Genomic DNA, 57,671 nt, shown 5'->3' on the forward strand with positions numbered 1-57,671 from the left:
TTAGGAGGAAAAAATGGCAAAAGAAAAATTTGACAGAAGCAAACCCCATGTAAACATTGGTACAATAGGACACGTTGACCATGGAAAAACAACAACAACAGCAGCAATATCAAAAGTATTATCAGACAGAGGACTAGCTGAAAGAGTAGACTTTGATAAAATCGACGTTGCTCCAGAAGAAAGAGAAAGAGGAATAACTATCAATACAGCTCACATAGAGTATACAACAGAAAAAAGACACTATGCACACGTTGACTGTCCAGGACATGCTGACTATGTAAAAAACATGATTACAGGAGCAGCTCAAATGGACGGAGCAATCCTAGTTGTATCAGCAGCTGATGGACCAATGCCTCAAACAAGAGAACACATACTATTATCAAGACAAGTTGGAGTACCATACATCGTAGTATACTTAAATAAAGCAGATATGGTTGATGACGAAGAATTATTAGAATTAGTAGAAATGGAAGTAAGAGAATTATTAACTGAATATGGATTCCCAGGAGATGAAGTACCAGTAATAGTTGGATCATCATTAGGAGCATTAAACGGAGAACAAAAATGGGTAGATCAAATAATGGCATTAATGGATGCAGTAGATAGCTACATTCCAGCGCCAGAAAGAACAATAGACAAACCATTCTTAATGCCAATCGAAGACGTATTCACAATAACAGGAAGAGGAACTGTTGTAACAGGAAGAGTAGAAAGAGGAATCATTAAAGTTGGAGAAGAAGTAGAAATAATCGGAATCAAACCAACAGCAAAAACAACAGTAACTGGAGTAGAAATGTTCAGAAAACTTCTTGATCAAGGAGAAGCAGGAGATAACATTGGAGCATTATTAAGAGGAACTAAGAAAGAAGAAGTAGAAAGAGGACAAGTATTAGCAAAACCAGGAACAATAACTCCACATACAGAATTTAAAGGAGAAATCTACGTATTAACAAAAGAAGAAGGAGGAAGACATACTCCATTCTTTACAGGATATAGACCACAATTCTACTTCAGAACAACAGATATAACAGGAGCAGTAAACTTACCAGAAGGAGTAGAAATGGTAATGCCAGGAGACAACATCACAGTAACAGTAAACTTAATTCACCCAATCGCAATGGAACCAGGATTAAGATTCGCAATCAGAGAAGGTGGAAGAACAGTAGCATCAGGAGTTGTTTCAGAAATCATCAAATAATAATAAAAATTATTAGAGATAAAAAAGGACTAAAGAAATTTAGTTCTTTTTTTATTTTTAAATTAATAATCTTTATTTTCTTTAATACTTTTTTATTAAAAAAATTTCATTAATTTATTTTTAAATTATTCAATAACTACTAATTTAGTAAAATATTTTGAATAAATTTTATTTTCAATTAATAATAAAAAAGGTACAATAAAAGTTGTACCTCTTATACATAGAAAATAATTAAAATTACTATTAATATAACAAACAGAGTAAAGATATAAAATTAAATATAGATTTTTTATTTATATTAATAATTAATCTTCTATTAAGCTATATAAATATTCGATTTCTTGTTTCCATATATTACTATCAATAGTTTCTAAAATGATAGGAATATTATCAAATCTTTTATCATTCATAAATCTAATAAAAAATTCTTTTCCCAATTTTCCTTTTCCAATGCTTTCATGTCTATCTTTTTTAGAACCTGTATCAAACATAGCATCATTAAGATGAATACCTTTTAAATATTTAAAGCCAATATGTTTTTCAAATTCTTTTATTGTTTTTTCATACCCGATTTTATCTTTTAGTTCATATCCTGAGGCTAAAGCATGACATGTATCAATACAAACTCCTATTCTTTTTTTATCTTTAATTTGTGATATAATCTTAGATAACTCTTCAAAATTACTACCAATATTTGTTCCTTGTCCAGCTGTATTTTCTAAAACTACAATAATATTAGGGATAATTTCATGAGCTTTATTTATAGAATCAGCAATTAAAGAAATACATTCATCTATAGAGATTTCATTTAAATGACTCCCAGGATGAATATTTATATATTTTAATCCTAATAGATTACATCTTTCCATTTCATCTATAAAAGAGTCTAAAGATTTTTTTCTTTTTTCTTCATCAGGATTACCTAAATTTTGAAGATAACTATTATGTGGTAAAATATGATTAACAGATATTCCAGAAATTTTTAATAACTCTTTAAATTTTTTTATTTCTTCTTCTTCTAATGGTTTAGAATCCCATCTTCTTTGATTTTTAGTAAAAAGAGCAAAAGCTCTAGCCCCAATATTTCTAGCATTAATAAAGGCATTAGAAACTCCTCCTTGGGTAGAAACATGTGCACCTATAAATTTATTAATTTTTTCCATTTTTCCTCCTTTTACATATTATAACACATTTAAAACTTTATTATAATTTTTAATAAAATAAAAAGGAATATTAAAAATTATATTGTTATATTAACAATTTTTAATAATTCCTTTATTAAATTAATCTAGATTTTTATGTTTATTGTCAAATTCTTCTAATTCTTTTAAATGAACAAGTTCTCTTTTTACTAAAATAAATGTTAATAGTGTTGCTATAAAATCTGATGTTGGAGCTGCAAACCAAATTCCATTAAGTCCAAATAGAGAAGATAAAATTAATATACATGGAATTAAAACAATAATTTGTCTTGAAAGTCCAATAAACATACTCATTTTAGGTTTTCCAATAGCTTGGAAATATATAGAAGAAACTATTTGGAAACCTACAATAGGGAGCATAAAAGTCTGTATTTTAAGACCTTTAGCAGCAATATTAATAAGGTTTTTTTCTTGTGTAAATATAAAAATAAAATATTTAGAGAAAAATTGAATTGTTATAAAATTTAATAAACAAATTATAGTAGCGGCAAAAATTCCTTTAAATAATGCTTCTTTAACTCTAGGAAAAAGTCTAGCCCCATAGTTATAACCTAAAATTGGAAGAAGTCCTTGATTTATTCCAAAAAGAGGCATAGTAATAAACATTATAATTCCTTGAATAATAGCCATAGCACCAATAGCAATATCTCCACCATGAATTTTTAAAGTAGTATTAAATATATAATTGACTAAACTAATTCCTATCTGTAATGAAAAAGAAGCGCCTCCCATAATACAAATACTTTTTACTTTTGAGAAAGGTAATTTTATATTTTCTCTTTTTAATTTTAGACCACTGTATTTTGATAAGAAATAAGAAGTAGCCCAAATAGCAGAAATATATTGAGAAATAATTGTAGCCCAAGCAGCTCCTTTAACTCCCATATCAAAATAGAAAATAAATATAGGGTCTAAAATAATATTTGTGATAGCACCAATAAGAAGAGTAGCCATAGCCATTTTAGGATTTCCATCAGAACGAATAATAGTATTAGTAATATATCCAATTAGGTTACCAGGAAATCCAAATGCAACAATATAAAGATAATCTTTGGCATATTTAAAAGTTTTTTCACTACCACCAAGTAAATTTATTAAATCATCAATAAAGAAAATTACAAAAATAGCAGAAATAATAGAAATAATAATTCCTAAAGCAAAAGCTGTTCCTAAGTATCTTTCAGCCTTTAAAAGTTTTTTCTTTCCTAAATTTAAAGATATATTAGTAGCTCCTCCAAGTCCAATAAGAAGAGCAAAAGAAAAAATAAATAAAGTAATAGGAAATGTAATTCCAACACCAGCTATAGCTAAGTGTCCTACTTCCCTAATATTTCCGATATATATTCTATCTACAACGTTATATAGAGCATTTACTAACATTCCTATAATAGCTGGAATAGAAAAGTGAAGAAGAAGTTTGGTGATTTTTTCATTTCCCATAAATTGATGTTTTGCGTCCATTAAAATCCTCCTAAAACAATTAATTTGACACAATATTTTTCCCAACTAAAATACATAATTTTATTTATTTAATTCTTTTTCTAATAAAATAATTAATTTTTCCATTTCTAAAGCAACAGATTTAAAATTTTCTTTATCTTCTAAATTAACACCTGCTTTCTTTAATTGATTAATAGGAAAATCATTTCCTCCAGATTTTAAAAGTTCTAAATAATTTTCTTGATATTTCTCTTTTTCAGATTCAGATGAATTAAAAATTTTATCATATAATTTAGATGAAGCTGAAAAACTTGTAGCATATTGATAAACATAATAAGGAGAGTTAAAGAAATGAGGAATTCTTGCCCAAACTATTTTTTGTAAATCATCAATAATAAGTTCATCTCCAAAATATTCTTTAAATAATTTACTCATTATATTATCTAAAGTTTCAGAAGTTATTGGAGTACCATTTTCTACTAATTTATAAGCTTCATATTCATAATTAGCAAAAAGACTTTGTAAATAATAAGTTCCAACAATATTTCCTATAGCTTCTTCTATTAAAGCAATTCTTTCATTTTTATCAGTTGTTGTATTTAACATATAATCTAACAAAAGTTTTTCATTAAATGTAGAAGCAACTTCTGCAACAAAGATAGTATAATCATGAGTAGAATAAGGTTGATTTTTAGTAGAGTACATGCTATGAAGAGTATGTCCTAATTCATGAGCTAAAGTGAATACTGAATCTAAAGTTCCGTTAAAATTTAAAAGCATATATGGATGAACATCATAGATATTTAAAGAATAAGCTCCACTTCTTTTGTTAGGAGTTTCAAAGACATCTAACCATCCTTCACTTATAGCAGTCTTTAGATTATTATAATAATCTTTTCCTAAAGGTTTTACAGAATTTAAAACAATTTCTTTAGCTTCTTCATAAGTAAAAGTCCTTTTATAATCAACAATTTTAATTTGGTTATCATAATAGTGATATTCGGAAATATTAAGATATTTTTTTCTAAGTTTTAAATATTTTTTTAGTGGTTGAGAGTTTTCTTTAGCAGAATTAATAAGATTAATATATACATTTGTAGGAATATTATCAGGTTCTAAAGCTTTTTCTAAAGTAGAATTATAATTTTTAGCTTTCATATTGGCAACATCTCTTAAGATTTGTCCTCTATAAATAGCAGCATAGGTATTTTTGTTTATAAAATAGGAATTATAATGTGCTTCAAAGGCTTTTTTTCTATCTTCTTGATTTTTATAGTTTTCTAATATTTTTGAGTATACAGCATTACTAACTTTAAATTTTTCTCCAGTAGAAAGCTCTATCTCATTCCATTTAATATCAGAAATAGAAAGTTCGTCATAAACTTCATTTATACTTCCCATATATTGAGAAAAATATGATAAAAGTTTTTCTTTATCTTTATCTAATACATGTTGCTTTAATCTATAAAGTTCATTTAAATTGAATTTATGATTGTGTAATTCTTTATTTTCTTCAATCCATTTATCCATAATTTCTTTAGGAATTTCTAATATTTTAGGAGTAATCCAAGATGAAGATACACTATATTCAGCATAAATATGTTCAATAGTTTGCATTTTTTCAGCAGCTGTAACATCTTTTGAATTTAAATCTCTAAGCATATATGGATAAAGATAAAGTTTATCCATAAGTCTACTTATTTTTTCTTCTAATTTTAAAAGTTTTATAAATTTCTTAGAATCTGTAGTAATGTTATTTTCAAAAGTTGGAATTTCTTTTATTAACTCAGTTAAAAGTTTTAAATCATTATCCCATTCATTCCAATTTTTATAAATATCTGATAGATTCCATTTATATTTAGTTTCAATATTATCTCTAGATGATATTATTTCCATAAAAATTTTCTCCTTTTTAAAGTAAAGTTTTTAATAATATTATACAATTTTAAAAATTATAAATCAAGAAAAACAATTTTTAATTAATATTTTTTACGATAATGTGATATAATCTTTTAGTATAAGAATAAGTATCAAAGGAGAAAAAATGGAGAATATTTTATTGTGTTTAGGTGCTTTGATTTGTTTATGGATTTTTTGGAAAGTTACAAAAATAATGTTAAAAATTTTCTTTATATTGACATTTATAGGGATAATTTATTTTTATTTTTTTAATGGACAAATTGTATAAGATAGAAATTAAAGGAGATTAAAATGGAAGAATTAGATGAAAGAGAAATTAGTGAAAAAAATAAAAAAACACTTAATATGACAGAGGGAAGTATTGTAAAAATACTTTTATTATTTTCAATTCCTTTAATTTTAGGAAATTTATTACAACAAACTTATAATACAGTTGATTCAATTATAGTTGGAAACTATGTAGGAAGTAATGCTTTAGCAGCAGTAGGGTCAAGTGCAATTATAATTAACTTACTAATAGGATTTAGTCAAGGAATATCTGTAGGAGCAGGTGTAATTATATCTCAGGCAATAGGAGCTAAAGATAATAAAAGAATAAATTTATCTGTACATACAGCTATAATGATAGCAATTTTATTAGGAATAATTTTATCAATAGTAGGGTTTATTTTTACTCCACAAATTTTAAAGTGGATGAAAACTCCAGAAGAAATATTTAAAGATTCAGTTGTTTATTTAAGATTATTTTCTTTAGGATTAGTTTTTAGTATAGTTTATAATATGGAAGCTGGAATTTTAAATGCTGTTGGAAATTCAAAATGTTCTTTACTTTATTTAGGAGTAGCTTCAGTAACTAATATATTTTTAGATTTATTATTTGTTAGAGGTCTTAATATGGGGATAAAAGGAGTTGCAATAGCTACAAATATCAGTCAATTTATTTCCTGTATGTTAGCTTTAGTATTTTTATTAAAAATAGATGATAGTTATAAAGTATATTTAAATAAAATAAAAATAAATAAAAAAATAGCTTTAAATATGATTAGAGTAGGTTTCCCAACAGGAATACAAAGTACAGTAATTTCATTTTCAAATGTTTTAATTCAAAGTAGTATAAATGTATTTGGTCCAAGTATTATAGCAGGATTTGGAATATATTTAAAAATAGACGGCTTTAATGTTTTACCTATTTTAAGTTTAAGCATGGCTAGTACAACATTTACAGGACAAAATTATGGTGCTAGAAGAAAAGATAGGGTAAAAAAAGGTATGTGGATAACTCTTGGAATGGGAATTATTTATTCTATTATAATAGGAATTTTACTTCTTATATTTTCTCGTCCACTTGTAGAACTTTTTACAAATGATGAAAAAATAATACAGGCAGGGATTTCAGCTATGAAATATTTTTGTCCATTTTATTTTATACTTTCAATGTTACATTCATTAGCAGGAACAGTAAGAGGTGTTGGAAAAACTATGCCACCTATGTTGATTTTACTTTTTTCAATGTGTATTTTTAGAATCTTTTGGATTAATTTTATTTTACCATTAGATAATACAATAAATAATATATTAATTTTGTACCCTATCACTTGGACAATAGGACTTATATTAATGACTTTATATACATGGAGAGCAAAATGGATATAAAAAAAGCTGAGAATTTTTCTCAGCTTTTTTATTAAGATTATTTTACATTCTATTTACTGTTTTAATACCTAATAAGTTAAGTCCTTCTTTTAAAGTTTTTGCAACTCTATCTATAAGAAGTAATCTTGAATAAAGAATATTATCTTCTTGATTTAAGATAGGACATGAATTATAGAAAGTATTGAATTTTTTAGCAAGTTCAAATAAATAATCAGTAAGAAGATTTGGTTTATATGCTTCTCCAGCTTTTAGAGCCATTGTAGGGAATAAAGTTAAATATGTAGAAAGGGGTCTTTCGTTTTTATCAATAATTTGAATTTCTTTATTTTCATCTAAAGCTTTACCAAGTTCTTCTGCTTTTCTAAGTATAGATTGAATTCTTGCATAAGAGTATTGTAAATAAGGAGCTGTATTTCCTTCAAAACTTAAAATTTTATCCCATTCAAATATAATAGGACTTTGTCTATTTTGAGAAAGGTCAGCATATTTAATAGCTCCAATTCCAACTACTTCAGCTATATTATCTTTTTCTTCGTCAGAAAGTGATGAATTTTTTTCCTCAATAATTTCTAATGCTTTTTTCTTTCCTTCATCAAGAAGTTGTTCTAATCTGATGACATTTCCTTTTCTTGTAGAAAATACTCCATCAGCAAATCTCATAATTCCAAACCAAATATGAACTTTTTCTATATCCCAACCAAGCATTTCAGTTATTTTAAAGAATTGTTTAAAATGGTCTTGTTGTCTTTCATCAGTTAAATAAATTATTTTATTAACATTATAATTTTCTTTTCTAAATTTTATAGTAGCGATATCAGATGTAGAGTAAAGGAAAGCTCCATCTTTCTTTTGTACTATACAAGGGTGAAGATTTTCTTTTTCATCAAAGAATACAACTTTTGCCCCTTGGTCTTCTACAGCTAATCCTTTTTCAACTAACTCATCAATAACTTTTGGCATAATTGGATGATAGAAAGATTCTCCATAGTAAGTATCAAAATGAACATCCATTCTTTCATATAATTTATTATATTCTTCAAGAGAAACTTTTATAAATTCTTGCCAAAGTTTATAATTTTCTTCATCACCATCTTGAAGTTTTTTTAGTTCTTCTCTTGCAATATCTTCAAGTTCTGGATTTTTTTCACTTTCTTTTGTAAATTCTACATAAACTCTTTCAAGTTCTTCAATAGGATTTTTTTGGTAAGCATCTTTATCTAACCATTTGTGGTAACCAACTATAAGTTTTCCAAATTGAGTTCCCCAATCTCCTATATGGTTATCAGCAACAGTATGATACCCTAAGAAATTACATAATCTTTTAACAGAATCTCCTATAATAGTTGATCTTAAATGGCCGATGTGCATTCTTTTGGCTATATTAGGTGAAGAATAATCTATGATTATATCACCATCAGTGTTTAATTCTGTAAACTGATATTTTTCAGTTGTCATTTTTCTTACATATTCAGATACATAAGAATTTTTTAAAAATATATTTATAAATCCAGGACCAGCTATTTCTAATTTTTCAATAATATCATTTTCAGGAATATTATTAACTAAATCCTCAGCTATTTTTCTAGGATTTCCACCAATAATTTTAGAATTCATCATAGCAAAATTACTTTGGAAATCTCCAAACTTTTCATTAGTTGCTATTGTAATTTCTATTGGTTTTAACTCTTTGTTAGGAAATGCTTTTTCTATAGCATTTTTTAAAATTCTTTCTATATACTTTTCTATTCTTAACATAGGCTTCTCCATAAAATAATTTAATAAATAAAAAAGAGGACTAAGTCCTCAATCAGAATGAACACCGATCTACCGTCTCCCCCTCTGTTTTGGTCGCCATAAAAATAAGTGGTAGTTATTTGCTAGATGCATACAGGGTCCGTAAAACAAAGGTTTTCGTGACTTATCTGAGTTACTTCTAACAGGGACAACCCCAGTAGCGACCATAGGCCCAAAACATCAGAGAATAACGCGTAGACCAGAAATTTTCTATTCTTTGATTGAATTATATCACATTTTAACTGTAAATGCAATATTAACTTTTCAAAAATAAATTTTTTAAATTGAAATTAGTTATAAACTATTGAAAAATATACAAATTATTTTTCTTCCTTGAAAGTAGAAACTATAAATAATTCATCTAATTGTTCTTTTTCAACAATATTTGGAGCTTCAGTCATTAAACATTGACCTTTATTTGTTTTAGGGAAAGGAATAACATCTCTTATAGAGTTTTCTCCTAACATTACCATTAACCATCTATCTATTCCAAAAGCTAGTCCTCCATGAGGTGGTGCTCCATATTTAAATGCGTCAATAAAGAATCCAAATTTTTCACGAGCTTGTTCTTGAGTAAGTCCTAATTTTTCAAAAACTTTTTCTTGAACTTGAGGATTGTGAATTCTAATACTTCCACCACCAATTTCATTTCCATTTAGAACCAAATCATAAGTATTAGTTCTTATATCCATATCTCCCTCAAAGAATCTTGGCATATCTTCTTCCATTATAGATGTAAATGGATGGTGTTCAGCTTTATATCTTTGTTCTTCATCATCATATTCAAACATAGGGAAGTGAACAACCCATAAAAATTTAAATTCATTTTTATCATAAAGATTTAATTCTTTTCCTATTCTTAATCTTAAAGCTCCTAAAGCAGCACGAACTACTTTTACTTTATCAGCTACAATTAAGATTACATCTCCTTCATTAGCTTCAACTTTTTCAATTATAGCTTTCATTTCTTCTTCAGTTAAAAATTTAGCTATTGGAGAATTAATTCCACCTTTAGTAAGTTTTATATAAGCTAATCCTTTAGCTCCAAAATATCTTTTTACATATTCTTGATAATCATCAAGAATTTTTCTTGAAAATTTATCAGCTACTTGAGGAGCTACAATAGCTTTAACGATTCCACCATCAGCTATTGTAGAACTAAATGCTTTAAAACCACAGTTAGCAACGATTTCAGAAATATCTTTTAATTCTACTCCAAATCTAGTATCTGGTTTATCAGAACCAAATCTATCCATAGCATCTTTCCATTCCATTCTTGGGAAATCATAATTTGCTTCTTGTCCTGTTACTTGTTTAAATACTCTTTTTGCTAATCCTTCAATTTCAGTAATAACATCTTCTAGTTCAACAAAAGACATTTCAATGTCAAGTTGAGTAAATTCAGGTTGTCTGTCAGCTCTTAAATCTTCATCTCTAAAACATTTAGCAATTTGGAAATATTTTTCAACACCAGCTATCATTAAAAGTTGTTTAAATAATTGAGGTGATTGAGGTAAAGCATAGAATTGTCCTCCATTAGTTCTACTAGGAACTAAGAAGTCTCTAGCTCCTTCAGGAGTAGATTTTGTTAATAAAGGAGTATCTACATCCAAAAATCCTTTTTCATCCATATAATTTCTAATAGACATAATCATTCTATGTCTTTTTTTCAAATTATTTATCATTTGTTCTCTTCTTAAATCTAGATATCTATATTTAAGTCTTATATTTTCACTTAATCCTTCATCTGTCATTTGGAAAGGTAAAGTATCACAAGAGTTTAAGATATCAATAGAAGTAGCAAATACTTCTATTTCTCCAGTGGGGATATTAACATTTTTACTATATCTTTCTCTTACTTCTCCTTCTATTCTAATAACAGATTCTGTTTTTAATTTTTGAGCTTTATCAACAACTTCTTGACTAGCTACATCAGTATCAAAAACAATTTGAGTTATTCCTTCTCTATCTCTTAGGTCTACAAAAGTAAGTCCTCCAAGGTCTCTTTTAGTAGCAACCCAACCAGATAAAATAACTTTTTCACCGATATTATTTTTCCTTAGTTCGCCTAAGTTATGATTTCTATATATCATTTTAAGTCTCCTTTAAGAATTTATTTTTTTAATTTTTTTATTAATTCTTCAATTGTTAATTCTTCTTGAGTTCTAGCATTAAAATCTTTTAAAACTACAATATTTTTAGCCATTTCATCTTCACCAATAATTATTGTATAATTAACATTTAATTTATCAGCTTTTTTCATATGACTTTTCATACCTTTAGAGTTAAAATCAATAGCTACTTTTAGTCCTTCTTTTCTTAAAATATTAGTTAATTTCATAGCAAAATCACAAGTATTTTCACCAAGCCAAGCTACATATATATCAGTTTCTTTAGAAGGAATAGTATCCATAAGCATCATAATTCTTTCAATTCCTGCAGCAAATCCAAAAGCTGGAGTTTCTCTATCACCTAATTGTTTTAGAAGATTATCATATCTTCCACCTCCAAGGACAGTTCCTTGAGCTCCAAGTTTGTTAGTTACTATTTCAAATACTGTACTTGAATAATAATCTAATCCTCTAACTAATTTTGGATTTTCAACAAATGGAATACCAAATAAAGTTAAATATTTTTTCACAGTTTCATAATGATTTCTTTCAGCTTCAGATAAAGAATCTATTATACTAGGAGTATTTTCAGTATATTTTTTACAAGTTTCTACTTTACAATCTAATACTCTTAGAGGGTTTGTTTCTAGTCTTCTTTTACAATCTTCACATAAATGTTCTTTAACAGGCTCTAAATAGTTTAATAAAGCTTGTCTATATTTTTGACGAGATTCATTTTCGCCAACAGAGTTAATATTAACTTCAAGGTCAGTTATTCCTAATTTTTCAAGTAAGTGATAGCTCATAGCTATAACTTCAGCATCAAGAATAGGAGAAGCCTCACCTAAAACTTCAACACCAACTTGATTAAATTCTCTTTGTCTTCCAGCTTGAGGTCTTTCATATCTAAACATAGATCCCATATAGAAAAATTTTGAAATATCTTCTTTTGCATAAATTTTATTTTCTAAATAAGCTCTTACAACAGAGGCAGTTCCTTCAGGTCTTAAAGTAATACTTCTTTCTCCTCTATCAAGAAAAGTATACATCTCTTTTTCTACTACATCTGTAGCTTCTCCTATTCCTCTTTTAAAAAGGTCTGTTTCCTCAAAAATAGGAGTTTTTATATAAGAGTATCCATATGCAGAAAATAAATCTTCAGCAATTCTGTGAATATGAGAATATTTTGCAGCTGTTTCTTCAATAATGTCTTTAGTTCCTCTTACTGCTTTAATTAATTTCATTAAATCTCCTCCAATTTATTTTAATTTTTATTTTTTCCAAAGTCTATCTAATTTATCTTTAATTTGAATTTCAAATTTATTATTTCCAGGTTTATAATATTTTTTACTTGTATTTTTTCTATAATTTTGTTTAACAAAATTTCCTTCATAATCATGAGGATATTTATATCCAACAGCTCTATCAGAAATATGAAGAGGGACTTCTTGCATATCCCCATTTTTAATATCTTCTAAAACTTCGTTAATACTATTATAACATGAATTGCTTTTACTTGAAATAGCTAAATAAATAACAGCATGAGCTAAAATTATTCTAATTTCAGGCATTCCTATTTTTTCACTAGCTGTATAAGCTGATGTAGCTATAACTAAAGCTTCTGGATTAGCCATTCCAATATCTTCACTGGCTGAAATGACAAGTCTTCTAGCTATATATCTAGGGTCTTCACCACCATATAAAAGTCTACCCATCCAATAAACAGCTGAATCAGGGTCACTTCCTCTAATACTTTTTATCATAGCAGAAATAATATTGTATTTATCTTCTTCTTTGTGATAAGAAACTTTTCGTTTAGAAAAAAGTTTTTCTATATCTTCTAAATTTCCACTTTCAGAATTATTAAAAAATAATTCTAAATAATTTAGAGCTATTCTACAATCTCCCTGTGAAATATCTAAAATAATATTTTTTATATTACTTGGCAAAATTTTATTATAATATTTTTCCCCTTTTATTAAAATTTTTTCTATATCTTTTCTTTCAAGAGGTTTGAATTCAAAAATGAGACATCTTGATAAAAGGGCATTATTAAGATTGTGATATGGATTTTCAGTAGTAGCTCCAATAAGAATTAATATTCCTGACTCTGTATAAGATAGCAAAGCATCTTGTTGCATTTTATTAAATCTATGAATTTCATCAAGAAATAAAACTGTTTTTTTATTATATAATTCTATAGATTTTTTTGCTTTTTCAACAATCTCTCTTAAATCATTTAGAGAAGCGATAGTAGCATTTAAGTTTTCTATGTTACAATTAAGTTCATTAGAAATTATTTCTCCTAAAGAACTTTTTCCGCAACCAGGTGGACCATATAAAATCATATTACTAATTTTTCCACTTTTTATTATTTTATTTAAAAGTTTTCCTTCTCCAAGTAATTCTTCTTGGCCTATAAATTCCTCTAGAGTCTTAGGTCTCAATTTTAGAGCAAGAGGTTTTATATCATGATAATTATTTTGAAAAAGAGTTGGAGTTTCCATTCATCCTCCTTAAAATAATAAAAAGATGTGTTGTAATGAACACATCTTAAATTGTTTTATTTTGCTGAGTATAGGTATAATAATAATGCTGTTATAATAAATAAAGTTGCAATTATTTTTGTAGCTTTAGCTAAAGGACCACCATCCTTAGAAAGACCAAATACTGTATTAGCACTTCCCATTCCCATACTACCAGACATTCCACGACTCCTATCAGGTTGGATAAGAACAAGGATTATTAATACTAAGGCAAATATAAATAGTAAAACTGTTAATATACTTTCCATTTTTCCTCCATAAAAAATCCTTTTTTAAAATAAAGAATTTTAATAATATTCTATTGAATATTATAATATAAAATGAAAAAAAATACAAAGAAAATTTTATAGAAGTTATAAAATAATTTAAGAAAAAACAAGGAAGAATAATCTTCCTTGTAAAAATAAATTATAATAATTTTGCAGAAATTTCCGCTAAAGGAGAACGTTCTCCTTTTACAAGAGTAATATGTCCAATAATTTTTTCATCTTTTAATTTCTCTGCCATATAAGTAAGTCCATTTGTATTTGCATCAAGATAAGGACTGTCTATTTGGTAAGGGTCTCCTGTAAATACAATTTTAGTATTTTCTCCAGCTCTTGTTATAATAGTTTTTATTTCTAATGGAGTTAAGTTTTGAGCTTCATCAATTATAATAAATCCATTAGGAATACTTCTTCCTCTTATATATGTAAGAGCTTCAACTTTTAAAAGCCCCATAGTTTCAAGACCAGTTATAACTTTTTCTCCTGTTTTATCTCCTTTAAAATCACTTAAAAGCTCTATATTATCAAAAATTGGTTGCATCCAAGGTCTTAATTTTTCTTTTTCATTACCAGGCAAATATCCTAAATCTTTTCCCATTGGAATTATAGGTCTAGCGATATATAATTTAGAATATTTTTTTCTTTCAACAACTTGTTCAAGACCAGCAGCTATAGCAAGTAAAGTTTTTCCTGTACCAGCTTTTCCAACTAAAGTTACGGCTTTTATATCATCATCCATTAATAAATCCATAGCAAACTTTTGTTCATCATTTCTTGCCCTAGCTCCCCAAGCACAAATATCTCCATTGACAAATTTTTTTATTTTATCTCCAACAACTCTACCTGTAGTTTTTTCTTGTCCAGCCTTCATAATAAAGAAAAAGTTTGGAGATGGTTCAAAATCAAGATTTAGTTCAGATATATCTATTTTTCCAGTTTTATCATATTTATCAAATAAAGTTTTAGAAATTTCAAGTTCTAAATATCCTTTATCAAGTTCATCATACATAACTCTATCAGTAGAATAATCCTCTACTTCTATACCAATAGCATCAGCTTTTATTCTAAGATTTATATCTTTAGTTACTAAAATAACTTTTCTATCGGGATATTTATTTTTTATTTTTATAGTCATACCCAAAACACTGTTATCTGTAGAATCTTTTTTTAATCCTTCAGGAATAGAATCTTTTCCACTTTCAACTATAACTTTAAAGAAAATTTCATCAGGAAGTTCAACACCTTTAGATAGGTTTCCTTTTTTTCTAATTTCTTCAATAACTCTAGAAGCCATTCTAGCATTCATTCCAGTATCTTGCTTACCTTTTAATTTATCTATTTCCTCAATAACTTCTATAGGTAAAAAAACATCATTGCCTCTAAAATTATAAATTGAATTAGGGTCATGAATTAAAATATTAGTATCTAATATAAATATTTTTCTCATAAATACATACTCCTTTTTGTGTGACATTGATATTGTAACTTGAGTTATTTATACTAATATTCTATATAGATTAAAAAAATCCTTTTATTTTATTTGAAGATTTTTTAAAGTATCTTTTATAGCTTCTTGAATATTTTTATAAGATTTTATTTTATTTTTATCTATAATTTTATCAATATCCTTTTTATTGTATCCTAATCCTTCTAAAGCCATTATTAATTCATCTTCAATTTCATAATTAACATTTATATTTAATGATTGTTCAATAGACACAAAATCTATCTTTTTAATTTTAGATTTTAAATCTAAAATTATTTGTTGAGCTTTTTTCTCACCAAGTTTTGGAACATTTTTTAGAGTCACATAATCCCCTTCTAAAATTAGTATACGAATTGTTTCACAATCAAAAGAAGACATTATAGATAAAGCTAAAGACATTCCTATACCTTTCACAGAAAGTAACATTTCAAAAAGATTTCTTTCTCTTTCTTCTAAAAAACCAATAAGTTTGTATTCATCTTCTTTAATATAATTGAAAATAAAAAATTTAGTTTCAGAATTAGTATTTAATTTTTCATAAGTTCTAAGAGAAATAAAAATTTTATAACCAATTCCTCCAACATCTAACGCAATATAATCTAATTTTTTATAAGAAATAATTCCTTTTAAATATTCAAACATTAAATTATCCTCCAAAAATTTATTTATAAAATTATATCATAAAATAATTTAAAATTATATTATAAAAGAATAAATTTTGTAGATTAATTGAAAAATTTGAAAAAATATGCTAGAATTTAGTATTGTGGATAATTGTCAATAATGAAATAAAAAACCAATAAAATTATTGAAAAAAATGGAGGTTTAATGAAAATATATACAGCTCCTATGGCAGGAGTGACAGATTATACTTTTAGAAATATTCTAAAAGAATTTGAACCAGATATGATATTTACTGAAATGGTTAGTGTAAATGCTTTAGAAGTTTTAAATGATAAAACTATAAATAAATTGTTAAGACTTAGGGATGGAGAGGCTGTTCAAGTTTTTGGTGCTGATATAGATAAAATTATTAATAGTGCTCTTTATTTAGAGAGTAAAGGAGTAAAACAAATAGATTTAAATGCTGGTTGTCCAATGCCTAAAGTAACTAAAAATGGTTCAGGAGCAGCACTTTTAGAAAACCCAGAAAAAATCAGAGAGATTTTAACAAAAATGAGAGAAGTTTTAAAACCAGAAACAAATATTTCTATTAAAATAAGAGTTGGTTTTAAAGGTATAAAAGAATATATAAAAATAGCCAAAATAGCAGAAGAAGTAGGTTGTACTCATATAACAGTACATGGAAGAACAAGAGAACAAATGTATACAGGAAAAGCTGATTGGTCAAAAATAAAAGAGGTAAAAGAAGCAGTGAATATTCCTGTTATAGGAAATGGAGATATTTTTACAGCAGAGGATGCTTTGGAAAAAGTAAAATTTTCTGGAGTAGATGGAATTATGTTAGCTAGAGGAATGTGTGGAAATCCTTGGCTTATAAGAGATATAAGAGAAATTTTTGAATATGGAGAAGTAAAAACAAAAGTAACAGAAGAAGAAAAAATAGATATGGCAATAAAACATATTTATATGGCAAAAGAAGATAATGATAACGAGAAGTTTATTTTTGAAATGAGAAAGCATATTTGTTGGTATTTAAAAGGAATTAGAGGTTCAGCAGAGGCAAAAAATAGAATAAATAAACAAGAAGATTATAAAGAAGTTATAAAAATATTAGAAGAATTAAAAGAACAAATGAAAGGATAGATATGATAGTTGATGAAACTCCTTTAATGAAACAATATATGGAAATAAAAAAGCAGTATCAAGATAGTATTTTATTTTTTAGGCTTGGTGATTTCTATGAAATGTTTTATGAGGATGCAAAAATAGCTTCAAAAGAATTAGGACTTACTTTAACAAAAAGAAATAAAAAAATGGATGTACCTTTAGCAGGAGTCCCATATCATTCTGTAGCTTCTTATATAGCTAAATTAGTAAATAAAGGCTACAAAGTTGCTATATGTGAACAAGTGGAAGACCCAAAAGATGTAAAAGGTATAGTAAAAAGAGAAGTTGTAAGAGTTATTACTCCTGGAACTATTATAGATACTGAATATTTAGATGAAAAGAATAATAATTATCTAATGGGGATAATTATAAAAGAAAAAAATATAGTTATTAGTTATGTAGATATTACAACAGGAGAGTTTAAAACAACTAAAATAGTAGAAGGAAATTTAATATATAAACTTTTAGGTGAAATTAATAAAATTTTTCCAAAAGAGATAATAACAGATGAAAAAAGTTATTTAATACTTTTAAAAGAATTGGAAAATAGTAGAATTTTAGAAAAAATAAATTTAACAAAAATATCTTTTGTAAGAAATTCAGAAAAATATCTTTTAGAATATTTTAAAATTCAATCTCTAGATAGTTTTGGAATAAGTAAATCTGAAGAAGAAATTATTTTAATTTGTGCTATGACTTTAAAATATGTTGTAGATTTACAAAAAGGTAAAGAATTACCAATAAATAAAATTTCTTATGTAAATTGCAATGATATAATGGAATTAAATCTTACTACTCAAAGAAATTTAGATATAATAGAAAATTATAAAGGAAATAATACAGGAACATTACTTTGGGTATTAGATTATTGTAAAAACTCTATGGGAAGTAGATTACTAAAAAAAATAGTTAAAAATCCTACTTTAAATATAAATGAAATTAGAAAAAGACAAGAAGATATAGGATATTTTATAAATGAAGTTTTGGTTAGAGAAGAAGTACGTGAAAGATTAAAAGATATTTATGATATTGAAAGAATTATTGGAAAATTGACTTTAGAAACTATAAATGGAAGAGATTTAGTAGCTTTAAAGGAGTCAATAAAAAATACTTTAGAAATATATAAAATTCTTCTTAGAAATAATTCTACAATATTAACTGTAGATATAGAAAAAAGTGTAGAGATTTATAATCTAATAGAAAAAGTTATAGTTAATGAACCACCATTTTCAATAAGAGAAGGTGGGATTATAAAAGATGGATATAATGAAGAATTAGATGAATTAAGAAATATAGCTGAACATGGTCAAGATTATTTATTAAAAATAGAGGCTAGTGAAAGAGAAAAAACAGGGATAAAAGGACTAAAAATAAAATATAATAAAGTATTTGGATATTTCATAGAAGTAACTAAAACTAATTCAGAATTGGTTCCTGATTATTATATAAGGAAACAAACTTTAGTAAATGCTGAAAGATATATAGTTCCAGAATTAAAAGAATATGAAGATAAGATATTAAATGCAAAAAATAGAATAGAAAGTTTAGAATACTATTTATTTAAAGAAGTAACAGGAAAACTAAAAGAATATATAGAAATGTTACAAGAATTAAGTAATAAAATTTCATATCTTGATGTAATTTCTACTTTAGCTTATGTGGCAATAAAGAATAATTATATAAAGCCTGAAATAGTGGAAACTGGAGAAATGGAAATATTGGGTGGAAGGCATCCAATAGTTGAAAAATTAATTCCTACTGGAGAATTTGTAAAAAATAATGTTACTTTAAATGAAAATAAAAATTTTATAATTCTTACAGGACCTAATATGTCTGGAAAATCAACTTATATGAAGCAAATAGCATTGATAATAATAATGGCTCATATAGGAAGTTATGTTCCAGCAGATTATGCTAAAATTTCTTTAGTAGATAAAATATTTACTAGAATAGGTGCTAGTGATGACTTAATTACAGGACAATCAACATTTATGTTAGAGATGAGTGAAGTAGCTAATATACTAAATAGTGCAACAGAAAAATCTTTTATTATATTAGATGAAATAGGCAGAGGAACTTCAACATTTGATGGAATTTCTATAGCTTCAGCTATAACAGAATATATTCATGATAAAATAAAAGCAAAAACGATTTTTGCTACTCATTATCATGAACTTACTGAATTAGGAGAAAGATTAGAAAGAGCAGCTAATTATAGAATTGAAGTACAAGAAAAAAATAATGAAATTAAATTTCTAAGAGAAATAGTACAAGGAGGAGCTGATAAATCTTATGGAATTGAAGTAGCAAGGTTAGCAGGTCTTCCTAAAGAAATATTAAAAAATTCTAAAAAAATATTAAATATTTTAGAAGAAAGAAAAAATGTTATTGAAAGAAATTTAGGAATAGAACAAATGATATTATTTGGAAATAATAGTGGGATAAATATAGAAACTTCTAAAGAGGAAATTTTTGAAGAAAAATTAAAAGAAGAAGAGAAAAAAGTATTGGATTTAATTAGAGAAATAGATATAAATAATTTTACTCCAATGGAGGCATTACTAAAAATAAATGAGTTGAAAAAAATCCTAAATTAAATTTTAAATGACTTAAACTTAGGAGGAGGAATGAATAAAAAATTAAAAAATTCTATAATAGCTATAGGAATAATTTTGATAGTTTATTTAAATTATTATAAACCAGAAAAAGGTTTAGGTGTGATAAAAAATGTTATAGAGACAACTAATGTTGTATATGATACAGACGGATATCATATAGAAGCAGGAAGACAAATAGATGATATGGATTTAGATACAACAAAATTTGAAAGAGCTACAGCTAAATATGAAGATATGACTCTTTCAGGAAATAAAGCATTTATAGATGCTGGAAAAAATTTATTTTTAGAAGAAAATATAGTTGGAGATAATGGAAAAGGGTGGAAAATATTCTCTAATAAATTAAATTATAATCAATATAAAGATTTATTAGTTTCTAATGATGGAATAAAAGCTATAAATGAATTAGAAAATGTTATTTTAGAAGGAAATGAATTGATAACTAATAAAAAGTTTGATGTTATCAATATAAAAAAACAAGTAAAAATGTCTAATGATAAATTTTTAATAGAAGGAGATAACGGAGTTTATCAAGAAAAGAAAAAAATATTTACTCTTACAGGAAATGGAAAATTTAAAAATATTAATCCTGAAGAGAATAGTTTTTCAGGTGAATTTAAAAATGGAAAATATTATATTGATAAAAATAAAATAGAAATCAGAAATGGTTTTACAGGATATTATGGAAAAGGAGTTATACAAGGAAAAAATTTAGATTATAATAATCTAAAAGAGACTTTTATAGCTAATGATAACCCAGTAATAACAATTGATGGATATATAATAAATTCTCAAAAAATACAAAAAATAAGACCAGAAAGGGAAATTGATATAATTGGTAAAGTTAATGGAACTAATGGGGATATAAAATTTGTTGGGGATAATGGAATTTATAAAATAGATGAAAAGATTATTGAATTAAATGGAAATGTAGAGATAACTAATGCAAAAGGTGAAAAAATTATAGGAGATTCAGCAATTTATAATGTAGAATCTAAAATAGGATATTTTACATCTAAAAAAGATAAAGTTGTATATACTTATGAAGATAGAAAAGCAACTTCTAAAAATTTCGTTTATAATTTTGATAAAGAAGAGATGGAGTTAAAAGAAGGATATATTTATGAAGATAAGGACTATATAAGTATTGGACAACAAATGAATTATAATAATATAACTAAAATAGGAGATATAATTTTAGGAAATGTTATTTCTAAAGTAAATAATAATAAAATAGAAGCAGAAAAAATAATTTTTGATACTCAAAAGAAAGATTATTATGCTATAGGAAAAGTAAAAGCAACTAATAAAACTAATATTTTAAAAACAGATAAGTTAGAATACTATACTTCTAAAGATAGAGGTGCTATACCAAATGACTTTACTATAGAAAATTTAGAGGATAAAAGTATAATAACAAGTAAAAATGTAGAATATATTATTTCTAAAAATGAGATTCAAACAGATGAAGTATTTAATTATGAAACTTTAACTTCTACATTTACAGGAAAAGGATTAACTTATAATTTAACTAGTGAGTTAGGATATATTTTAAATGAAGTAAAATATGTAAGTAAAGATACTGAAAATATAATTACAGGAGATACTGGAGAGTTTAAAAAAGATGAATTTTTAAAGATAAAAAATAATGTAAAATTACTTACTGAAAAAGAGGAATTTTTAACTTCAGAAGCAAATTATAAATTAAAAGAAGAAGTTATAAAATTTGATAATAACATTACTTTTAAGACTAAAGATAATAAATTTAATGGACTAGTAGAAAATGGTATTTTAAGAAATAAAGAAAAAATATTTACAGGAAATAAATTTAGTGGTACAAGTGATAAAAATGAAAAAATAACTTCAAATAATTTAGAATATTTAATGGAAGAGAAAATTTTAAAATTAAAAGGTAATGTATTGGTTTATAATGAAGAATCTAAATTAAAAGGTAATGAAGTTATTTATAATACACAACAAAATACTATATTTGCAACAGGTAATGTTTCAATTGACCATCAAAACAATATAAAAATGTTAGCAGATAATATTTTATCAAATACAATAACTAGAGACATATTTGGAGAAAAAATAAGCATAAAAACAGCTACAGAAGAAATAAAAGCAGATAAATTTTCTGGAAATTCAGATAAATTAATATTCAATTTTGTAGATAATGTAAAAGGAAAGGTTGTTACAATGGATAAAGGAAAAAAAGTTGTAACAGACTTATCAGGAAAAAGTTTGAAAACATATTTTAGATTAAAAAGTGGAAAATATGAAGTTCAAAAAATCATTGGAAAAAAAGATACTATTATTTCAAGAGATAAACAAAATATAAAATCAGATGATATAGAGTATGATTTTATAAAAGGTAATATAATAGCTAGAAAAAATAATAAAATATATGCTGAAACAGAAAAAAATAAAACTTTAATTTTGGGAGAAAATATAAGTGGAAATATTAAGGAAGAAAAATTAAATTTAAATTCTAAAACAACTATAGAAAACATAGATAATAAAGGAGAAAAAACTATATTAATAGGAGATAGAGGAATTTTAAATAATATTAATCAAACATTAGAATTAATAGGAAATGTAAAAATAGAAAATAGTCAACTTATATTTAATTCAGATAGAGCTATATATAATAGAAATACTCAAAAAATAAAAGCATATGGTAAGTCTAATATTAATTATAAAACAAACAAATAAAAGGAGAAATCAATGATAAGTATAGAGGGACAACATCTATGTAAAACATATAAAAAAAGACAAGTTGTAAAAGATGTAAGTCTTAAGGTAAAAAAAGGTGAAATTGTGGGACTTTTAGGACCAAATGGAGCTGGAAAAACAACTACTTTTTATATGATAACAGGAATAATAAAGCCAGATAGTGGAAAGATATACTGTAATGATGAGGATATATCAACATTTCCAATGTATAAAAGAGCAAATTTAGGAATAGGATATTTAGCTCAAGAAGCTTCTGTATTTAGAAATTTAACTGTTGAAGATAATATATATGCTGTTTTAGAGATGAAGAATTTATCAAAAGAAGAGCAGAAAAAAATAGTTGAAGAATTATTAGCAGAGTTTAAATTATCTCATATAGCTAAATCTTATGGATATTCTTTATCAGGAGGGGAAAGAAGAAGAGTAGAAATAGCTAGAACAATAGCTAATAACCCAGATTTTATTTTACTTGATGAACCTTTTGCAGGAGTAGACCCTATAGCTGTAGAAGATATTCAAGATATAATAAAATATTTAAAAGAAAAAGGATTAGGTATTTTAATTACAGACCATAGTGTAAGAGAAACTTTAAGAATAACAGATAGAGCTTATATTATGGCTGAAGGAGAAGTTTTAATAAGTGGAACACCAGAAGAAATAGCAAAGAATGAGGTAGCTAAAAAAGTTTATCTTGGTGAGAACTTTAAATTAGATTAATAAAAACAAAATTAATATATAGATATTGGAGGAAAAATGTTAACAGGTAACGAAATTAGAGAAAAATTTATAGAATTTTTCGAGAGCAAAAATCACAGACACTTTGAAAGTTCATCATTAATTCCAGATGACCCAACTCTACTTTTAACAGTAGCAGGAATGGTTCCTTTTAAACCTTATTTTTTAGGGCAAAAACCAGCTCCTACTCCAAGAGTAACAACATTTCAAAAATGTATAAGAACAAATGATTTAGATAATGTTGGAAAAACAGCTAGACATCATACATTTTTTGAAATGTTAGGAAATTTCTCTTTTGGAGATTATTTTAAAAAAGAGTCAATAAGATGGTCTTATGAATTTATAACAGAAGTTTTAAAAATAGATAAAAATAGATTATGGGTATCTGTTTTTGAAACTGATGATGAAGCTGAAAGTTTATGGATATCAGAATGTAATTTTCCTAAAGAAAGAATAGTAAGATTGGGAGAAGATGACAACTGGTGGGCAGCTGGACCTACAGGTTCTTGTGGACCATGTTCAGAAATATATGTAGATTTAGGTATAAAATTTGGTGGAAATGAAAATTCTAGACTTGGAGATCCAGATACAGATGACCGTTTTATAGAAATTTGGAACCTTGTATTTACTGAATGGAATAGAATGGAAGATGGGCATTTAGAACCATTACCTAAGAAAAATATAGATACAGGAGCTGGATTAGAAAGAATAACTTCAGTTATTCAAGGAAAAGCAAATAACTTTGAAACAGATTTATTATTTCCAATAGTTGAAGCTATGGCAAAAGTAGCTGGAATAAAATATGGAGAAAATCCTAAATATGATTATTCTTTAAAAGTTATTGCTGACCATGGTAGAGCAGTTACTTTCTTGATTAATGATGGAGTAATTCCATCAAATGAAGGAAGAGGATATGTATTAAGAAGAATTTTAAGAAGAGCTATAAGACATGGAAGACTTTTAGGAGTAAAAGAATTATTCCTTTATAATATAGTAGATGTAGTTGTAGAATTAATGAAGGGAGCTTATCCTGATTTAGCAACAAATTTAAAACATATAAAGAAAGTAGTAAAAATAGAAGAAGAAAAATTCTCTAATACTCTTGATTTAGGAATTCAACATGTTATGAATGCTATTGAAGAGGCAAAAATTAAAGGGGAAGATTTTTTATCTGGAGAAATAACATTTAAATTATATGATACTTATGGGTTCCCTTATGAATTAACAGAAGAAATTTGTAATGAAAATCAAATAAAAGTTTATAAAAATGAATTTGACCAAAAAATGGAAGAACAAAGAGAACTTGCTAGAAATTCAAGAGAAGTTGTAATGGAAAAAGGACAAGATGCTTTTATTGAAGCTTTCTTTGATGAACATGGAAAAACAATTTTTACAGGATATAGAAGTACAAAAGAAACAGCAAAAATTCTTTTTGTAAAAAAATTAGAAGAAGATAAATTTATGGTTATTACAGATAAAACTCCATTTTATGCTGAATCAGGAGGACAAGAAGCAGATTTTGGTACTATAGTTTCTTCTACAGGAAGTAGTGGAGTTATTATAGATGTAAAAAAACAAAAAGATATTTTTATGCATACAGTTAAAGTAGTAAATGGAATTTATAATCTAGTTGAAGGAGCAGAAGTTAAATTAGCTGTTGATGAAAACAGAAGAGCAGCTATATCTAAAAACCATAGTGCAACTCATCTATTACATAAAGCTTTAAGAGAAGTTCTAGGAACTCATGTTCAACAAGCTGGTTCCTTAGTATCTGCTGATAAATTAAGATTTGACTTTAACCATTATGAAGCATTAACAGATGAAGAATTAGAAAAAGTTGAAAGACTTGTAAATGCTAAAATATCTGAATCAATATTTTCAACTATAAGGGAGATGCCAATAGATGAAGCTAAAAAATTAGGGGCTATGGCATTATTTGGAGATAAATATCAAGATATAGTAAGAGTAGTTTCTTTTGGAGAATTTTCAACAGAGTTATGTGGTGGAATACATGTTTTAAATACATCAGAAATAGGATTATTTAAAATTATATCTGAAACAGGAATAGCTGCTGGAATAAGAAGAATAGAAGCTCAAACTGGATACCATGCTTATGAAACAGTAAAATCTATGGAAAAATTAATAGATAAAGTTTCTAGAACACTAAAAACAGAATCAACTAAGCTAGAAGAAAAAGTAGAAAAAATTATGGAAGAATTAAAATCTTCATTAAAAGAAATTGAAGAATTAAAATCTAAAATAGCTACTTATGAAGTAAATTCTTTATTTGAACAAGTAACTGAGATAAATGGAGTCAAAGTTTTAGTTAAAGGATTTGAAAACAAAGAAAGTGATTCATTAAGAGAAATTGTAGATAAAGCTAAAGATAAATTAGGAAGCTGTGTAGTTGTTTTAGGAGCAAATAATGGAAAAGCTATATTTGCAGTTGGAGTAACAAAGGATTTAACTTCTAAAGTAAAAGCCGGAGAATTAGTAAAACAATTAGCGATATTAACAGGTGGAAACGGAGGAGGAAGACCTGACTTTGCCCAAGCTGGTGGAAAAGAAGGAAACAAAGTTAATGAAGTTTTAGAAGTAACAAAAAATATATTAAAAGAAAAACTTTAAGAAGAGGTATATTGAATGTATAAAAAATATATTTCTTTAGATATAGGAGATGTAAGAATAGGAGTAGCAAAATCTGATATTATGGGAGTTGTTGCTACTCCCTATGAAGTTATTGATAGAAAAAAAGTTAAATCTGTAAAAAGAATATCTGAAATTTTAGAAGAGAATAATACTAAATCTCTTGTAGTTGGAATTCCAAAGAGTTTAGATGGAACTGAAAAAAGACAAGCTGAAAAGGTAAGAGAATATATAGAAAAATTAAAAAGAAATATACCTAATTTAGAAGTTTATGAAGTAGATGAAAGAATGACAACAGTATCAGCAGATAGAATGCTTACAGATGGGGGAAAAAAAGGAGCATTGGAAAAAAGAAAGGTAGTTGATAAAATAGCTGCAGCTATAATTTTACAAACTTTTTTAGATTCCAAGAGAAAATAGTATTTGGAGGAATTTCATGAGAGGAAAAATATTCATGAGGGCTTTATTAGTATTGGTAGTATTAATGGGAGCTTTGTTTATTATAAAAAAAGAACCTATGAAATTAGGATTGGACTTAAAAGGGGGAGTTTATGCTGTATTAGAAGCTTCACCTGAAAATCCTAATGAACAAATTGATTCAGAAACAATGGATAGTTTAATTGAAGTATTAGACAGAAGAATCAACGGAATTGGTGTAGCAGAATCAGTTGTACAAAAAGCAGGAGATAATAGAGTAATTATAGAATTACCAGGTATTAAAGATACTCAAGAAGCTATAAATATGATAGGAAAAACAGCTCTTTTAGAATTTAAAATAATGGATGAGAATGGAAATTTAGGAGAAACTCTTTTAACAGGTGGGGCTTTAAAAAAAGCACAAGTTGGATATGGACAGTTAGGAGACCCTCAAATTAATTTTGAATTGAAACCAGAAGGAGCAGTTGAATTTGCTAGAATTACTAGAGAGAATATTGGAAGACAATTAGCAATAGTTTTAGATGGAAAAGTACAAACAGCTCCAGTTATAAAAACAGAAATTTCAGGAGGAAGTGGAAGTATAAGTGGAAATTATACAGTAGAAGAAGCTCAAAAAACAGCAATGCTTTTAAACTCAGGAGCTCTTCCTATAAAAGCTGAAATAGTAGAAACAAGAACAGTAGGAGCGACTTTAGGGGATGAATCTATAGCAGCAAGTTTAATAGCTGGAAAAGTGGGAATAGTTTTAATAATGGTATTTATGTTATTGTTCTATAGAATGCCAGGACTTTTAGCTGATATTGCACTAATATGTTTTGGAATAATAAACTTTGGGGTAATAAATTTTATAGGAGCAACCTTAACATTACCAGGAATTGCAGGATTCATATTATCTACAGGAATGGCTGTTGATGCTAATGTAATTATATTTGAAAGAATAAAAGAGGAATTAAGATTTGGAAATACTGTAAGAGGAGCTATAGCAGCAGGATTTAGTAAAGGATTTATAGCTATTTTTGATTCTAACTTAACTACTTTAATAATTACAACAATATTATTTATCTTTGGAACAGGACCTGTAAAAGGATTTGCAGTAACTCTTACAATAGGAACTTTAGCTTCTATGTTCACAGCAATTACAATAACAAGAGTCTTACTTGATATATTTGTAGAAGTATTTGGAATAAAAAATCCAAGATTATTTGGAGTAAGGGGGAAATAAAGATGCAAATAGAAGTAATAAAAAATAGTAAAAAATGGATATCTATATCACTTATATTTATTTTTATTTCTATAGGTTCTCTTATAGTAAAAGGATTAAACTATGGAATTGATTTCTCAGGAGGAAGTTTATTTCAATTAAGATTTGAAAATACTGTAAATTTAAAAGAAGTTAATTCTACTTTAGATAAAATTGGAAAAGAAATATCTCAATTTGCTGGAACAGGTAGAAAAGTCCAAATTTCTGAAGGAAAAGAAGTACTTATAAGAGTTCAAGAAATAGCTGAACAAGATAAAGATAAATTTTATGATAAAATTAGTGAAATTGGAAAATATGAAATAATAAAAGAAGATAAAGTAGGAGCAAGTGTAGGTAAAGAACTAAAAACATCAGCTATTTATTCTCTTTTAATAGGAGGAACTCTTATAGTAGGGTATATTACTTTAAGATTTGAGTTTATGTTTGCTTTAGCTGCTATTTTAGCGTTATTACATGATATTATAATAGCTATAGGTGGAATTTCAATTTTAGGATATGAAATAGATACTCCGTTTATAGCAGCAGTTTTAACAATTTTAGGATATTCAATAAATAATACAATAGTAGTATTTGATAGGATAAGAGAAACATTAAAGAAAAAAACAGATTTAACTTTTGGTGAAGTATTAAATAAAAGTATAAATCAAGTAATGGTAAGATCATTAAACACTTCAGTGACAACATTACTTGCTATAATATCAATATTGATATTTGGTGGAGAATCATTAAGAACATTTATCACAACTTTATTAATAGGAATGATAGCAGGGACATATTCATCAATATTTATAGCATCTCCTATTATTTATTTCTTAGAAAAAGATAGAGATAAAAAAGTAGAAAATTCAAAATATTTAGAGAAAGAAGAAGATGAATATAAAGAAAAAATAGTAGTTTAAGAATTAAATATAGATTGCCTTTTAATAAAAGGCAATCTATAAAAATTATCAGGAGATAAAAAATGAGAACTTGGTTAGAAATAAATACTAAAAATCTAAAGTATAATATTGAGAAAATTTATGAGAAAATAGGAAATAAAAAAATAATAGGAATAGTAAAAGCAAATTCTTATGGATTAGGATCAGTTGAAATAACAAAAGAATTGATAAAATGTGGTATAGATTTTTTTGCTGTAGCTACTCTTTCAGAAGGAATGGAACTTAGGAAAGCAGGTATCAAAGAAAAAATATTAATACTTGGTGGAGTATTTGATGAAGAACTAAGAGAAGTAGAGAAATATAATTTACAAATAGCTTTATCTCGATTTGAACAATTAGTGTATATACATAAAAATAATATACAAGTAAAATGTCATTTAGCAATAGAAACTGGAATGGGAAGAATTGGTGTTAATTCAGAGGAAGTAGAAAAAATAAAAGAGTATGTAAATGAAAATAAATTGACTAATATAATAGGTGTGTATACTCATTTATCTGTAGCAGATGAAGAGGGAGAAGATAATAGATTATATACAGAAAAACAAATAGAAAAATTTAATAATTTTAGTGGAATAGATACTATTGAGTATAGACACGTATTAAATAGTGGTGGAATTTTAAAATACTCTAATAAAGATAATGGAAATTATGTTAGAGTTGGAATAGTGATGTATGGAATTTGTGGAGAGAATTGGATAGAGGGGTTAAAACCAGTTATAACTTTTAAAAGTAAAGTTTTATTTATTAAAACTTTAATAGAGGATACAGATATTTCATATGGAAGAGAATGTACTTTAAAAAAAGGTGATATTGTAGGAACTATAGCTGCTGGATATGCTGATGGATTTAAAAGAGGAGCTCTAAATAAAATAACTGTTAAAATAAAAAATAGGGAATATACAGTTGTTGGAAAAGTATGTATGGATATGTTGATGATAAAAATTCCCAATGAATTAAAAGATGAAGTAAAAATAGGAGAAGAAGTAACTCTTTATGGGGAAGATTTAGTGGAAAAAGCTAAACTTTTAGGAACGACAACATATGAAATAATAACAGGAATAAACACAAGAGTAAAAAGAGTATATATAGAGGAGTAAAAATGGCACAAGTTATATTAATAAAAGATAAAGAGAAAAAAATTCAAAATTTTTATCCAAATGTTTTTAAGGATGAAATAAAATATATTCTTGGAGAAGTAAAAACAGGAGATGTAGTTGATGTTTTAAGAGAAGATATGTTATTTATTGGGCGTGGATATGTAACAGAAGGGACTTCTGCTTTTGTGCGTGTATTAACAACAAAAGATGAAAAAATAGATAAAGACTTTATTTATAAAAAGATAAAAGAAGCTTATGACAAAAGACAAAATTTAAAAGAAGAAACAAATTGTATGAGAGTATTCTTTTCTGAAGGAGATGGAATACCAGGATTAGTTATAGATAAATTTGATAAATATATTTCAATTCAATTTAGAAATTCAGGTGTAGAAGCTTTTAGACAAGAAATAATCAATGCTGTAAAGAAATACATGAAACCTAAAGGAATTTATGAAAGAAGTGATGTAGAAAATAGAATACATGAAGGTGTAGAAGAAAAAACAGGAATAATATATGGAGAAATTCCAGAAGAAATTATTATGGAAGATAATGGACTTAAATATACAATAGACATTATAAATGGACAAAAAACAGGATTCTTTTTAGACCAAAGAGATTCTAGAAAATTTATAAGACCATTTTTAAATGATAAAACTAGATTTTTAGATGTATTTTCTAGTAGTGGAGGTTTTTCAATGGCAGCTTTAAAAGAAGGATGTCAAAAAGTAGTAGCAATTGATAAAGAACCTCATGCTTTAGAACTTTGCAAAAAAAATTATAAATTAAATGAATTTGAAAATAAATTTGAAACTTTAGAAGGAGATGCTTTTATGTTATTAAAAACATTAATTTCTAGAGGTGAAAAATATGATGTAATAACTTTAGATCCACCATCATTAATTAAGAAAAAAACAGATATAAAAAAAGGAAGAGATTTTTTCTATGAATTATGTAATAGTAGTTTTAAATTATTAGATAAAGGTGGAATTTTAGGAGTAATAACTTGTGCTTATCATATTGGGTTACAAGATTTATTAGAAGTAACTAGAATGGCTGCTTCTAATAATGGAAAATTATTACAAGTTATAGGAATAAATTATCAACCTGAAGACCATCCATGGATATTACATATTCCAGAAACTCTTTATTTAAAAGCATTGTGGGTAAAAATAATATAAGGAGGTAAAATGTATTTAGATATAATAGTATTAATAATTTTAGGATTATCAATAATAGGTGGAATAAATAATGGTTTTATTGTTGAGTTTATATCAACTTTTGGTATTTTAATAAATTTATATATAACTCATAAATTAACTCCATCAGTTTGTCACATAACAGAAAGATATTTGACAAAACAAAATGATACTTATATTTATGCTATAACTTTTTTAGGTCTATTTATTATAATAGCTATTTTATTACATTTATTAAATACATTTTTAAAAAATCAACAAGTTCCATTTTTGTTTAGAATTTTAGGTGGAGGAATAAGTTTTTTAAAAGGTTTATTAATTTGTGGAATATTTTTAGTTTTCTATAATATAGGGCAAGAAAAAATAAAATCTTTATCTAAAATAGGAGAATCTAGTATAGCAAATGAATATTTTTTACAAATTACAGATGAAGTAGATTTTTATATTCCAACTGAACTAAAAGAAAAAATAAATGAAATTAAAACAAATAAAACAATAGATAAATATATGAATAAAATTATAGGAGAATAAACAGATGAAGATAATAAATGATTACATTTTAAAAGAAACAAAAATGTCAATAGTTTTTGGAATAACTCTGTTTACTTTTATATTTTTAATAGAAATGATAGTATCTATGATGGAAAGTATTTTGGTAAGAGGATTATCAATTATAGATGTATCTAGAATGATATCTTTTTATTTACCCATGATATTATCCCAAACTATACCAATGGGGATATTTTTAGGAATAATGATAACATTTGGAAATCTTACAAGAAATAATGAGATAACTGCTTTGAATTCAATGGGAGTATCATTAAATAAATTATTAAAACCTATTATTGGAATAGGAGTTGTAGGAACTATATTTATTTTCTTTTTACAAGAGAGTTTAATTCCAAGGTCTTATATAAAATTACAACAAATATCATATAAAATGATATATGAAAATCCAGTATTTCAATTAAAAGATAGAGTTTTAATTGATGGAATTTCAGAATATAAAATTTATATAGATTCAATCAATAAAAAGACTAAAGACGCTGAAAATGTCTTAGTTATGATAAATGATAAAAAATCAGAGTATCCTACATTAGTTTTGGGTAAAACAGCTTATTGGGAAGATGCTGCATTACTTTTAAATGATGCTGATTTTTATAAACATGATGAAAAAGGAAATGTTAGTGTAACAGGAAATTTTGAAAAGAAAAGAGTACCATTTACATCATATTTTGAGGATATAAAAGTAAAAATAAAAGATATAGAAGGAATGAATATAAAACAACTTTTATCAGAAATTAAAACAAGAGATAAAATAGAAATTTTACCATATATTGTAGAAATTAATAGAAAAATAGCTGTTCCAATATCAACGATAGCTTTAGCTATATTAGGAGTTTTACTTTCTATAGGAAATGCTAGAACAGGAAAAGGTGTAAACTTTGGTATAGGAATAATAGTAATATTTTTATATATTGTTTTACTAAATATAGGAATGGTTTTAGCTTATAGAAGTATAATATCACCATTTTTAGGAGTTTGGTTTCCAAATATAGTTTTATATATTTATACATTATTTTTATATAGTAGAAAGGTTAGGTTGGTATAATGAAAAAATTAGATATATATGTGAGTAAAAATTTTATAAAATCTTTTTTCATATGCCTAATTGCTTTTATAAATATATTTATACTGAGCCAACTTTTTAAAGTTTTTAGACTTGTAGGAGATGGAAGGCTTACTACAGGAGATGGAGTTTTATATATTATTTGTATGTTACCTAAAATAATAGTTAATGTAACTCCTTTGGCTGTTCTTCTTGGAGCATTGATGTTTATTAGTAAAATGGCTGGAAATTTGGAGGTTATATCTTTAAAAACATCAGGAATAAGTTTTAAAAGAATAGTTTTATTCCCAATAATAATATCATTTTTTATTTCTATATTTGTATTTATTGTAAGTGGATATTTATATCCAAAAGGGGAAAAGAAGATGAGAGAATTGAGAGGAGATGTAGTATCAACTCTTTTACCTACTCAGAAAAGAAATGGATTTATAAGAGATGAAAATAATAACTTATATTTATTAGATTACTTAAATGTAACTGATGGAAAAGCTAAAAAAGTAAAAATAATTGAGATGAGTGATAATTTTGAAAAAATTGAAAGAGTTATTTTTGCTGATAGTGGATATTTTGACAGAAATGAAAAAATTTGGAAATTAAAAAAAGTAAAAATAAATAATTTACAATTAGGAACTCAAGAAAATTTAGAAAGTTATTCTTCTGATGAATATAAAGAAGAACCAGAAAAATTTGTTACTTTATTAGTTGACCCAGAAATTTTAGATAATAGAGAATTAAAAAAGGAACTAGTTAATTTAAAAAATACTGGAATAGATACAAGAGAAGGAATATCAGAAATAGCTAATAGATATTCATTTCCTTTTGCAAGTTTTGTAGTTGTATTTTTAGGATTAGCTTTAGGAAGTAGATATGTAAGGTCATCTTCGGCTATGAATGTAATTTTAAGTATCTTTTTAGGGTATGGATATTATATTGTTCATGCTTCTTTTGAGGCTTATGGAAAAAATGGATATATGAATCCATTTATTTGTGGGTGGATAGCTAATATAATATTCTTAATAGTAGGTATTTATTTTATTCAAAAAGCTGAATATTAGGAGGAAAATTTGTGTCAGAAGATAATATAAAAGTTTATTCATTAGAAAATGGTGTTCCTATTTTAATGGATAAAATTCAAGGAATAAATAGTGTATCATTAGGAATATTTGTAAAAACAGGTGCAAAAAATGAATTAGCTGGTGAAGAGGGAATATCTCATTTTATAGAGCATATGATGTTTAAAGGAACTGTGAATAGAACTGCTAAAGAGATATCTGAAGAAGTAGATAATGTAGGTGGAATTATTAACGCTTATACAGGAAAAGAAACGACAACTTATTATATTCAACTTCTTTCAAATAGAATAGATGTTGGAATAGATATATTAACAGATATGTTTTTAAATTCTACTTTCCTTGAAGAAAATATTGAAAGAGAAAAAGGTGTTGTAATAGAAGAAATAAATATGTATGAAGATATACCAGAAGAAATAATCCATGATAAAAATGGAAGTCTTGTTATAGAGGGTCCTCAAAGTAATACAATTTTAGGAACTGTTGAAAGTGTACAAGGACTTAATAGAGAAAAAATATTGAAATATTTTAAAGAACAGTATAGCCCTAAAAATTTAGTTATATCTATTGCAGGAAATTTTTCTGAATCTGAAGTTTTAGAAAAACTTAATAGTGGAATTGGAAAAATGAAATCTATTGAAAAGTCAAGAGATTATAATGGAGAAATGAAAATAAAAACTCCAAAAACTATACTAAAAAAAGATAGCAATCAAGTACATCTTTGTTTTAATACTATAGGTAGGTCATCTCTTGATAAAAATAGATATGAGTTAGCTATTATTTCTAATACTTTAGGTGGAAATATGAGTTCAAGACTTTTCCAAAAAATAAGAGAAGATAGAGGATTAGCATATTCTGTTTATAGTTATACATCTTCATTTGAAGAAGGAGGAATATTAACTATATATGCAGGAACTACTTTAAAAGATTATAAAACTGTTATAAAACTTATAAAAGAAGAATTTGAAGATATTAAAAATAATGGAATAAGTGAAAAAGAGTTACAAAAAACAAAAAATCAATTTTTAAGTGGAATAACATTTGGACTTGAAAGTAGTAAAGGAAGAATGACTAGAATGGCAAATTCTTATCTTTTTCATGGAGAGGTAAAAAGCTTAGAAGAAATTTTAGGTGAAATAGAGAAAATAACTGTTGAAGATATAAAAAAATTAGCAAAAGAAATATTTAATGAAAAATATTATTCATTAACAGTATTAGGAAATATTAAAGAAGGAGAATTAAATTAATGGAAAAAATCATAGTTAAAGTAATTTTAGAAGAGGGTGTAGAAAAACCAGTATATATGACAGAGGGTTCAGCTGGAATGGATGTAAGAGCTAATATAAAAGAACCAATTACATTAAAATCTTTAGATAGAGTATTAGTTCCTACAGGAATAAAAATGGAAATACCATTAGGTTATGAGGTACAAGTAAGACCAAGAAGTGGGTTAGCATTAAAACATGGAATTACTTTAGTAAATAGTCCAGGAACAATAGATTCTGATTATAGAGGAGAAATTGGAATTATAATGGCTAATATAGGAAGAGAAGATTTTGTTATTAATCCAGGAGAGAGAATAGCTCAACTAGTTCTTGGAAAAGTTTACCAAATGGATTTAGTAGAAGGAGAATTATCTGAAACTGAAAGAGGAGCAGGTGGATTTGGCCATACTGGAAAATAAATATGAAATATATAATAGAAAAAGACAATGAAGGAGTAAGATTAGATAGATATCTTAGAAAAAAATTATCTGATGTTCCTTTAACTGAGATTTTCAAAGCTTTAAGAATTGGAAAAATTAAAGTAAATAACAAAAAGAAAAAAGAAAATTATAGATTAGTAGAAGGAGATAAAATTTTTATAGGAATCGGAAATTTAGAAGAAAATGAAGAAAAACAAGAGGAATTTTTGATTCTTGATGAAAAAGATAAAAACTTTTTACAAAAAAATATAATTTTTGAAAATGAAGATTTAATAATATTTAATAAAGAAAAAGATATTGTTATGCATAAAGGTAGTGGCTTTGAATACGGAATATCTGAAATGTTTAAAAGTTATTATCAAACAAATGATTTTAATTTTATAAATAGAATAGATAAAAAAACTTCAGGACTTGTAATAGGAGCTAAAAATAAAATTTCTACAAGAATTTTAGCAGAAGAGTTGAGAGAAAATAATATTAAGAAAAAATATTATATTTTAGTTCATGGAGAAATAGAAAAAAATAAATTTATTATAGAAAATTATTTAAAAAAAATAGAAGATAAAGTTGTAGTAACTACAAAATATGATAATGAAGGAAAGATAGCTATTACTTATTTTACAACTATTAAAAGAAATAAAAAATATACTTTATTAGAAGGAGAACTAGTTACAGGTAGAACTCATCAACTGAGAGTACAACTTTCAAATTTAGGATATCCAATAGTAGGGGATACTCGTTATGGAAAGAAAGATGGAGAATCTATACTTTATTTAAATTCTCATTATTGTGAAATACCAAAATATAATATAAAAATAGATAATGATTTACCAAATTATTTTAAGAAAAAATTAGAGGAGTAATGGAATGTTTTTTATGAATTTTTTAAAGGGTATAGGAATAGGGATAGCTAATGTAATTCCAGGAGTATCTGGTGGAACTATGGCAGTAGTTTTTGGAATATATGATAAATTGATAGAATGTATTGCTAATTTTTTACAAGCTTCTATGAAAAAGAAAATGGAATATGTAAAATTTATGCTTCCACTTTTATTAGGATGTGCAGTAGGGATACTTTTCTTTGCTAATGTAATAGGATATTTATATGAAAATTATCCTGTTTATACAAAAGGAGTTTTTGTGATTTTAGTATTGCCTTCAATACCAATTATAATAAAAGGTGAAAATATAAAAGATATAAAGAATATTTTATCTTTTTCTTTTGGATTATTATTTGTTGTAGCATTTTTTATGTTTACACATGATTTAGAGGGAAATACTTTTACAAAACAAGAATTTTTTACTTTTACATATGGACTGAAACTTGCTTTATGTGGAGCATTAGCAGGTGGAGCTATGATAATTCCTGGAATATCAGGTTCATTGCTTCTTTTGGCTTTAGGGGAGCATGAAAATGTTATAAATTATATTGGAAATATAGAAATAATACCACTTTTATATTTTGGGATTGGAGTTGGAATAGGAATACTTATATTTACAAAAATAATAAATTATTTTTTACAAAATTATAGGAGTAAAACTTTATTTGTAATACTTGGAATTGTTATAGCTTCTTTAATAGAATTATTGATAAATATTTAAAAAGAAAAAATATTACAAAAAAGAAAGAATCCAGAAACATAAGTTTCTGGATTTATTTTAGTTATTAATCAAATTATAAAGCGTTAACTTTTGCAGCTAATCTAGCTTTTTTTCTAGATACAGTATTTTTCTTTAAAACACCTTTAGTAACTGCTTTGTCGAATTCTTTGTATGCAACTGATAAAGCTTCTAAAGCAACTGCTTTGTCTTTACCTTCAACTGCTGCTAATACTTTTTTAGCTACGTTTTTAACTCTAGTCTTGATAGCTTGATTTCTAACTCTGTTTCTTTCGTTTAATTCTACTCTCTTTTTAGCTGATTTGTTGTTTGCCATTTTTTAAAAAACCTCCTAAATTATAAAAAACAATAAAATATAGTAACATTATTTTTAATTTAACAGGTAAGATCTAAAAAGAGACACATATTAAAAACAATGGACCTCAATTATTATAGCATAAAATTTCAAAAAAGAAAAGAAAAAATAAAAAAAAAGTTCCTATTTTCAAAAAAAAATAGTATCATATATACTAGGGAAAATATTTATTACAAAAGAAAGGATAAATATGGATATAAATTTAAGGATAACTCCAGAAATTCAAGAGGAGATAAAAAATAATATTATAGAAGCTGGTGGAAATGAAGTTTTTTTTAGAGGAATTTTAGATGAAGAAAAAAAAGTTTCTAAAATTTTTGTAATTGCTAGAGGAAATAAATATAGTGTACCAGCTATTCTTAGTAGAATGAAAAGAGAAGAGATTATAATTCATAATCATCCTTCAGGATATATTTATCCGTCAGATAATGATATAGAAGTTGCTACAACTTATGCTAATAGAATGAATGGTGGATTCTATATTATTAATAATGATGTTAATGATATTTATGTTGTTATAGAACCAGAAAATGAAGAATTAAAAACAATTGATATAATTCCATATTTTGAAAAAAAAGGAATTATAGCTCAAAATTTTAAAGAATTTGAATATAGAGAAGAACAACTTTCTATGGCACAACATATTCAAGAGGGAATTAATGATGAAAAAAAGATTATAGTAGAAGCTGGGACAGGAACAGGAAAAACTTTGGCTTATTTAATTCCAAGTATAGAATGGGCTATTACAAATGAAAAAAGAGTTATAATAAGTACAAATACAATTAATTTACAAGAACAACTTTTAAAAAAAGATATTCCTATGTTACAAAAAATAATGGAGAAAAAATTTAAGTATGCTCTTGTAAAAGGTAGAGGAAATTACTTATGCAATAGAAAATATTTTAATATAGAAAAAAAATTAAAGGATATGAAAGAAATTTCTCAAGAACAAAAAAATCAAATTAAAGAGCTTTTAGTTTGGGGAAGAGAGACAAAAACAGGGGATAAATCAGAACTTAATTTTGAACCTGATTATAGTATTTGGGAATTATTTCAAAGTGAAACTGACTTATGTTTTTCAAAATGTCCACATAGAGAAGAATGTTTTTTCTTTAAAGCTAGAGATGAAAAAAAGAGAGCTGATGTTTTAATAGCAAATCATCACATATTTTTTTCTGACTTGGCAATAAAAAAAGAAATTGGATTTAATAATGATTTTTCTATATTACCAGAATATGGAATGGTAGTTTTTGATGAAGCACATAATATAGAAAAAGTTGCTAGAGATTATTTTTCTTATGAAATATCAAGATATTCTTTTGTGAAAGCAATGAATAAAATCTTGAATGTAAGTAAATTAAAAGATGAAAATGAAATAAATGAAATAAAGTTATTTGATGAAAATATAAAAAATATAAAAATAACAGGACAGATAGAAGAAATTATTTCAATTGCAAAGCTAGATATATCAGAAAATGGCAGTGAAATTGAAGAAATAATAAGAAAAGATTTTATTAATGACCATATAGAATTATTTCAATATGGAGTAAAATATTTTGAAAGAATAATAGAAATTTTTTCAAAAGGACAAAATGGAAATATTGCAATAAGAATAAAAAAAGATGATATTGCAATGAATAATTTTTCTAAATTAATGGAAGAAGTTAAACAGGATTTTGTTTTAAGTTTTTTTAGATATTTGAAAACAGCAAAAAAACTAAAAGATAGATTAGAAGAAGTAGATGAAGCAACTGGAAAAATAAATGAATTTATAAAATATATTGAAAGATTAGAAAACTTTTTTGAAAATTTCCAATTTATAAATAAATTTGAAGATGAAAGTTTTATATATTGGATAGAAGTAAATGAGAAAAAAAATAATTCAAAACTTGTGGCAACACCTTTAAAAGTTGATAATGAATTATCAGAAACTCTTTATGAAAATTTAAAGCAAATAGTTTTTACATCAGCAACATTATCAGTAGAAAATAATTTTGAATATTTTAAAAATTCTATAGGATTGCAAGAAGAAACTTATGAAAAAATAATAAAATCACCTTTTGATTATGATAAACAAATGAAGGTATATATTCCTAAAGGATTACCAGACCCAAATGATAGAGATTTTATAGATTCTATTCAAGAGGTTCTAAAAAGTTTTATATTAAAAAATAAAGGAAGAACATTTGTACTATTTACTTCTTATAAGATGCTAAATTATGTTTATTATTCAATGAAAGATGATTTAGAAGAAAATGGAATAAATTTATTTATTCAAGGAATGTTTCCAAGAACAAAATTAGTTGATATTTTTAAAAAAAGTGAAGCTCCAGTACTTTTTGGAACAGATTCTTTTTGGGAAGGTGTAGATGTAAAAGGAGACCAATTAAGTTCTGTAATAATTGTAAAATTACCATTTAAAGTACCTAGTGACCCTGTCACAGAAGCTATTATAGAAACTTTTGAACAGCAAGGAAAAAATTCATTTTTAGAATATCAAATTCCAGAATCAATTATAAAATTTAAACAAGGAATAGGAAGACTTATAAGAAGTAAAGAAGATAAAGGAATTATTGTTATTTTAGATAATAGAGTAATAACGAAATTTTATGGAAAATACTTTTTAGATAGTATTCCTACAAAGAATATATCAAGAATAGATGTTTTTGATATTATTAAAGAAAATGGAGGAAAGAAATGAAAAAAATAAATTTTTTAGGATTTCGTCTTCGATTTGATTTAGAAAAAGAAAGTAGAGATGAAATTCGGGAGTACACTAGTGTAGAACAGATGAAAGATAGAATATTATATCTTTTGATATTTTTAGTATTAGTTGTGGCTAGTGCACAATTTAAACAAGTTTTAGAAAATAAAAATTATGTAAATGGAACAATTATTAAAGAAAATATATATGCTCCAAAAAGTATAAGATATAAAGATAATTTTAAGAGAGATGAAATCATAAAAAAAATTATAGATAGTTCAGCAAAAAAATATATTTATATTCCTGAGATAAGTAAAAATTATATTGAAGGAATAAGAGAATTTTATGATGAAATATTACTAGTTAAGAAAAATAAAAATAGAAAATTTAATTTTGAAAATTTTAGTCAAAAATATAAAATAAATATACCAGAAAATCTAGTTAATGAATTAGAAGCTCAATCTGCAAGAAATATAGAGTCACAGAAAAAAAAATTAGAAATTATTTTAAATAAAATATATTATCAAGGAGTAAAGGATGGAGAAACTTTACTTTCTATTTTATCAGATTCAGAAGATAAAGAAAAATATTATGGAAATAAATTGAATAATTTAGAGTTAAAAATATTAGATAAATTTGTTGTACCTAATTATATTTATGATGAAAAAAGTACAAAAGATGATATCAAAGAAAAAGTATCAAGTATTAAAGAGCAATATGTAGTTATTAAAGCAGGAGATTTAGTATTAAAAAAAGGAGATATACTAACACCAGAAAAACTAAAAATGTTAAATGCTATTGGGATACATTCTCCTATTGAAAATATAGCAAGAACTATTGTTAATTTACTATATTTAACAGCAATTTCTACAATATTTTATAATACTTTAATAAGTAAATTTAAAAAAGAACTTCTTAATAAAAATATATATAGAGCTACATTTTTAATTTGTTCTCTTTTATTTTTAACATTTAGATTTAGTGATAGAGACTATTTATATTTAATTCCTTTTGAATCTGGATTCTTTCTTTTACAAATTCTTGTAAATTCTGTATATGCTTTTTATTTAGGAATTGGATTATTAATTTTTATGTTACCAATGATAAACTATGATTTAGTTTATACAACAGTTACATTATTAACTATATTATTTGCAACAAAATTTTTACAAAGTGCAAAAACAAGAGTACAGTTTATAAATTTAGGAATACAATTATCAATAGTAAAAGTAGTAATATATTTTTCAATCTCATTCTTAACTATAGGGGTATCTCAAGAACTTATATTAGATTCTGCTAAAATTATTTTATCTGGAGTATTTTCTGGAGTATTAACTTTAGCTTTAGTACCTTATTTAGAAAGAACCTTTAATATATTATCATCTTTTAAGTTGTTAGAGTTAGGAGATTTATCAAACCCACTTTTGAAAAATTTATCAGTAAAAACTCCAGGAACTTTTTATCATTCAATGATGGTTGCTGCTGTATCAGAGGCTGCAGCAGAAGCTATAGGAGCTGACCCAATATTTACAAGGGTGGCAAGTTATTATCATGATATAGGAAAAATGAAAAGACCTAAGTTTTATGTAGAAAATCAAGAGGGTGGAGAAAATCCTCATGATAAAATTTCTCCATTTTTAAGTGCTCTAGTTATTCTTGCTCATCCAAAAGATGGATTTGAATTGGCTAAGAAATATCAAATTCCTAAGGAAATAAGAGACATAATGTTGGAGCATCATGGAACAACTTTTTTAGCATATTTTTATAATAAAGCAAAAAGTTTGGATGAAAATGTAAGGGAAGATGATTTTAGATATGCTGGCCCTAAACCAAAAACAAAAGAATCAGCTATAATTATGTTAGCTGACTCAATAGAAGCAGCAGTAAGAAGTATTGAAAATAAAACTTATAATAATATAGAAGAAATGATAAGGAAAATAGTTTTTAATAAAATAGATGATGGCCAATTAGTTGATGCTGATTTAACGTTTAAAGAAATAGACACTATAATAAAAGTTTTTACAAAAACAATTATGGGAATACATCATGTAAGAATAAAATATCCTGATCAAGAAAAAGAAAGAGAAATTGAAGAAAAATTGGAGGAAAAATCATGAAAATAAATTTAGATTTAGGAATGGATATTGAAGGGTTTGAAAATGAAATTGTATATGAAGATGTGGAAAAATATGTAATAGATGTATTAAATAAAGAATATGAAAGTGATAAAGAGGTTTATGTGTCAATATTATTAACAGGAAATGAAGAAATTCAAAGAGTTAATAGAGATTTTAGAGGAAAGGATATGCCAACAGATGTAATATCTTTTGCTTATCATGATAATGAAGAAGCTGATAATGGACTATATGATAGTTTAGGAGATATAATAATTTCTTTAGAAAGAGTAGAAGAACAAAGAAAAGATTATGGACATTCTTTTAAAAGAGAATTTTATTATGTATTAACTCATGGACTTTTACATTTAATGGGATATGACCATATAGAAGAGGAAGATAAAAAAATAATGAGAGCAAAAGAGGAAGAGATATTGGAAGGATATGGATATACTAGAGAGATAAAGTAGGTGATGAGTTTGGAAACATCAAGAGAATATCTGTTTTTGAGTATTCTTTCTTATTATAATTTTACAGAAAAATTTCAAGGAAAATACATAAAAGATTTGTTAGAAGAAATAGAAACTTTTTCTTTATCTTCTAGTTTAAACATTATAAGAAGTGATATAAAAGGAAAGAATAAAAGTTTTTTTGATAAAGAGATAAATGAGTGGAAAGTTTATAGAGTTGATGATAGAACTAGAAATAGAAAATCTGGTTCAGGATTTTTTGCTGTGATTTTTCAAAAAGAAGATAAGTATGTAATATCTTATAGAGGAAGTGAAACTTATCCTTTTGAAGAAGCTTATAAAGATTTTATAGATACAGATTTGGTTATAGGATTAGGAAAAAAGCCTTTACAGTTTTGGGAAGGATTGGAAGTATTTGAAAATCTTTTAAAAGATAATATACCTTTTGAAAATATAAGTATCACAGGACATTCTCTTGGTGGAGGGATAGCTCAATTTGTAGCTATAATGAGTTACAAAAAGTATAATATTTGCCCTTATGTATGTACTTGGAATTCTGTAGGTATAAAAAGAGAAGGAATAATAGGAATAGAAGACTTTATAGAATATGATAAAATTTTAAAAAATTGTAATTTATCAGAAAAAGAGATAAAAGTTTTAAAAGAATTTGAAGAAGATTATGTTAATTTTATTATGAAAGAATTAAAAAAATTAAGAATTATCAAAGATAATAGAACAGTTTTAATTACAGATAAATTTCAATTAACTTTTGAATTAAATCAAGAATTTTTTCATGAGCTTATAAAACAAACAAACTTAAATAGAGTTTTAAAGAAAATTCCACTTATAAGAAGAAGACAAATATTATTAAATGAAAGAATATTAGAAAAATTATTTTTAAGGGATGATTTATATTTAATATTAAGAGAAGCAAAAGAATTTATAAATAAGTTAAGTGAAAATAAAATTTTTAATGGAAAAATAATAAATTTTTGTCATTCAAAAGATTTTGTAGGTTCTCTTTTTTTACATTTTGGAACTACTTATCAGGTAGACTTGAATTTTCTAAAAAAGGATATTTCTAAAAATAGAATTTTAAGTAATCTTTTATTTTTTAATAAATCTATACAAGAATATCATTTTGAAGATGTATTTATACCATTACTTGATAAAAAAGGAGTTTTTACTCAAAAAATATCAGAAGAATATATAGCTAGTGTTATAAGAAAAATAATATATTTAGAAAAAAGTTTCAGCAAAGAATTTTTAGGAGAATATTTTTTATTAAGAGAAAATCCATTTGAAAATTTTGAAAGATTTTTATTAGAGTTACAAAGAGGATTAAGAAATAATACTGATAATATTTTATATAAAGAAAAGATTATTGAATTTTTAAGAAAAATATCTCAAGAAGATTTGAGTAGAATATGGAAAAAAGTTATAGAAAAATTATCTAGTCCATATATACCAAGAGATATTTATGATTTAATAGTATTTAAAGATATTTATTCAGAAAGATAAAGGGTGAGTAAATGAAAATAGGGATTGTATTAGAAGGGGGAGGACTTCGTGGATGTTATACTACAGGAGTTCTTGATAGTTTTTTGAAATATAACTTTATGGGCGATTATGTAGTAGGAGTTTCAGCAGGAGCTTCTCATGGTGTTTCTTATATTTCAAGACAGTATGGAAGAAATATGAGAATAAATAAAAATTATATCCAAGATAAAAGATATTTAAGTTTTTATAATTTAATAACTAAAGGTTCTTTGTTTGGAATGGAATTTTTATATGAAACAGTACCTAATGAATTAGATAAATTTGATTATGATAGTTTTTTTGAGAATAAATGTGAATTTAGAGCTGGAGTAACTAATATAAATACAGGTAAAGAAGAATTTTTTTGGAAAAGAAGCTTTAAAAGATGGGGCAGAAGTTCTAAAAGCTTCTTCATCAATACCTTTGATTTCTCATCCTGTAAAATATAAAGGACAATTATATTTAGATGGAGGACTTACTACTCCTATACCAATTGATAAAGCATTTGAAGATGGATGTGATAAGGTTATTGTAGTTTTAACAAGAGATAGAAAATACAATAAACCTAAATTAAAATGTCTTCCATTAATAAAATTAAGATTGAGAGAGTTTCCAAAACTTGCCTCACTTATGGAACGCCACCATGTGATATATAAAGAAAATCAACAAAAGATTGAAAAATATGAAAAAGAAGGAAAAGCTATTATAATAGCTCCTAAGATGCCTTTAAAAATTGATAGGTTTGAAAAAAATCCTGATAAGTTAATGGATGTTTATGAAGAGGGAGTTAAAGATGGAGAAATATTTTTAAAGGAAAAATTTGAAAAGTTTTTTAAAATATCAATAGAAGAATATCAAAATAATAAAAAAATATAAAATAAAAAGAGATACTATAAAGTATTTAATAGTATCTCTTTTTATTTTATATTAGTTATCTATAAAAAAGTTTATTAAGATTTTTTATAAACTCTTTATCAATATTATTTAATTGTTCTTCAGTAATTCTATAAAACCAATTTCCTTGAGCTCTACCAGGTTTATTCATTCTAGTATCAGCTCCAAATCCACATAAATCTTGTATAGGTAAAATAACTATATTGGCAGAACTTTTCCATAAAGTTTTAATAATAGCTCTACAAGATTCACTATAAAATCCACCAAATTTCCAATTTTCACCACTTTTAAAATCACAATAATCTAAAGCAAAATTTCTTTCTTCAGGTGTAGCTTCCCATAGCCAACCTAAAATTGTATTATTATCATGAGTTCCAGAGTAGGCGATTACATTTTTATCATAATTATGTGGAAGATGAATACTATTATCTCCAGAAAAACCAAATTGTATTACTCTCATTCCAGGAAAACCTGTTTCTTCTAAAAGAGTTCTAGTTTTTTCGTCTATATCCCCTAAATCTTCTGCTATTATACAATTTTTATCTATTTTTTTTAAAATAGCATTAAAAAAATCTAACCCAGGACCATCAACCCAGTTTCCATCCTTTGCAGTCTCACTTTCAGCTGGAATAGCCCAATAAGCAGAAAAACCTCTGAAATGATCAATTCTAATTATATCAAATATAGAAAGAGAATGCTCTAATCTTTTTATCCACCAACTATATCTACCTTTTTTTATTGATTTCCAATTATATAATGGATTTCCCCATTTTTGACCATCTTCTGAAAAATAATCAGGTGGAACTCCAGAAATAAATCTAGGGCTACCATCTTCTGTAAGATCAAAAATATGAGGATTTCCCCAGACATCAGAACTTTCATAAGATACATAAATAGGTACATCTCCTATTATTTTTATTCCTTTTTCATTTATTTGTTTTTTGATTTCTTCCCATTGAGTGTAAAATTCATATTGTAAAAATTCATAAAATAAAACTTCAGAAAGATTTTCTTCTCTAAATTTTTTTATAGCATCTTTATCATGAAATTTTAATTTTTCATCTTCCCATTGATACCAGTCTTTATTATTATTTTTTTCTCTAATTGTCATATAAAGAGAAAAATCATATAACCAATTTTTATGTAGTTTTGAAAATTTTAAAATTTCTTTTTTATATTCATTATCTATTCTTAAATAAGCTTTTTTTAAAATTTCCATTCTTTTTTCATTTAACCATTTAAAATTTACTATATAAGGGTCATTATATTCGTTTTCTTTAAGTTCTTCTTTTGTAATTAATCCCTTTTCGTATAATTTAGGTAAATTAATAAATAAAGGATTTCCAGCAAAAGCGGAAAAACTTTTATATGGAGAACCAAAATTATCAATTGTACCAAAAGGTAAAGTTTGCCAATATTTTATTCCCATATCTTTTAAAAAATCACAAAACTTAATAACTTCTTCTCCAAAACTTCCAATACCATATTTATTTGGTAAAGATGAGATATGAAGAAGAATCCCACTAGCTCTATTCATAATATTCTCCTTTCTATATTCTTTGTAGTATATTATAATTATACTATAAAAGATTTTATTTTCCTCTTTTTTTTATTTAGGTATTGAAAATAAAAGAAAAATAACAAAAATATAAAAAAATAAAAAAAAAACTTGCAAAAATGTGTAAAATTTAGTATACTTATACATGTGGGTCGCATAGCTCAGTTGGGAGAGCACCTGCCTTACAAGCAGGGGGTCATAGGTTCAAGTCCTATTGTGACCACCATTAAAATGGGGGTGTAGCTCAGTTGGTTAGAGCACTAGCCTGTCACGTTAGGGGTCGCGAGTTCGAGTCTCGTCACTCCCGCCATTTTATGGCCAGATAGCTCAGTCGGTAGAGCAGGGGACTGAAAATCCCCGTGTCGGTGGTTCGATTCCGCCTCTGGCCACCATAAATAAAAGGCGATGTCGCCAAGTGGTAAGGCAGAGGTCTGCAAAATCTCCACCACCAGTTCGAATCTGGTCGTCGCCTCCAGATAAAAACTAACTGTCTTTTGACAGTTTTTTTTTATATATTTTTTGTTTATTTGTGATATAATAGTTTTTAATAGAAATATTATAAAATGTGTGGAGGACTTATTGTGAAAAAGATAAGAGTTACTGTACCAGAAGATATTTGGCGTATGATGAAAAATGATATAGAAGAATTTGGAATAAATAACAATAAGTTATGTAATTATATTTTAGAACAATTAAAATATAAAAAAGAAATAGATGTAGAAAAAGAATTAGAAAGTCAAGGTAGACCTCTAAAAAAAATAATTCAATTTGATTTAAATGTAGCTAATAGAGAGATTTATTATGATGTTTTAAAAGATAATGGTGTTGATGTAGAAGCTGAATTTTTTAGAGAGTTATTTGAAAAATATTGTTCTAAGTTTAAATATATAAGAGAACTTTTTGTTTTTCAAGAAACAGTAAAAAAAATATTAGAAGCTATAAAAGAAAAGAAAAAATTAAAATTGAAATATGGTTCTAAATTAACAACTGTTGAACCTTATTTTATAAAAAGAGATGAACAAGGAGATGAAAATTATCTTTTCTGTTATTGTGATACAGAAAAGAAATATTATAATTATAAATTAAAAGATTTAGAAGTTATTTCTATATTGGAAGAAAAAATAAAAGGAAAAGATAAAAAGTATATAGAAAATGTTAGAAAAAAATTTGACCCATTTTTAGGAAATGGAAATTTTATAAAAGTTAGATTGTCGGAAGAGGGACAAAAACTTTTAAAAGGATTAACAAATTATAGACCAAGATTTGTAGAAAAAGAGGGAGATATCTATGTATTTGAGGCTTCTAATGAAAATGCTAAACTTTATTTTAGACAATTTTCAAAAGAAGCAATAATACTAGAACCCATTGAACTTAGAGAAGAGATGAAACAAGATTTTTTAGAAGCGTTAAAAAATTATTAATATAAAAGGGAAACAGGAGTCTAAATTTAGACTCCTGTTTTTTATGGTTTAATAATGAGTTGGCAAAATTATCTATTCATTTCTGAACTAGAACCCTCTTCGTGGTCTTTTATAATAGAATCAACTGTGTTTTTAGAAAAAGCTACCACATCTCCTAAAAGGGTATTTTTTAAACTTCCTAAAGCATTTCCGTACTTTAATGCTTTTAAAGGACAATCAAAAGTAGTTAAACCGTAAAGAACTCCAGCTACATAAGCATCACCACTTCCGATTCTATCTATGATTTCAATATTATTATAAGATTTTTCTGAATAAAATTTATCTTCAATAGCACTATAAATTATAGATGTAAAATTATGAGATTTTGGTGAATTTACAGTTCTTTGTGTTGAAATTAGAAGAGAAATATTATTATCTTTAGCAAAATTTTTCATAATTTCTTCCATTCTTCCTGTTTGTTTAAACATTTTTCTTAATGTTTCTTCAGAGGCGAAAAGAATATCTATTTCAGGTAAAATAGTTACTATTTCTTTTCTTGCATTTTCTTCATCTCCCCAAAGATTTCTTCTAAAGTTTACATCAAAAGAAATTAATGCTCCACCTTTTTTAAAATTTTTAATAAGGTCTTTAACTAAAACTTTAGAGTTTTCACAAAGTCCTAAAGAAATACCACTAGTATGAAAAACTTTTGTAGAAGAATATACTTCTGGGTTTATTTCATTAGAATGTAAAAATTGGAATGAAGAATCATTTCTATCATAAACAACGCTAGGTTTTCTAGGAGAAGAACCATATTCATAATAATAAAGAGCTAATCTTTTATTCTTAGAAGAGTCATATACTAAATAATCAGAGTTTACACCACTTAAATCTATACATCTTTTAGCATACATCCCTAAATCATGGTCAGGTATTTTAGAAAGGAAACTTGTTTTTCCTCCAAGAGTAGATATCCCTGTAACTACATTAAGTTCAGCTCCACCAAGATTTCTATCTAAAGGACCATCTTGAATTAGAATTTTTCCAATTGCAGGAGATAATCTCATTATTATCTCTCCACAAGAAATAACATCAAATTTTTTTTCAGAAAAATTAAACATAATCTCCTCCATTAATTATTTATTTCTAATTTCTTTTATTTTATTAACAAATGCTTTAGCAGTTTCTGTTATAGATTCACTAGTTCCAGAAGCTAATTTTCCTCCAGCACCTACAGCTACAACACCATTTTTGAACCATTCTTCTATATTATCAAGACTAACTCCTCCTGTAGGCATAATATTAACTTGAGGTAATGGAGCTTTAACAGCTTTTACAAATGAAGGACCAAAAGCACTTCCAGGGAATAACTTGATAATATCACAACCATATTCCATAGCTTTTGTCATTTCAGTTATAGTCATACAACCAGGCATATATGGAATTTGGTATAAATTACATAATTTAGCAGTTTCTAAATCAAATCCAGGAGAAACAATATATTCAGCCCCAGCTAAAATAGCTATTCTTGCTGTAGTAGCATCTAATACAGTTCCAGCTCCAACTATTAATTCAGAAGGAGAAAATTCATTTTTTAAAGCTTTGATAACTTCTGTAGCTCCAGGAACAGTATATGTAACTTCGATAGCAGGAATTCCTCCTTGAACACAAGCTTTAGAAATTCTTATTCCTTCTTCAATACTTTCACTTCTTACAACGGCTACTATACCAGTATTTATAATTTTTTCAATAGTTTCATGTTTTTTTAACAATTACCTCACCTCTAGACATTTTATTTTATAATAAATTTATAACTTATAATTTATAAAAAAACAATAATAAAATAAAAAAAAAGTTTCATATAAGAAAAAAATAATGGAACAAAAAAATAAATTTATTTTTTATAAAGATTTAGAGAAAGAATAAAAAATAAAAAAAGTTTCATATATAAAAATTTAGCATCTAAATAAATTTTGTATATAAAATGTATTATTTTGTTTTATTTTGTTTTTTTTTAAGAAAAAAATAAAAAAGTATTGACAATATAATTTTGTTATTATATAATTCTAGTATACAAGTATAAAATAAAAAAAGGAGGATAAAATGAAGTTATCTCTAAATGAATTAGAAACAATGGCTTCTAATAATATAAAAATACCTTTATATGATATAAAAAAAATAAGAGAAAATACTCTAAAAACACCAAAGTGGTTACATTTTGGAGGGGGAAATATTTTTAGGGCTTATGTAGCTAAAATGCAAGAAAATTTATTAAATAATAGAAAAGAGAATACAGGGATAATAGTAGCTGAGAGTTTTGATGAGGAAATAATTGATAAGGTATATAGACCTTTTGATAATTTATCTGTTTCAGTTGTACTATCTAAAGATGGAAAATTTTCACCAGAAATTATAGGAAGCGTTATTGAATCTTTGAAGGTTAAAGAGAATAAAGATGACTTGGTGAAAATCGTAACTTCTCCAAGTTTACAAATAATAAGTTTTACAATTACAGAAAAAGGTTATAATTTAAAAGATCCAAATGGGGAATTTTTTGATATAGTCAAAGAAGATATACAAAATTTACCTGAAAAATCAAAACATATTATGAGTATAATAACTTATTTGTTATATAAAAGATTTAAAAATAATAGAGGGCCAATAGCTCTAGTTAGTATGGATAATTGTTCTGGAAATGGAGATAAAATTAGAGAAGCTGTTTTAAATATAGCTATTTTTTGGGTAAATAATGGATATCTTGAAGAAGAATTTCTAGACTATTTAACAGATGAAAAAAAAGTAAGTTATCCTATATCAATGATAGATAAAATTACTCCTAGACCAGCCCAAGTTGTAAAAGAGTATTTAGAGAAATTAGGGTTTGAAAATATGGATATAATAGTTACTAATAAGAATACATATACTTCAGCTTTTGTAAATTCAGAGACAGCAGAATATTTTGTTGTAGAGGATAAGTTTCCAAATGGAAGGCCATTATTGGAAGAGGCAGAAGCAGGAGTTTATATAACGAATAGAGAAATAGTAGAAAAAACAGAAAGAATGAAAGTAACTACTTGCTTAAATCCATTACACACAACATTAGCTATATTTGGGTGTTTATTAAATAAAAAAACTATTTATGAAGCTGTATCAGATCCTTTACTAAACAAATTGATAAAAAAAATAGGTTATGATGAAGCACTGAAAGTTGTAGATGATCCAAAAATTTTAGATCCTAAAAAATTTATAGATGAGGTTATAAATGAAAGATTTGCTAATCCATTTATTCCAGATCAACCAGAAAGAATAGCAACAGATACTTCTCAAAAAGTAGGTATAAGATTTGGAGAAACTTTAAAAGCATATTTAGCGAATGATGAATTAAAAATAGAAAATATAAAATACATTCCTTTAGTATATGCAGGATGGTTTAGATACCTAATGGGAATAGATGATGAAGGAAATGAAAGAAGTATTAGTTCAGATCCAATGTTAGAAATGCTGAAAGAGAAAATGAGGGGTATAGAATATGGAAATATAACTTCATATCAAGGACAATTAAAAGAAATTTTAAAAAATAAAATTATTTTTGGAGTTGATTTAGAAGAAATAGGAATAGCAGATAAAGTTGAAAAATATTTTGTAGAAATGTTGAATGGGAAAAATGCAGTAATTAATACACTAAAAAAATATATATAAAAATTAGGAGGAGAAATATGAAAGGGAGAATGATTAAAGGGGCATTATTTTGTATGTTATTAGGAGGATTAGTAGCATGTGGTGGAAATAAGGAGGCTGGTTCAAAAGCTGAAGAAAAGAAAGTTTATGAGCTAAAAATTTCTACTACTCAAGCAGAATCTTCAGTTATAGTTCAAGGATTACAAGAATTAGCAAAAGAAGTTGATGAGAAAACAAGCGGAGGATTAAAAATAACAGTTTATCCATCTAGTTCATTAGGAGTAGAAGAAGATATAATAGATCAAGCGGTACAAGGAATAAATGTAGCAGTATTGACTGATGCAGGACGTATGTCAGACTATGTTCCAGAAATAGGAATATTTAATATGGCATATTTTGTAGATAATTATGATGAAGCGTTAAAAGTAATGGAAACAGAAACATTTAAAGGATGGTTAAATGAATTAACAGAACATAATTTGAGAGTCTTAACATTTAATTATTATGATGGAGCACGTTCTTTTATGGGACATAAAGAAGCAAAAGTACCAGCTGATTTAAAAGGGATTGTAGTTAGAACACCAGGAGCAGCTCCTTATGTAGAAAGTATGAAAGCCATGGGAGTGACACCTTATAATATTGCATGGAGTGAAGTTTATAATGGTATTCAAACAAAATCTATAGATGGTTGTGAAGTTCAGTATACATCAGCAGTAAGTTCACATATTTATGAAGTTTGTAAAGTTGTTAATAAAACAGAGCATATTAATTTATTAAATTGTTTAGTAACAGGAGAAGGATGGTTTAGTAAATTACCAGAAGAGTATAAAACAATATTATTAGAAACAGCAAATGAAACTGCTTATAATAATGGTAAAAAAATAGAATCTATGCAAGCTGAGATGGAAAAAACTTTAGTAGATAATGGAATGAAAATTGTAGAAGTAGACAAAGAAGCATTTAAAAAATCTGTAGAAAAGGCTTATGATGCATTAAAATATACAGATTTACGTAAAAAAATATATGAAGAAATAGGAAAAAATTAGAATTTTAGGAGGCAAGATAAGTTGTTAAAATTATACAATAAATTTTGTAAATTAGAAAGTTTAATAGCTAGTATATTACTTATAGGAATATTTTTCTTAGTTTTTAGTTCAGCAATTTTTAGAACAGTAGGATATCCTATAAACTGGGCTCAAGATGCTGCTTTAGTTGCTTTTGCTTGGATGATATTTTTAGGAAGTGATTTAGCGATAAGAAATACTAAGTTAATAGGAATTGAGGTATTAACTAAATATTTTCCTAAATTATTTCAAAAATATTTAGATATTATATTTAAATGTATAATAATCTGTTTTTTACTAATATTGGTAAAATATGGATATGTAATGGCAATAACAGGTGCTAAAAGAACAATTACAACTTTAGGAATAAGTTATGCTTGGGTTACGGCTTCTGTTCCTGTAGGTGCAGTATTAATGATAATATCTACAGCTATTAGATTAAAAGAAAGTATAAAAATTTCTAGTGATAAGTGGGGTGAAAATAATTAATGGAATTTGCAATACCAGTGTTTTTAGTATTTTTATTTTTAGGAATGCCTGTTGCATTTTCAATAGGACTATCAGGATTAACATTTTTCATAGTTAGGGATCTTCCAATGTCTGTGTTAGTACAAAAGTCGATTTCAACAAGCCAATCTTTTACAATGTTAGCTATTCCATTATTTATATTTGCTGGAAATTTAATGAATAGTAGTGGGATAACAAATAGACTTATGAAGTTAGCTGATGTCTGTACAGGACATATGTGGGGAAATTTAGGTCAAGTATCATGCGTATTGAGTACTCTTATGGGAGGAGTTTCTGGTTCTGCAGTAGCTGATGCAGCTATGGAATCGAGAATACTAGGACCTGAGATGACAAGATTAGGATATGCTAGAGGTTGGAGCGCAGCTATAAATGGTTTATCAGGTTTAATAGTTGCTACAATTCCACCTAGTATGGGATTAATAATATATGGTACAGTAGGAGAAGTATCTATAGGAAGATTATTTATGGCTGGTTGGGTACCAGGAATTTTAATGATGATTCTTTTAATGATAGCTTGTTCTATATCAGCTCGTAAATTTGGATATAAACCTGAGAGAGAGAAAAGAGCTAGCCTTAGTGAAATTTTAAAAACTTTTATTGTAAGTATATGGGCTTTGATATTTCCAATTTTATTAATTGCTTTAATAAGATTTGGAGTAATGAGTCCAACAGAATCTGGGTCATTTGCTGTTGCTTATGCTTTATTTGTAGGAATATTTATATATAAAGAATTAAATATGAAAACTTTTATGCAAACAGTAAAAGATAGTGTAAAAGATATTACAGTAATAACAATTATATTAGCATTTTCTGGAACTTTTGGATATGGAGTAGTTTATGATAATATTACTATAAGATTAGCAGAATCATTAGCTGGAATTTCTTCAAATTCTACAATTTTATTAGTTTTAGTTGTTTTATTTTTACTGGCTTGTGGAATGTTTATGGAAACTACTGTAATTGCATTGATTTTAACACCAATATTATTACCAGTTATGCAAAATGTAGGAGTAGATCCAGTAGTTTTTGGAATGATAATGATGACTTGTGTAACATTTGGAGTAATGACTCCACCAGTAGGAACAGCATTATATACAGTTTCAGATATAATGGAATGTTCAGTAGAAGAAACAGTTAAATATGGATGGCCATTTTATATAGCTGTATTATTAGTTGTAGTATTTATGATATTTTTCCCAGGAGCAGTATTATATTTACCGAATTTAGTTTATGGAGTAGCAGGATAAGAATAGAAAAAGAGGGGTATTTAATATGCAAATGTCATGGAGATGGTATGGTCAAAATAATGATGAGATAACATTAGATCATATTAAGCAAATTCCAGGAGTAACTTCGATTGTCTGGTCATTACATGATAAAGTGGCTGGAGAAGAATGGGAATTTGAAAGAATAAAAGAGGTTACAGATTATATAAAGTCAAAAGGTTTTAATGCAGATGTAGTAGAAAGTGTAAATGTTCATGATGATATAAAAATTGGTAAGCCAACAAGAGACAAATATATAGATATATATATAGATACTATAAAAAAATTGGCTAAAGTTGGAGTGAAAGTTATATGTTATAATTTTATGCCAGTATTCGATTGGACAAGAACAGATTTATATAAAAAATTACCAGATGGTTCAAATGCACTTTTTTATCAAAAAAATTTAGTATCAGATGTTACACCTCAAGAAGTAACTAGACGAATTTTAGAGGGAGCAGGAAATAAAACAATGCCTGGATGGGAACCAGAAAGACTTTCTAGATTAAATGAACTATTTGAAGAGTATAAAGATGTTACAGAAGAAAAATTAACAGAGAATTTTAAATATTTTTTAGAAAGAATAATTCCTGTATGTGAAGAGGTGGGAGTGAAAATGGCAGTTCATCCTGACGATCCACCTTGGCCAATATTTGGACTTCCTAGAATAGTAAGAGATGAAGAACATATAGAAAAAGTTTTAAAATTAGTAGATAGTCCATATAATGGTTTAACATTATGTAGTGGTTCTTTAGGTCCTAATTTAAAAAATGATATACCTAAACTTATAAGAAGATTTGGAGACAGAATTCATTTTGCTCATATAAGAAATGTAAAAGTGTTTGAAAATGGTGATTTTATAGAGAGTTCTCATAGAGCATGTGATGGTAATGTAGATATAGTTGAAGTGGTAAAGGCATATCATGAGATTAATTTTAAAGGATACATTAGACCAGACCATGGGAGACATTTATGGGGTGAAGAAAAAACTTGTAGACCAGGATATGGTTTATATGATAGAGCTTTAGGTGTTATGTATCTTTTAGGAATTTGGGATACTTTAGAAAAAAAATATAAATAAAGAGATAAAGGGTATTCTTAAAGAATACCCTTTTCTATAATTTGTTGAAAGGAAAAATATGTTTATAACAGAAGAATTTTTATTAAAGAATGATACAAGTAAAAAACTTTATCAAAAATATGCTAAAAATATACCTATTTTTGATTATCATAATCATTTGAGTCCAAGAGACATAGCAGAAAATAAAAAATATAAAAATATTACAGAGATTTGGTTGAATGATCATATAAAATGGAGAGTTATGAGAGCCAATGGAATAAATGAAAAATATATAACTGGTAATGCAAGTGACTATGAAAAATTTTTAGCTTTGCTAAAACGATGGAATATTGTTACAGAAACCCTTTATATCATTGGTGTCATTTAGAATTGAAGAGATTTTTTGATATAGATGATATTTTAAATGAAAAAAATACTCTAGTTATTTGGGAAAAAGTAAATATCTTATTAAAAAAAGAAGAATATTCAACCAGAAATTTAATAAAAAAAATGAAGATAAAAGCATTATGTACTACAGATGACCCTATAGATACTTTAGAATATCATAAAATTTTATCTTGTGATAAAGAATTTAAAATAAAAGTTTTGCCAACTTTCAGACCAGATAAAGCATTTACAATGGAAAAAAATGATTATATTGAATGGATAGAAAAATTACTAATAAAAAAATTGATACTTTTAAAAAATTAATAGAAGCTTTAAAAGAAAGGATATGTTTTTGTAGAAAATGGATGTTTAATAACAGATTTAAGTATGGAAAAACTATTTTTTAAACTGGTATCTAATGATGAAATTGAAGAGATTTTTTTTAAAATTATACAAAGAAAAGAAATTCTTTCTTGGGAAATAAAAGCGTATAAAACCAAATTATTATTAGAATTAGCTAAAGAATACAAAAAATATGATTTAGGAATGCAAATTCATATTGGAGCAATGAGAAATAATAATACTAGAATGTATAATAAACTAGGACCAGATATAGGGACTGATTCTATGGGAGATTATAATTATGCTAGAGAATTATCTGCCTTATTAAATGAATTGGATAAAAATGATGAATTACCAAAAACAATTCTTTATTGTATAAATCTAAAAGAAAATGAAGTTTTAGCATCTATGATAGGAAATTTTCAATCAGATGAACGTCCTGGAAAAATGCAATTTGGATCTATATGGTGGTTTTTAGATCAAAAAAAGGGATAGAAGAACAAATAAATACTTTAGCTAATTTTGGACTTTTAAGAAGATTTGTTGGAATGTTGACAGATTCAAGAAGTATATCATCTATTACAAGATATGAATATTTTAGAAGAATTTTATGTAATTTAATAGGAGAATTAGTCGAAGAAGGAGAAGTTCCTGATGATGAAGAAATATTAAAGTCAATGATAAATGAAATATGTTATTTAAATATAAAAGAATATTTAAATTTAGAAGATTAAAATAAAGGAGAAAATTATGCAAATAAAAGAATTAACAGGAGGAAGAGCTTGGAGAACTTATACAGGTGGAAAATTATTAGATATTTTACATAAAAAAGAAAATTCAAGTGATAGTTATTATCCAGAAGAATGGATGTTTTCTACAACAATAGCTAGAAATTCTGGAAGAGAAGATATAGTAGAAGGATTATCATATTTAAAAAATGAGAATAAATTATTTGTAGACTTTATCAAAGAAAATCCTAAAGTTTTGGGAGAAAAACATATACAAAAATGGGGAGTAAATTTAGGAGTTCTAGTAAAATTGATTGATAGTGAAGAAAGATTAACTATTCAAGTTCATCCAAATAATCAAAAAGCAAAAGAATTATTTAATAGTAAATTTGGAAAAACAGAATCATGGCATATATTAGATACAAGAGAAGAGAAAAGTTATATTTATTTAGGTTTTAAGGAAGGAATATCAAAAGAAAAATTTAAAG

46 protein-coding genes, 4 tRNA genes and 1 pseudogene (1 of these 51 running past the window's edge) are annotated in these 57,671 nt (G+C 25.9%); 37 read left to right on the forward strand and 14 right to left on the reverse strand.

The features are described from left to right. Positions 1-13: 13 nt before the first annotated feature. Positions 14-1,198 carry an elongation factor Tu gene (tuf, locus tag T364_RS0100005; RefSeq protein WP_027127718.1) on the forward strand — a complete coding sequence of 395 codons (1,185 nt, stop codon included), beginning with the start codon at positions 14-16 and terminating at the stop codon, positions 1,196-1,198. A 305-nt stretch (positions 1,199-1,503) separates the two neighbouring features. Here tuf and nfo read toward each other — a convergent pair whose 3' ends face one another. The 3 genes from nfo to pepF form a co-directional block, all read right to left on the reverse strand. Beyond that, positions 1,504-2,361, reverse strand: a complete 858-nt coding sequence (gene nfo, locus T364_RS0100010; RefSeq protein ID WP_027127719.1) for a deoxyribonuclease IV — start codon at positions 2,359-2,361, stop codon at positions 1,504-1,506. Positions 2,362-2,481: 120 nt separating this feature from the next. Then, positions 2,482-3,861 (reverse strand): MATE family efflux transporter, encoded by a 1,380-nt coding sequence (locus T364_RS0100015; RefSeq protein WP_027127720.1) that lies wholly within the window; start codon positions 3,859-3,861, stop codon positions 2,482-2,484. A gap of 60 nt (positions 3,862-3,921) precedes the next feature. Beyond that, a complete protein-coding gene (gene pepF / locus T364_RS0100020) occupies positions 3,922-5,727 on the reverse strand; it encodes an oligoendopeptidase F (protein WP_425402500.1) in 1,806 nt (601 codons plus the stop codon). Positions 5,728-6,051: 324 nt separating this feature from the next. On the opposite strand from pepF, the gene T364_RS0100030 reads away from it, so the two are divergent. Next, positions 6,052-7,413, forward strand: a complete 1,362-nt coding sequence (locus T364_RS0100030) for an MATE family efflux transporter (protein ID WP_027127722.1) — start codon at positions 6,052-6,054, stop codon at positions 7,411-7,413. Between the two features lie 42 nt (positions 7,414-7,455). Here T364_RS0100030 and argS read toward each other — a convergent pair whose 3' ends face one another. From argS to ruvA, 7 genes are all read right to left on the reverse strand, one after another. Beyond that, positions 7,456-9,168: an arginine--tRNA ligase gene (gene argS, locus T364_RS0100035; RefSeq protein WP_027127723.1), complete on the reverse strand. Its 1,713-nt coding sequence runs from the start codon at positions 9,166-9,168 to the stop codon at positions 7,456-7,458. Between the two features lie 359 nt (positions 9,169-9,527). Continuing rightward, positions 9,528-11,300 (reverse strand): aspartate--tRNA ligase, encoded by a 1,773-nt coding sequence (aspS, locus tag T364_RS0100040; RefSeq protein ID WP_027127724.1) that lies wholly within the window; start codon positions 11,298-11,300, stop codon positions 9,528-9,530. A 20-nt stretch (positions 11,301-11,320) separates the two neighbouring features. Further along, entirely contained in the window at positions 11,321-12,562 is a 1,242-nt protein-coding gene (hisS, locus tag T364_RS0100045; protein ID WP_027127725.1) for a histidine--tRNA ligase, read from the reverse strand. 27 nt (positions 12,563-12,589) lie between these two features. Then, on the reverse strand, positions 12,590-13,825 hold the full coding sequence (locus T364_RS0100050; RefSeq protein ID WP_027127726.1) for a replication-associated recombination protein A: 1,236 nt from the start codon (positions 13,823-13,825) through the stop codon (positions 12,590-12,592). 56 nt (positions 13,826-13,881) lie between these two features. Next, complete coding sequence (secG, locus tag T364_RS0100055; protein WP_027127727.1) at positions 13,882-14,112, reverse strand: preprotein translocase subunit SecG; 231 nt, start codon at positions 14,110-14,112, stop codon at positions 13,882-13,884. 160 nt (positions 14,113-14,272) lie between these two features. After that, on the reverse strand, positions 14,273-15,577 hold the full coding sequence (locus T364_RS0100060) for a PhoH family protein (protein WP_027127728.1): 1,305 nt from the start codon (positions 15,575-15,577) through the stop codon (positions 14,273-14,275). 84 nt (positions 15,578-15,661) lie between these two features. Further along, entirely contained in the window at positions 15,662-16,258 is a 597-nt protein-coding gene (gene ruvA, locus T364_RS0100065; RefSeq protein ID WP_027127729.1) for a Holliday junction branch migration protein RuvA, read from the reverse strand. Positions 16,259-16,444: 186 nt separating this feature from the next. Here ruvA and dusB point away from each other — a divergent pair, with 186 nt between their 5' ends. From dusB to T364_RS0100150, 17 genes are all read left to right on the forward strand, one after another. Further along, positions 16,445-17,383 carry a tRNA dihydrouridine synthase DusB gene (dusB, locus tag T364_RS0100070; RefSeq protein ID WP_035945148.1) on the forward strand — a complete coding sequence of 313 codons (939 nt, stop codon included), beginning with the start codon at positions 16,445-16,447 and terminating at the stop codon, positions 17,381-17,383. Between the two features lie 5 nt (positions 17,384-17,388). Then, the gene (gene mutS, locus T364_RS0100075; RefSeq protein WP_027127731.1) at positions 17,389-20,004 is read left to right on the forward strand and encodes a DNA mismatch repair protein MutS; all 2,616 of its coding nucleotides are present in this window, start codon (positions 17,389-17,391) and stop codon (positions 20,002-20,004) included. 30 nt (positions 20,005-20,034) lie between these two features. Then, positions 20,035-22,740: an LPS export ABC transporter periplasmic protein LptC gene (gene lptC, locus T364_RS0100080; protein ID WP_027127732.1), complete on the forward strand. Its 2,706-nt coding sequence runs from the start codon at positions 20,035-20,037 to the stop codon at positions 22,738-22,740. A 12-nt stretch (positions 22,741-22,752) separates the two neighbouring features. Then, positions 22,753-23,478 (forward strand): LPS export ABC transporter ATP-binding protein, encoded by a 726-nt coding sequence (gene lptB, locus T364_RS0100085; protein WP_027127733.1) that lies wholly within the window; start codon positions 22,753-22,755, stop codon positions 23,476-23,478. A 36-nt stretch (positions 23,479-23,514) separates the two neighbouring features. Continuing rightward, positions 23,515-26,124 carry an alanine--tRNA ligase gene (gene alaS, locus T364_RS0100090; protein WP_027127734.1) on the forward strand — a complete coding sequence of 870 codons (2,610 nt, stop codon included), beginning with the start codon at positions 23,515-23,517 and terminating at the stop codon, positions 26,122-26,124. A gap of 15 nt (positions 26,125-26,139) precedes the next feature. After that, entirely contained in the window at positions 26,140-26,562 is a 423-nt protein-coding gene (gene ruvX / locus T364_RS0100095; protein WP_027127735.1) for a Holliday junction resolvase RuvX, read from the forward strand. Between the two features lie 16 nt (positions 26,563-26,578). Beyond that, positions 26,579-27,802 carry a protein translocase subunit SecD gene (gene secD, locus T364_RS0100100; protein WP_027127736.1) on the forward strand — a complete coding sequence of 408 codons (1,224 nt, stop codon included), beginning with the start codon at positions 26,579-26,581 and terminating at the stop codon, positions 27,800-27,802. After that, positions 27,799-28,740: a protein translocase subunit SecF gene (gene secF / locus T364_RS0100105; RefSeq protein WP_027127737.1), complete on the forward strand. Its 942-nt coding sequence runs from the start codon at positions 27,799-27,801 to the stop codon at positions 28,738-28,740. The genes secD and secF overlap by 4 nt, the downstream gene beginning before the upstream one ends. Before the next feature lie 62 nt (positions 28,741-28,802). Continuing rightward, positions 28,803-29,876 carry an alanine racemase gene (alr, locus tag T364_RS0100110; RefSeq protein WP_027127738.1) on the forward strand — a complete coding sequence of 358 codons (1,074 nt, stop codon included), beginning with the start codon at positions 28,803-28,805 and terminating at the stop codon, positions 29,874-29,876. A 2-nt stretch (positions 29,877-29,878) separates the two neighbouring features. Next, a complete protein-coding gene (locus T364_RS0100115; protein ID WP_027127739.1) occupies positions 29,879-31,054 on the forward strand; it encodes a class I SAM-dependent rRNA methyltransferase in 1,176 nt (391 codons plus the stop codon). A 9-nt stretch (positions 31,055-31,063) separates the two neighbouring features. Beyond that, positions 31,064-31,603, forward strand: coding sequence for a CvpA family protein (locus T364_RS0100120; RefSeq protein ID WP_027127740.1), 540 nt, complete (start codon positions 31,064-31,066; stop codon positions 31,601-31,603). A gap of 4 nt (positions 31,604-31,607) precedes the next feature. After that, on the forward strand, positions 31,608-32,684 hold the full coding sequence (locus T364_RS0100125; RefSeq protein ID WP_027127741.1) for an LptF/LptG family permease: 1,077 nt from the start codon (positions 31,608-31,610) through the stop codon (positions 32,682-32,684). After that, positions 32,684-33,757, forward strand: a complete 1,074-nt coding sequence (locus T364_RS0100130) for an LptF/LptG family permease (protein ID WP_035945151.1) — start codon at positions 32,684-32,686, stop codon at positions 33,755-33,757. Before T364_RS0100125 ends, T364_RS0100130 begins: the two co-directional genes overlap by 1 nt. A 65-nt stretch (positions 33,758-33,822) precedes the next feature. Next, positions 33,823-35,019 carry a M16 family metallopeptidase gene (locus tag T364_RS0100135; protein ID WP_051532592.1) on the forward strand — a complete coding sequence of 399 codons (1,197 nt, stop codon included), beginning with the start codon at positions 33,823-33,825 and terminating at the stop codon, positions 35,017-35,019. After that, positions 35,019-35,456, forward strand: a complete 438-nt coding sequence (gene dut / locus T364_RS0100140; protein WP_027127744.1) for a dUTP diphosphatase — start codon at positions 35,019-35,021, stop codon at positions 35,454-35,456. Before T364_RS0100135 ends, dut begins: the two co-directional genes overlap by 1 nt. A gap of 2 nt (positions 35,457-35,458) precedes the next feature. Beyond that, positions 35,459-36,340: an RluA family pseudouridine synthase gene (locus tag T364_RS0100145; RefSeq protein WP_027127745.1), complete on the forward strand. Its 882-nt coding sequence runs from the start codon at positions 35,459-35,461 to the stop codon at positions 36,338-36,340. Between the two features lie 4 nt (positions 36,341-36,344). Further along, positions 36,345-37,079, forward strand: coding sequence for a DUF368 domain-containing protein (locus T364_RS0100150; protein ID WP_027127746.1), 735 nt, complete (start codon positions 36,345-36,347; stop codon positions 37,077-37,079). 73 nt (positions 37,080-37,152) lie between these two features. Here the strand turns inward: T364_RS0100150 and rpsT are convergent, their stop codons facing one another. Continuing rightward, positions 37,153-37,413 carry a 30S ribosomal protein S20 gene (rpsT, locus tag T364_RS0100155; protein WP_027127747.1) on the reverse strand — a complete coding sequence of 87 codons (261 nt, stop codon included), beginning with the start codon at positions 37,411-37,413 and terminating at the stop codon, positions 37,153-37,155. 229 nt (positions 37,414-37,642) lie between these two features. On the opposite strand from rpsT, the gene T364_RS0100160 reads away from it, so the two are divergent. Genes T364_RS0100160 through T364_RS11255 form a run of 6 tightly spaced genes read left to right on the forward strand, consistent with a single transcriptional unit; the run spans position 37,643 to position 45,155 of the window. Then, complete coding sequence (locus T364_RS0100160; RefSeq protein ID WP_027127748.1) at positions 37,643-40,153, forward strand: helicase C-terminal domain-containing protein; 2,511 nt, start codon at positions 37,643-37,645, stop codon at positions 40,151-40,153. After that, complete coding sequence (locus T364_RS10175) at positions 40,150-42,273, forward strand: HD family phosphohydrolase (RefSeq protein WP_051532581.1); 2,124 nt, start codon at positions 40,150-40,152, stop codon at positions 42,271-42,273. The genes T364_RS0100160 and T364_RS10175 overlap by 4 nt, the downstream gene beginning before the upstream one ends. Then, positions 42,270-42,740 carry an rRNA maturation RNase YbeY gene (ybeY, locus tag T364_RS0100170; RefSeq protein ID WP_027127749.1) on the forward strand — a complete coding sequence of 157 codons (471 nt, stop codon included), beginning with the start codon at positions 42,270-42,272 and terminating at the stop codon, positions 42,738-42,740. The genes T364_RS10175 and ybeY overlap by 4 nt, the downstream gene beginning before the upstream one ends. A 3-nt stretch (positions 42,741-42,743) precedes the next feature. Then, the gene (locus tag T364_RS0100175) at positions 42,744-44,261 is read left to right on the forward strand and encodes a Tle-like phospholipase domain-containing protein (protein ID WP_158413621.1); all 1,518 of its coding nucleotides are present in this window, start codon (positions 42,744-42,746) and stop codon (positions 44,259-44,261) included. 11 nt (positions 44,262-44,272) lie between these two features. Beyond that, positions 44,273-44,728, forward strand: coding sequence for a patatin-like phospholipase family protein (locus T364_RS11250; RefSeq protein ID WP_245596476.1), 456 nt, complete (start codon positions 44,273-44,275; stop codon positions 44,726-44,728). Then, complete coding sequence (locus T364_RS11255) at positions 44,703-45,155, forward strand: DUF6363 domain-containing protein (protein ID WP_245596484.1); 453 nt, start codon at positions 44,703-44,705, stop codon at positions 45,153-45,155. Before T364_RS11250 ends, T364_RS11255 begins: the two co-directional genes overlap by 26 nt. 55 nt (positions 45,156-45,210) lie before the next feature. Here the strand turns inward: T364_RS11255 and malQ are convergent, their stop codons facing one another. After that, positions 45,211-46,764 (reverse strand): 4-alpha-glucanotransferase, encoded by a 1,554-nt coding sequence (malQ, locus tag T364_RS0100185; RefSeq protein WP_342663815.1) that lies wholly within the window; start codon positions 46,762-46,764, stop codon positions 45,211-45,213. Between the two features lie 117 nt (positions 46,765-46,881). Here malQ and T364_RS0100190 point away from each other — a divergent pair. The 5 genes from T364_RS0100190 (at position 46,882) to T364_RS0100210 (ending at position 48,152) form a co-directional block, all read left to right on the forward strand. Beyond that, positions 46,882-46,957 (forward strand) — tRNA-Val (locus tag T364_RS0100190). A gap of 7 nt (positions 46,958-46,964) precedes the next feature. Next, a tRNA-Asp gene (locus tag T364_RS0100195) sits at positions 46,965-47,041 on the forward strand. A 6-nt stretch (positions 47,042-47,047) separates the two neighbouring features. Then, a tRNA-Phe gene (locus T364_RS0100200) sits at positions 47,048-47,123 on the forward strand. Positions 47,124-47,132: 9 nt separating this feature from the next. After that, a tRNA-Cys gene (locus T364_RS0100205) sits at positions 47,133-47,206 on the forward strand. A gap of 106 nt (positions 47,207-47,312) precedes the next feature. Continuing rightward, positions 47,313-48,152, forward strand: coding sequence for a WYL domain-containing protein (locus tag T364_RS0100210; protein WP_027127752.1), 840 nt, complete (start codon positions 47,313-47,315; stop codon positions 48,150-48,152). 68 nt (positions 48,153-48,220) lie between these two features. Here T364_RS0100210 and T364_RS0100215 read toward each other — a convergent pair whose 3' ends face one another. Together T364_RS0100215 and T364_RS0100220 are read right to left on the reverse strand one after the other, a co-directional pair. Further along, positions 48,221-49,252: a sugar kinase gene (locus tag T364_RS0100215; RefSeq protein ID WP_245596485.1), complete on the reverse strand. Its 1,032-nt coding sequence runs from the start codon at positions 49,250-49,252 to the stop codon at positions 48,221-48,223. 15 nt (positions 49,253-49,267) lie between these two features. After that, on the reverse strand, positions 49,268-49,903 hold the full coding sequence (locus T364_RS0100220) for a bifunctional 2-keto-4-hydroxyglutarate aldolase/2-keto-3-deoxy-6-phosphogluconate aldolase (RefSeq protein WP_027127754.1): 636 nt from the start codon (positions 49,901-49,903) through the stop codon (positions 49,268-49,270). Positions 49,904-50,234: 331 nt separating this feature from the next. Here T364_RS0100220 and T364_RS0100225 point away from each other — a divergent pair, with 331 nt between their 5' ends. The 7 genes and pseudogenes from T364_RS0100225 to T364_RS0100275 form a co-directional block, all read left to right on the forward strand. Beyond that, positions 50,235-51,830 carry a mannitol dehydrogenase family protein gene (locus T364_RS0100225; protein WP_027127755.1) on the forward strand — a complete coding sequence of 532 codons (1,596 nt, stop codon included), beginning with the start codon at positions 50,235-50,237 and terminating at the stop codon, positions 51,828-51,830. Between the two features lie 17 nt (positions 51,831-51,847). Beyond that, positions 51,848-52,855 (forward strand): C4-dicarboxylate TRAP transporter substrate-binding protein, encoded by a 1,008-nt coding sequence (locus tag T364_RS0100230; RefSeq protein WP_051532582.1) that lies wholly within the window; start codon positions 51,848-51,850, stop codon positions 52,853-52,855. A 21-nt stretch (positions 52,856-52,876) separates the two neighbouring features. Beyond that, positions 52,877-53,362, forward strand: coding sequence for a TRAP transporter small permease (locus tag T364_RS0100235; protein ID WP_027127757.1), 486 nt, complete (start codon positions 52,877-52,879; stop codon positions 53,360-53,362). Continuing rightward, complete coding sequence (locus tag T364_RS0100240) at positions 53,362-54,648, forward strand: TRAP transporter large permease (protein ID WP_027127758.1); 1,287 nt, start codon at positions 53,362-53,364, stop codon at positions 54,646-54,648. Before T364_RS0100235 ends, T364_RS0100240 begins: the two co-directional genes overlap by 1 nt. Positions 54,649-54,673: 25 nt before the next feature. Further along, positions 54,674-55,747, forward strand: coding sequence for a mannonate dehydratase (gene uxuA, locus T364_RS0100245; RefSeq protein WP_027127759.1), 1,074 nt, complete (start codon positions 54,674-54,676; stop codon positions 55,745-55,747). Between the two features lie 58 nt (positions 55,748-55,805). Further along, positions 55,806-57,189, forward strand: a pseudogene (gene uxaC / locus T364_RS10185) (glucuronate isomerase). 16 nt (positions 57,190-57,205) lie between these two features. Beyond that, positions 57,206-57,671, forward strand: the 5' end (the start) of a protein-coding gene (locus tag T364_RS0100275) for a type I phosphomannose isomerase catalytic subunit (RefSeq protein WP_027127764.1). 590 nt of this gene lie beyond the right edge of the window; 466 of the gene's 1,056 nt are visible here — the first part of the coding sequence; it begins with the start codon at positions 57,206-57,208; its stop codon lies beyond the right edge, outside the window.

The sequence above is a fragment of the Fusobacterium perfoetens ATCC 29250 genome (assembly GCF_000622245.1).
Lineage (GTDB): Bacteria > Fusobacteriota > Fusobacteriia > Fusobacteriales > Fusobacteriaceae > Fusobacterium_B > Fusobacterium_B perfoetens.

Excerpts from the sequence above, each read along its gene's own strand:
- T364_RS0100115 (WP_027127739.1), top strand. The coding sequence starts at position 29,879 with ATGGCACAAGTTATATTAATAAAAGATAAAGAGAAAAAAATTCAAAAT.
- T364_RS0100120 (WP_027127740.1), top strand. The coding sequence starts at position 31,064 with ATGTATTTAGATATAATAGTATTAATAATTTTAGGATTATCAATAATA.
- uxuA (WP_027127759.1), top strand. The coding sequence starts at position 54,674 with ATGCAAATGTCATGGAGATGGTATGGTCAAAATAATGATGAGATAACA.
- lptB (WP_027127733.1), top strand. The coding sequence starts at position 22,753 with ATGATAAGTATAGAGGGACAACATCTATGTAAAACATATAAAAAAAGA.
- T364_RS0100135 (WP_051532592.1), top strand. The coding sequence starts at position 33,823 with ATGGATAAAATTCAAGGAATAAATAGTGTATCATTAGGAATATTTGTA.
- alr (WP_027127738.1), top strand. The coding sequence starts at position 28,803 with ATGAGAACTTGGTTAGAAATAAATACTAAAAATCTAAAGTATAATATT.
- T364_RS0100130 (WP_035945151.1), top strand. The coding sequence starts at position 32,684 with ATGAAAAAATTAGATATATATGTGAGTAAAAATTTTATAAAATCTTTT.
- secD (WP_027127736.1), top strand. The coding sequence starts at position 26,579 with ATGAGAGGAAAAATATTCATGAGGGCTTTATTAGTATTGGTAGTATTA.
- dut (WP_027127744.1), top strand. The coding sequence starts at position 35,019 with ATGGAAAAAATCATAGTTAAAGTAATTTTAGAAGAGGGTGTAGAAAAA.
- T364_RS0100175 (WP_158413621.1), top strand. The coding sequence starts at position 42,744 with ATGAGTTTGGAAACATCAAGAGAATATCTGTTTTTGAGTATTCTTTCT.
- argS (WP_027127723.1), bottom strand. The coding sequence starts at position 9,168 with ATGTTAAGAATAGAAAAGTATATAGAAAGAATTTTAAAAAATGCTATA.
- T364_RS0100030 (WP_027127722.1), top strand. The coding sequence starts at position 6,052 with ATGGAAGAATTAGATGAAAGAGAAATTAGTGAAAAAAATAAAAAAACA.
- T364_RS11250 (WP_245596476.1), top strand. The coding sequence starts at position 44,273 with ATGAAAATAGGGATTGTATTAGAAGGGGGAGGACTTCGTGGATGTTAT.
- lptC (WP_027127732.1), top strand. The coding sequence starts at position 20,035 with ATGAATAAAAAATTAAAAAATTCTATAATAGCTATAGGAATAATTTTG.
- T364_RS0100215 (WP_245596485.1), bottom strand. The coding sequence starts at position 49,252 with ATGTTTAATTTTTCTGAAAAAAAATTTGATGTTATTTCTTGTGGAGAG.
- ruvX (WP_027127735.1), top strand. The coding sequence starts at position 26,140 with ATGTATAAAAAATATATTTCTTTAGATATAGGAGATGTAAGAATAGGA.
- T364_RS0100050 (WP_027127726.1), bottom strand. The coding sequence starts at position 13,825 with ATGGAAACTCCAACTCTTTTTCAAAATAATTATCATGATATAAAACCT.
- T364_RS0100160 (WP_027127748.1), top strand. The coding sequence starts at position 37,643 with ATGGATATAAATTTAAGGATAACTCCAGAAATTCAAGAGGAGATAAAA.
- T364_RS0100150 (WP_027127746.1), top strand. The coding sequence starts at position 36,345 with ATGTTTTTTATGAATTTTTTAAAGGGTATAGGAATAGGGATAGCTAAT.
- ruvA (WP_027127729.1), bottom strand. The coding sequence starts at position 16,258 with ATGTTTGAATATTTAAAAGGAATTATTTCTTATAAAAAATTAGATTAT.
- tuf (WP_027127718.1), top strand. The coding sequence starts at position 14 with ATGGCAAAAGAAAAATTTGACAGAAGCAAACCCCATGTAAACATTGGT.
- hisS (WP_027127725.1), bottom strand. The coding sequence starts at position 12,562 with ATGAAATTAATTAAAGCAGTAAGAGGAACTAAAGACATTATTGAAGAA.
- T364_RS0100230 (WP_051532582.1), top strand. The coding sequence starts at position 51,848 with ATGAAAGGGAGAATGATTAAAGGGGCATTATTTTGTATGTTATTAGGA.
- T364_RS0100240 (WP_027127758.1), top strand. The coding sequence starts at position 53,362 with ATGGAATTTGCAATACCAGTGTTTTTAGTATTTTTATTTTTAGGAATG.
- nfo (WP_027127719.1), bottom strand. The coding sequence starts at position 2,361 with ATGGAAAAAATTAATAAATTTATAGGTGCACATGTTTCTACCCAAGGA.
- T364_RS0100015 (WP_027127720.1), bottom strand. The coding sequence starts at position 3,861 with ATGGACGCAAAACATCAATTTATGGGAAATGAAAAAATCACCAAACTT.
- alaS (WP_027127734.1), top strand. The coding sequence starts at position 23,515 with ATGTTAACAGGTAACGAAATTAGAGAAAAATTTATAGAATTTTTCGAG.
- rpsT (WP_027127747.1), bottom strand. The coding sequence starts at position 37,413 with ATGGCAAACAACAAATCAGCTAAAAAGAGAGTAGAATTAAACGAAAGA.
- dusB (WP_035945148.1), top strand. The coding sequence starts at position 16,445 with ATGAAAATATATACAGCTCCTATGGCAGGAGTGACAGATTATACTTTT.
- T364_RS10175 (WP_051532581.1), top strand. The coding sequence starts at position 40,150 with ATGAAAAAAATAAATTTTTTAGGATTTCGTCTTCGATTTGATTTAGAA.
- T364_RS0100225 (WP_027127755.1), top strand. The coding sequence starts at position 50,235 with ATGAAGTTATCTCTAAATGAATTAGAAACAATGGCTTCTAATAATATA.
- T364_RS0100145 (WP_027127745.1), top strand. The coding sequence starts at position 35,459 with ATGAAATATATAATAGAAAAAGACAATGAAGGAGTAAGATTAGATAGA.
- ybeY (WP_027127749.1), top strand. The coding sequence starts at position 42,270 with ATGAAAATAAATTTAGATTTAGGAATGGATATTGAAGGGTTTGAAAAT.
- T364_RS0100125 (WP_027127741.1), top strand. The coding sequence starts at position 31,608 with ATGAAGATAATAAATGATTACATTTTAAAAGAAACAAAAATGTCAATA.
- aspS (WP_027127724.1), bottom strand. The coding sequence starts at position 11,300 with ATGATATATAGAAATCATAACTTAGGCGAACTAAGGAAAAATAATATC.
- T364_RS0100060 (WP_027127728.1), bottom strand. The coding sequence starts at position 15,577 with ATGAGAAAAATATTTATATTAGATACTAATATTTTAATTCATGACCCT.
- secG (WP_027127727.1), bottom strand. The coding sequence starts at position 14,112 with ATGGAAAGTATATTAACAGTTTTACTATTTATATTTGCCTTAGTATTA.